Raw genomic sequence first — 41,333 nt, forward strand, 5'->3', positions numbered from 1 at the left:
GTGCCACCTTCGCCGTAAAAGCCTGATGCCGATCCGCTAACTAGAACCTTCGGTGGTTTCTTGGCCGCGTTTATTGCAGCAACCAGGGTCTTGGTCGAGTTGATTCTCGAGTCCACTATTTCCCGCTGGTATCTTCTGGTCCAGGGGATGCGCCCGGTAGTTGCACCAGCTAAATTCACTACAGCGTCAATTGATTCCATAACCTCGGGGTCAAGTTCCAAGTCAGCTGGATTCCAACTGATCTCATCGCTTGCTTTGGCTTTACGGCGCACAAGCTTCAATGGTTCGTGACCAGCTGCTTTTAGTTGGCTGTATAGCTCGGTTCCTACTAAACCGCTTGCTCCCGAGATAAGAACCCTCATAGTTTCCCCAGTTCATGGATTGAAGCCCGACAGTTAAAGACTCTCATAGAAATAGCATGAAGATGCAAGAGCCCCAAGCGGGCCAATATGATGGGGCTTCGAGTCCCTCCAGGTACGCTACAGTCGATGCAAGCACCAAGGATTTTAGGGTTCAATTCGCAGATGTTTGATTTAGCAACTCTTTGGTTAGGGGCAAATGACAGACAAGTCAGCACCTAGAAGTAAAAAAGTCGCGATAGTTCTCATGTGCCTAGCCCCTATTCTTGCATTTGCTCCGATGATAGTTGCAATGATTGAAGTCCGCATAAGTCCCGAATGCAGTGCTATGCCGAACTACTGCGGGGCTATTGCATACTTCATTTTGCTGACCGTGCCGATTGGCTTTGTTATTTTCAGTGTCGGCCTGATCATGTTTCTAGTTGCAAAGCGACCAAAAAAGCCCGCCAGTACGTGACTCCCACGCATGCCAATCAATTAGTAAACCTGTAAATTTCTGGTCAGGAGTCTTTACTCGGAGTCCGAATTTATCTATAGTTCATCAACTTTCTATGGCGTGTCGATTAATCCCGATGATGCTGAAACTTCAGAAAGCGCAGAAGTAGGAAAAAGCAAACAAGAAAACCAAAACCTATTGAGTTTGGTGTTGGAATTAATAATTTCGGTTGAGTAAGTTACTTAGGGAACAAAAGGCCCAAATACTGGATTCCAACTTTGGATAGTTCGAGATCCGATACATCCGGCGATGTCGAAAGGGTCGTTATCTAATAGCCTTGCAAGCTCCTCTGCCGATTCGCTTCTAAAGATAAGAAGCGCCTCAGGTGTATCCAACATTGGTCCAGAGGCTAGAAGAACTTCTTGTTCCAAAAGCTCTGACAGCCAGGCCCTATGAATAGGTCTAATTTCATCAATCTGGTTGGTGGGCGCTGTGTAAAGGTAAGTGACTGCGAAGATGGGCATTTTTCAATCCTACTTTGGCGGTTTTAGATCCAGCTGGGGAGCCACATTCTCAGCTGCCACTGATCATAAGGCACCACCAGGCCGATGTTCACCGGCAAGAAAAAGATCGAAACCAAGGTAGCCAAAACAAAGAATCCAACAACTAGACCCCTGGCCAATTTGGTGTTGCCAATTGCTCGGTAAAGAATCTGCATCACTAGAACCAGCCCGAGAATCATCCACGGCAGAAAGCTAACCGCGTAGAACTGAAAGACAGTTCTTTCGGGAATCAATAACCAAGGTAGATACAAGGCCCCGACGCCAAGCAACACCAGCCCAATTACTCTTTCCCTAGTTCTTAGGTACCGGTAGACAAGGTAAAAAAGTGCCGCAGTTGCAAAAACCCAAATCAGGGGATTACCCAAAGCGGTAATTGCCGAAGAGCAAGAATCACTTTCGCAGCCCATTTGCCCAGCAGAGTATGTCTCATAGAAAAATGCAGTTGGGCGAATACCTAATAGCCAAGTAATCGGGTGAGATTGGTAAGAGTGATCTTCTGACAAGTTGACATGGAAGTTGTAAATCACCTCGTGATAATTCCATAGCGATTGAGCCCAACTAGGCAGGGCTCCAAAAATTCCTGGCAAGGAATTCTCTTCCGCCCAATTCCTTGAGTACCCACCCGCTGAGTTGATCCAACCCAACCAACTTGCAAGGTAGGTAGCCGCTGCAACTGGAACAAGGTTTAGAAAAGAAATTAACCCTTGAGACAAAAGCCCAGTTCGAACCCATGACTTCTCGCCAGAGTCCCTTCGCAGTAACATTTCTGAAAACACCACATACAAACCAATTGCTGCCAACAAATAGAGACCAGACCACTTGATGGCGCTAGCGGCGCCAAGAGCCAATCCAGCTAGCAATAGCCATGGCCTAAACCAAACCAGAGTACTTTTACCTTCTTGAATCGCATAACCAATCCTGAGCCTGGACTGTTTGTTGTCAATCAGGAAAAACAAGAAACCTAGCAACAGGAAAAAAGTCAGGGGAGCATCTAGCAGTGCAGTGCGGGACATGGTGATCGCCATGCCATCTATCGCCAGTAAGAATCCCGCCGCAAGGGCGAGCTTGGTTGAGCGAAAGAGCTTGTATGCAACCAGCATGAGTAGGGCCACGGTTGCTATGCCCAATAGGGCAGTTGAGATTCGCCAGCCAGCTGCGTTATCAGGACCAAATAGCCACATCCCGGAGGCGATCAACCACTTTCCAAAAGGCGGGTGCACCACAAAAGCCGGGTCAGCTAGGTACGAGTAAAGATCTCCAGATTCGAAAACAGCATTGGCACCATCTGGCCAGTTCTTCTCGTGGCCCTCACGTGCAAGCGATAGTGCGTCCTTGACGTAATAGGTTTCATCAAATACCAGCTTTTGCGGGAAAGAGAGGTTCCAGAACCTGGTTAGCGAAGCGATTGCGAGCACGAAAACGAAACCAAGGTATTCCAAGACCTTTTTGTTTCCCCACAACTTCGTCATACGCCCATGCTAATCAAGACCGCGCCCTGGCATCTGACACAATGAAGTGGTGCTTATTCTGGCTGGAACACCCATTGGAAACATAGGCGACGCTTCGGCTAGGCTCGTTCTCACTTTGCAGCAGGCCCAGGTGATTGCCGCCGAAGACACCAGAACCTTACTGAAGCTAGCCAATCACCTTGGGATAAAACTATCCGCAGAGCTCATAAGCCTGAATGAACAAAACGAATTACAAAAACTAGATCGCTTGGTTGAAATAGCGGCAACAGGAAACTTAGTTTTGGTGAGCGATGCGGGAATGCCAACAATCAGCGACCCTGGCTTTGCGCTGGTTCGTGCCTGCAGTGAGCAGGGTGTTGAAATACAAGTTGTGCCAGGGCCATCGTCGGTTATTGCAGCCCTTGCTGTTTCAGGTCTTTCCACCGACCGCTTTAGTTTTGAGGGATTCATTCCAAGAAAATCTGGTGAGAGGAAAAAGTACTTTCAAAAATTAGTTTCAGAGACAAGGACCATGATCTTCTTTGAATCCCCACACCGCATCACCGAATCCCTAGAAGACGCCGAAGCAGTCTTTGGTGGCGACAGAAAAGCTTCACTATCTAGAGAGCTAACAAAGAAGTTCGAGGAAACCCTTAGAGGCACGCTGGCAGAGCTAGTAGATCTTGCCAAAGATCTAAAAGGTGAAATGGTGCTAGTTGTTGCTGGGGCCGAGCAAACCCAGATAGCGCCAGAAGGCTTGGTCGACAAGGTCCTGGAGCTGAGGGCGCAAGGAAGTTCACTAAAGGACGCCGCAAGAGCTGTTGCTAGTGAATACGGAGCTTCGACATCGGAACTTTACGACCTAGCTCTCAAGAGCAAGCCTTCAAGTTAGCCCCGTTAAGCTTGTAGACATGTCCAGTGTGAGCCCAGCAGGTAAAGCGTTTTTCGTCACGACCCCTATCTTCTACGTCAATGACGCTCCTCACATCGGCCATGCCTACACCGAGGTAGCTGCCGACGTCCTGGCTCGCTGGCATCGTCAAAAAGGGAGCAATTCCTTCCTACTAACTGGAACCGACGAACACGGTGAGAAGATTCTTCGGACCGCTACCGCCAATAATCAGACCCCACAGGCTTGGGCAGACAAGCTGGTGCACGATTCCTGGCTGCCAATGCTTGAGACCCTGGATATCGACAATCAGGACTTTATTCGAACCACAGAGCCCAGGCACAAAAAGAACGTCCAGACCTTCTTACAAAACCTCTACGACAAAGGTTTTATCTACCAGGGCTCCTATGAGGGTAACTACTGCGTTGGCTGTGAAGAGTTCAAGACCGATTCAGACCTTGTTGAAGGCACCGGTGAATTTGCCAAGAAGATGGTTTGCGCAATTCATTCCAAGCCGGTTGAAAGGCTTGAAGAAACTAACTACTTTTTCAAGTTGAGTCAGTTCCAACAGCCGCTACTTGATTACTACAAGCAGAACCCAAAGTTCATACAGCCAGAAGCTGCCCGCAACGAAGTCATTTCATTTGTATCCAGAGAGCTCACTGACCTTTCGATTTCCAGATCCAAGGACAAATTCGATTGGGGAATCGATATCCCTTGGGACACAGATCACGTTATCTATGTCTGGTTTGATGCGCTGCTAAATTACATAACTGCTATTGGCTACGGCGAAGACAAAGACAAGTTGAACTCGCTTTGGCCAGCTTCTGTTCAAGTGGTTGGAAAAGATATCCTTAGATTCCACGCTGTCATTTGGCCCGCCATGCTTATGGCCGCGGAACTAAAGCCTGCCGAGAAAGTCTTTGCCCACGGTTGGCTACTAGTTGGTGGTGAAAAGATGTCGAAATCCAAGCTCACCGGTATCGCCCCAACTCAGATAACAGATGTTTTTGGATCTGACGCTTTCCGTTACTACTTCATGAAAGCAATAAGTTTCGGTCAAGACGGATCCTTCTCCTGGGAAGATTTATCTGCGCGCTACCAGGCGGAGCTCGCGAATGGTTTTGGAAATCTCGCTTCAAGAGTTGTTGCAATGGTGCACCGATACTTTGATGGAGTAATCCCGGAAGCCAAATTGATAACCGATGCAGATAGAAAGATTCAAGAAACTGCAGCTAAGAGCATTCGCCAAGCCGATGCCGCTATGGACGATGTTGCTATCCAAGATGCACTGCTTGCCATGTGGGAGCTTGTGGATGGGCTCAATGTCTATCTGACCGAGCAAGAGCCTTGGATTCTTGCCAAGGATGAGGCCAACAGAGCCCGTCTGGGCACGATTTTGTATACCTCTTTAGAGGGCCTTAGGGCTTTGGCTGTTGCGCTTACGCCATTTATTCCAAAGGCAACAGCCAAGCTTTGGGCCTCAATTGGTCACGAACTCGGCGATCTAGAATCCCAACCCTTGCTTGAAGCCGCCAGCTGGAATCAACTGGTAGCTGGCAAGAAGATCAACGAACTAGAGTCGTTGTTTCCTAGGGTTGAGCAAGAAGATCGGGACTAGTTCCTACCGTGAGCGAGCACCTAAGACAGCGTCAGCTGAAAGACGCTGAAGGAACAAGACAAAAGCTAAGCTATCCGGATCTACCGGAACCACTTCTTGTTGGCACCTACGATAACCACACCCACCTCGAGATCGCCGATGGCGATCAGCCGATGAATTACCAAGACCACTTGGCTTTGGCAAACCAGGTTGGAATTCTAGGTGCAGTTCAAGTTGGTGTAACACTGGAAAGCTCCAAATGGAGCGCTGAGGTAGCTGCCACTGATCCTAGGTTGCTTGCTGCTGTAGCTATTCACCCAAACGAAGCAGCCAGGTATGAAACCATGCAGGCTCTTGATTTGGACATCGATGGCATCGCTGCTCTGGCCAGCCAAGAAAGAGTTCGAGCAATTGGTGAAACCGGTTTGGACTTTTTTAGAACTGAGTCAGAACAAGGAAAGTCTTTTCAGCAGCATTCATTTGAAAGACACATTCAAATAGCCAAAGACTTTGATCTTGCACTTCAGATTCACGATCGAGATGCGCACGAGCAAGTGGTGGAGACTCTAAAGAGAGTTGGGGCTCCAGAGAAAGTTGTATTTCACTGCTATTCGGGAGATATCGAACTTGCGAAAATCTGCAAGGACAACGGTTGGTACACATCTTTTGCTGGGAACATAACTATCAAAAGAAATCAACACCTACGAGACTCTTTTAGACACATGCCCAAAGACCTGATTCTTGTGGAGACGGATGCGCCGTTTTTGACGCCTGAGCCACTGCGTGGCAGACCAAACGCTCCGTACCTGGTTCCAATCACCGTGCGATTCATGGCCGCCGAGTTAGGCATGGACGCCAACGAGCTTTCCGGGCAGCTAGCGAAAAACACCGTTGCCGTTTATGGATCCTGGGATAGCTAGTGGTCGAACTATTAGGTGCCGGAGAAATCAGATCGTTAGCTTCTGAATTGGATCTTCGACCAACCAAGAAACTTGGCCAAAACTTCGTCATCGATCCAAACACGATTCGCAAAATAGTGGCCGCCGCACAGCTAGGCCCTTCAGACAAAGTAGTTGAGATCGGACCTGGTCTTGGCTCACTAACCCTTGGCTTGCTTGAGAAAGTGGACCAGTTGATAGCAATCGAGTTCGATCAGAAGCTGGCCAATAGGCTCGATTTGACCCTAAAGCAGAAGGCTCCCGAGAGTAGCTGCCAGATTCTTCACGCTGACGCTATGAATGTCACTCAGCTAGATTTTGAGCCCGATGCACTGGTCGCTAATCTTCCATACAACATCTCAGTTCCGGTAATTCTTCACTTCCTAGAAAGCTTCCCTTCGATTTCGAAAGTCTTAGTTTTGGTGCAGGCAGAAGTGGCAGCACGCCTGGTTGCAGGACCAGGCTCAAAAACCTACGGGTCACCGAGTGCGAAGCTGGCTTGGTACGGAAAGGCCACGGCTGCCGGGGTAGTCTCCCGCAGCATCTTCTGGCCGGTTCCAAACGTGGACTCTTCTTTGGTGTACTTCCAGAAGTCCAGCACACCGCGACCTACAACCCTTAGAGCAGAAGTGTTTAGAGTTATAGACGGAGCTTTTGCCCAGCGCAGGAAAACTCTGCGGCAGGCTCTTTCTAGTTGGGCGGGTTCCCCTGATCAAGCAGAGCAGATTTTAGTGAAGGCTGGAGTTTCTCCTCAGGCCAGGGGAGAGGATCTGAGCATTGATGATTTTATTGAGGTGGCAAAACAGAAGTGATTTTTGAAACTGATCATCGCGCTAGTGAGCCCACACTTGTAGGTGTAGCAATTCTTTCAGGAAATTCAGGGCAAACATTTAACATCTTGAAAGACCCATCTTCGTGGGGCCAGTCAGAGACGCCCAGAGTAGTCAATGCATCGGAGCAGTCCAAAATTGTTTTCTCCTTTGATGGCGAAAAGAAAACAGTAGCAACACTTTCTCCCTGGAACTTAAGCGTTACGGAGCTCGAGCTTGTGATAAGCGGGACAGCGTCTAACCAATTTGGACAAGCCCAAATCAAGTACTGGAATGAAGTTGTTGCCATGCTCCAGAAACGGTTCAACGCACCTTCTACTGTCGTTGCCTCAAGCCCTGGCAAGGTCAACGTCTACTTTGCCGTTGGGGCGTTTTTGAAAGACGGCTTTCATGATGTGGCAAGTTGTTATCAGGCATTAAACCTTCGTGAAAAAGTACTTGTTGAGCTCACTGGTAGCTTCTCAATTGATTTTGCGGGCCCCTTTGAGCGAGAAAGCCAGCTACTTGTTCCAAAAGACACTACAAACCTGGTCTATCGGGCAGGTCAGGAGCTGAAGGAACTTGGCTCAGCCATGGGCTCCGACCAGGTTTCCTTTGTGATTCACAAGAGCGTCCCGATAGCTGGGGGTATGGCTGGTGGATCAGCCGACGCCGCTGCCGCACTGGTTGCTCTAAACAGACTCTTCGGATCAAAACTGGATGAGAAGCTTCCAGAAGCTGCGTCCAAGCTTGGCTCCGATGTTCCTTTCTCTCTTATGGGAGGAACTGCTATTGGTGTTGGCAGAGGCGAAGTGCTTTCCAAGGTGGCCGATGGCCCTGCTCTGCACTGGGTTATGACACCCAACCCAGCAGGGCTTTCAACTCCTCAGGTATATCGTCAGCTGGATATCATGCGCATCAACGAGGGAATAGATGTCTCAGCCCTAGAGGCTCCAGAGGTTCCTGAAGAACTATTGGAGGCAATTGCTTTCGGGGATGTAGAAGCGATAGCGAAGTTGATGCACAACGATCTAGAGATCGCAGCTGTTGCGATGTTGCCAGAGCTTGCTGATACTTTACGGGCGGGTCAAAAGGCAGGCTCGATTCGCTCAATGGTTTCAGGTTCTGGTCCAACAATTGCTCACCTTGCCAAGAGTGCAATTCATGCAGAACAAATCGCCACACGACTAAAAGCAGCTGGTTACCCAAGTCTTGTCACTTACACGTCAAACTCCGGAACCAGGCTGGAGAACTAGTTGGCTCACCTTCTTGGGGCGGAGAAGATCCGCCTTAGCTTTGCAACAACCAGAGTGTTTGAGAACCTGACAATTGGCGTGCAAGACGGTGACCGAATAGGAATTGTTGGACGCAATGGTGACGGCAAATCAACCCTAATAAAACTCTTCGCTCGAATTCAAGAACCGGACTCTGGACAAATCACCAAGCGAGGTGATGTTCGCGTTGGGCTCTTGGATCAGTTCGATCAGTTTGCGCCATCAGAAACCATTTCTCATGTGGTAGTTGGCGACACCCCTGAACACGAGTGGGCCGGAAACTCCAAGATCCGAGATATCTTTCAGGGCCTACTAAAGGACTTTGACTTCAACCAAAAAGTTTCTGAGCTATCTGGTGGTCAGCGAAGAAGAGTGGCCCTGGCTGCCTTGTTAGCCAAGGAGTGGGATATCTTGATGCTGGATGAGCCAACTAACCACTTGGATATCGAGGGAGTGGCCTGGCTTGCTCAGCACCTAAAAACTCGCTGGGGCAAGGCAACCGGCGGCTTATTGGTGGTAACTCACGACCGCTGGTTCTTAGACGAGGTTTGTAATCTCACCTGGGAAGTCCACGATGGCACAGTCGAAATCTATGACGGAGGCTACGCCGCATACATTCTGGAACGAAACGAGCGCGCTAGATCTCAAGCGGCAAGCGAATCTCGAAGACAAAACCTGCTTCGAAAAGAGCTGGCCTGGCTAAGACGCGGAGCACCAGCCAGAACAACCAAGCCAAAGTTTCGAATCGATGCCGCTAATGAATTGATCGCAAATGAGCCACCCCCTAGGGACAGCGTGAGTCTTGCCAAGCTCGCTACCACCAGGCTCGGCAAGGATGTTCTTGATATTGAAAATTTGAGTTACGAGATTGATTCGCAGCAAATTCTAAACAACATAACTTTTAGATTGGGCCCAGGGGATCGAATTGGACTGGTGGGGCCAAACGGCGCAGGTAAGACTACCTTGCTTCGATTGATTCTTGGACAGCTGCTACCTACTTTTGGAAAAGTAAAGCTAGGTAAAACTGTAGTGCCGGCGATTCTAAGCCAAGAGGTTTTGGAGTTAGATGAATTTGGCGACCAGAGAATATTTGAACTTATTGCTCGCGAGAAAAAGACCTTCACGGTGAACAAAAAAGAGGTTGGTATTTCCCAACTAATCGAGCAGCTTGGATTTACTAGCTTGCAACTGCAGACTCCAGTCTCTGATTTATCAGGTGGTCAAAAAAGAAGACTTCAATTGCTTCGTTTGCTCTTTGGTGAGCCAAACCTGTTGATTCTGGATGAGCCAACAAATGATTTGGACACTGACATGCTGGCGCAGGTGGAGGACCTACTTGATTCTTGGCCAGGAACACTTATTGTTGTCAGTCACGATAGGTACCTTCTTGAGCGGGTGACCGACATGCAATACGCACTGCTCGGTGATGGCGCGCTTCGTCATTTGCCGCGGGGCGTGGATCAGTATCTTGAGCTTCGAGGTGCGGCAGGCAAGGCCGAAAGCCAACAGACAGCGCCAAAGGTCTCGGGAGCCGAGCTTAGAGCCAGCCAAAAAGCCATACAGAAACTCGAGCGGGCCATCGAGAAGCTAGACGCTGAAGAAACAGAGCTTGGGCTCAAGCTACAGAGTCATGACCCTCTAGATCACGAAGGATTGGCTGCCATTGCCTTGCGGGCCCAAGAAGTGGCTAAAGACAAGCAATTGCTGGAATCTCAGTGGCTTACTGAAAGCGAGAATCTCGCCTGAGACGACCTTGTTTTCTGGCAGACTTGCTAAGTAATCAGTGCTTCGGGTTACGATCCGCCCTAGTGTAACGGCAGCACGGCGGCCTTTGGAGCCGTTTAGTTCAGGTTCGAATCCTGAGGGCGGAGCACAAGTGAAGCGATCGGGAGATGAAGATGTCTACTAGGCAACTAGCTTGCGTAGTGCTGGCGGCAGGTAATGGAACCAGGATGGTTTCCAATACCCCGAAAGTCATGCACGAACTGGCCGGCAAGCCGCTCTTGGGACATGTTGTTTCCACCGTTTCAGCCTTGGAGTCCGAGGGTGTCTATGTTGTATTGCGTCACAAGAAAGAACTTCTCTCCGAGTATCTGGAAGCTAATTTCCCCAAAGCCATCCTGGTCGAGCAAGATGACATCGCCGGAACCGGTCGTGCAGTCGAAGTGAGCCTCGCAAAAATTCCAAAAGACTTTGATGGTGACGTATTGGTAGTAAGCGGTGACGTTCCGCTTATGGATCTAGATACCCTAAGCGCACTTGTTGATTCGCATCGCTCGAGTAAAGCATCGGCAACTATTTTGACCGCGATTGTCGATGACCCTTCCGGATACGGCAGAATCATCCGTTCTAAAGAAGGCAACGTCGCCAAAATAGTTGAGCAACTCGATGCTTCTGAAGAAGAAGCCGCGATTAAGGAAATCAACGCTGGCGTGTATGTTTTTGACGTTGCTCACCTAAGGCAAGGATTGTCTCATCTGGATTCCCACAACGCACAGGGTGAGAAGTATCTAACGGATGTAGCGGCACTTCTTGTGGAAGACAACCACACCGTGGTCGCCCAGATCGTTGCCGACAACTGGTTAGTTCATGGAATCAATGACCGCAGTCAGCTTTCAGAAGTAGCAAAAGAGCTAAACGCCCGAATTTGTCGCGGTTGGCAGCTTGCTGGAGTCACCATCTTGGATCCAGACACCACTTGGATTGATGTCGAGGTTTCAATTGGCCAGGACGCGGTATTACACCCCGGAACACATCTTCGCGGAGCTACCAAGATTGGGCCGATGGCCGAGATTGGACCCGACGTGGTTATTGAAAGTAGCACTGTCCAGGAAAGCGCCAAAGTAGGTCCGTTTTCCTATCTCCGTAAGGGAACCAACTTAGGTCCCGAGGGCAAGATTGGCTCCTTCGTTGAGACCAAGAACGCCCAGATCGGCCGTGGCTCAAAGGTCCCTCACCTTTCTTATGTCGGGGATGCTGAGATTGGCGAGTACTCCAACATCGGTGCCGGCACCATCTTTGCCAACTTTGACGGTGTAAACAAGAGCACCTCAAGAATTGGATCACACGTTAGATCCGGCTCGCACAACGTTTTTGTAGCGCCCATTACGATTGGAGATGGAGCGTATACCGCTGCCGGAACAGTAGTAAGAAAAGACGTAGCACCTGGAGACCTTGGAATGACTGTTGCACCACAGCGAAACATAGCTGACTGGGTCATTTCGAAAAGGCCGGGTACTAAATCTTCTGAAGCAGCCGCAAAAAGCAACGACAAATAGAAATCGGGAGCCCGCAGTTGACCATTAAGACCACTGGAGAAAAAAGACTGGCTCTGGTTAGCGGTCGAGCTCACCCCGCCCTCGCAGAGGAAGTTGCAAACCTACTGGGAACCACGCTAGTTCCTACCACAGCTTACGATTTTGCAAATGGTGAAACATTTGTTCGTTTCGAAGAAAGCGTTCGAGGCGTAGATGCTTTCGTTATTCAGTCCCACCCTGCTCCGATTAATCACTGGCTCATGGAGCAGCTATTGATGGTTGATGCTCTGAAAAGAGCTAGCGCAAAGAGAATTACAGTCGTGGCACCGTTCTTTCCTTACGCAAGACAAGACAAGAAGCACAAGGGTCGCGAGCCAATCTCTGCAAGATTGGTAACTGATTTGTTCAAGGTTGCTGGTGCCGACCGGGTGATGTCTGTTGATTTACATAGCCCGCAAATCCAAGGATTCTTTGATGGACCAGTAGATCATCTTTGGGGACTTCCAATGCTGGCCGATTACGTAAAAGAAAAGTGGGGCAAGGATCCGCTAACTGTTGTCTCACCTGACTCAGGTCGTGTAAGAGTTGCCGACATCTGGGCAGATCGCCTCGGAGCACCGCTTGCCATTATTCACAAGCGTCGCGATCCAAATGTTCCAAACAAGGTTTCAGTTCATGAGCTAGTTGGAGAAGTAGAGGGCAGAACCTGCGTGCTGGTGGACGACATGGTTGACACCGGAGGCACCATTGTGGCTGCCGCCCAGGCCCTAAAGGCCAACGGGGCCAAGACAGTTATCGTTGCAGCCACCCACGCGGTCTTCTCAGGAACTGCGGTTGAGCGCCTATCGGACGACGCAATTGATCATGTGATTGTGACCAACACCTTGCCAATTCCTCCAGAGAAGGAATTTGCGAAGCTAACGGTATTGTCAATCGCCCCATTGATTTCTAAAGCCATTAGAGCTGTTTTTGGCGAAGACTCGGTTACTTCACTGTTTCCTGGCCAATCCTAGGGTTTGATTCTCGCCCTACGGGCGGCTAAAGTTAGAGATAACAACGGCGAGGGTTTCTTTTAGAAACCGTAATCGACGGGGTTTCTAAGGGCAAGTTCCCAGATCCTCGCGTCAAACGCTTGAGTAGAAAAAGATTCAACAGGTCCTTATTGGACTTGCCTAAACATTAAGGACACCAAACATGGCAGAAAATAAATTAATAGCAGAGCTTCGTACCAACTTTGGTAAAGGTGCTGCTCGCAAGCTTCGCGCCGCCGGAAAAACTCCAGCGGTTATTTACGGACACGGATCCGATCCAAGACACATCACTTTGCCAGCGCATGAGATCGCTTTGGTGCTTCGTCACAAGAACGCTCTTATTGACCTAGACATCGCAGGATCAGCTCAGTTGGTTTTGGTGAAATCTGCAACCAAAGACGTTGTTACTCATGTAATTGAACACATCGACTTGATGGAAATCAAGAAGGGTGAGCGAGTGCACGTTGAGGTGCCAGTTCACATCGTGGGTGAATCACTTTCTGGAACAACTATCGATCTAGAGCACAAAAGCTTAAAGCTTGAGGTTGATGCAACTGCGATTCCTGAGTACGTTGAAGCTGTGTTCAATAAAGAAGGCGCAGGATTCCACCTAATGGCTAAGGACATCAAGATTCCAGCTGGAGCAAAGCTTGACCTAGAACCAGAGGCTCTGATCGCTTCAGTTATCATCACAGCAGCCGGCAAGAATGAAGAGCCAGTGGTAGCAGAAGCTGCTGCACCTGCAGCTGACGCCAAGGCACCGGAAGCCAAAGCTGAATAACACCTTTTTAGTTGTTGGGCTCGGGAACCCCGGGCCCAACTATGCACTTAATCGCCATAACGTTGGCCAGGTCCTATTGGATGTCTTGGCCGCTAGGCACGGAGAGTCCTTTAAGGCACATAAGTCAAACGCCTTGGTGGCTGAGGTCAAAATCATTGGTGGGCCAAAGCTAATCTTGGCAAAGCCGCTTTCTTACATGAACCTATCTGGTGGCCCAACTTCCTCGCTGATGAGTTTTTACAAAATTGAGCCTGAGAACCTAATCGTGGCTCACGATGAGCTAGACATCCCCCCAACAACTTTTCGCCTGAAGCTGGGCGGCGGGCACGGCGGACACAACGGCATCAGAGACATCATTTCGGCTATCGACTCGAAAGATTTTATTCGGGTGAGACTAGGTATTGGTAGACCCCCCGGATCAATGGATGCCGCTGATTACGTGCTGAAGAATTTCTCAGCGAATGACCTCGCTGAATTCAAGACCACGCTAGAAATAGCAGCCGATGCTGTGGCAGAAATTGTGGGCAACGGCCTAGTTTCGGCCCAAGATAAATACCATTCACCAGCTGACTAGTCCGCGCTTACACTAGGACTTGTGCTAAATCACGGCCTAGTCGCGCGCCTGGGCCAGGGCTACCCGGTTGCAAAACTCCAATCAAACCTCAAAAACAAGAGAATCGAAATAGTGGCACCGCAAGCTGCCAACCCTTTTGTTCTTAGTTTGATTACAGAACTGCAGGAAACCACCCCAGCTCTGCAATTGATTATCGTCGCCACCGGTCGCGAGGCCGAAGATCTAGAAAGAGATCTTCGCTTTCTAGAACCAGAAAGTGAAATACTTCTGTTTCCCTCTTGGGAGACACTTCCGCATGAAAGATTGAGCCCGAGCCCTGAAACAGTTGGTCAGCGTCTTCAAGCAATCAACCGGCTTTCTCAAATCAACAAGGAAAAGCCAAAAGATCCCGTTTACCTCATCGTTTCAATTCGAGCAGCTATTCAACCCGTGGTTGCAGGGCTTGATAAATTTCCACCTCTCGAACTGGTAGCTGGCAAAGAATACCTACTACCTGAACTTTCCCTAAAACTGGTGGAGCAGGCCTACCAAAGAGTCGACATGGTCTCCAAGCGCGGAGAGTTTGCCGTGCGAGGTGGAATTCTTGATATCTTTCCAACCACCGCGGAGCACGCAGCGCGCCTGGAGTTTTTCGGTGACGAGCTAGAAGAAATCCGGGAGTTCTCAGTTTCTGATCAGAGATCATCTGCGGTCAAACTTGAATCGGTTACCTTGTTTCCGGCTCGTGAGCTGGTGATCACACCAAACGTGGCTTCCAAGGCTCGAGAGATGATGCACGAGTTTCCAAACCTTTCAGCGATGCTGGAAAAAATCTCGTTGGGTATCCCAGTTGAGGGTATGGAGTCGCTAGCCCCAGCGCTAGCTGATGGTATGGTCTCAATCTTTGACTACCTTCCAAAGAGCTTGTCGGTTGTTGTGTTATCTCCCGAGAAGGCGGCAGCAAGAGCCGCCAGCCTGGTTGAGACCAACGAGGAGTTCTTGCACGCTGCGTGGGACGCAGCGATGGATGGCGCATCTGCACCGATCGATCTTTCCGGCGGCGGTTTCATTGACTTTGTTAGCTTCACTCAAAAGTTTTCCGAGTTTCAGGTAATTACCATCTCTCCGTTCGGGCTTGATTCCGAAGAAGTTGTGAATCTGGGAATTTTAGAAGTTCCAAACTTTAAAGGACTCGACACCTCAGCACTTGAGTGGGTGTTGGATCAACTTGGGCAGAAGCACCTTGTAGTGATCTCGTCCGAAGGCTTGGGCACGAACGAAAGACTCAAAGAAGTTCTTGTTCAAGCAGGAGCAAACGCCGTGCTCACGGACACTATTCCTGGCGAACCAAAACCAAACACCGTTTATTTGATTCAGTCTCAAATGAGAAAGGGTCTAGTTTCAGAAGCTGCAAAGCTCACGGTCCTTACTCAACTGGAGTTTTACTCTAAGAGCTCATACTCCGCTCCGCAGGCTAGAAAACTTGCTGTCAAAAGAGGTCAAGCAGTTGATCCACTAACTCTCAAGTCCGGTGACTACGTGGTTCACGAGATTCACGGCATTGGCAGATTCAAGGAGCTGATCCAAAGAACCAGCGGCATTGGAGCCAGGGTTCATCAAAGGGAATACTTGCTGATCGAATACGCCTCTTCCAAGCGCGGTTATCCAGAGGACACCCTCTTTGTTCCAACCGATCAGCTGGATATGCTCACCCGGTATGTTGGCGCGGAAGCGCCAGTTATTTCAAAGCTCGGAGGTTCCGATTGGGCACGTGCGAAAGGTAATGCCAGAAAGGCAGTTCGAAAGATTGCCATTGATCTTGTGAAGCTTTATTCGGCCAGGATGAACTCTGTCGGACACGCTTTTGCTTCGGATACCCCTTGGCAACATGAGCTCGAAGAGGCTTTTGCTTTCCAGGAGACCCCGGACCAGCTCACCACGATAGAAGAAGTAAAAGCTGACATGGAAAAGCCTATTCCTATGGACCGATTGCTAGCAGGGGATGTGGGATACGGCAAGACAGAAGTTGCCATTAGAGCTGCTTTCAAGGCCATCCAGGATGGCAAGCAAGTTGTCATGCTCGTGCCAACAACCTTGCTCGCCAGGCAGCACACCGACACCGTCATGGACAGGTTCTCTGGATTTCCGGTGAATGTGAAATCGCTATCTCGTTTTCAAACCGGCAAAGAAGTTCGCGAAACCATTGCAGGTTTAGCAACCGGTGAGGTAGACATGGTGATTGGAACCCACAGATTGCTTTCTGACAGCGTCAAGTTCCGTAATCTTGGATTGATTATCATCGACGAAGAACAGCGCTTTGGTGTTGAGCACAAAGAGAAACTAAAAGCCCTAAAGACCAACGTTGACATTCTTGCCATGAGCGCAACTCCTATTCCAAGAACTCTGGAAATGGCAATCACCGGAATCAGAGAAATGTCCACCCTGGCTACCCCTCCAGAAGATCGCCACCCGATCCTTACCTTTATTGGTGGCTACAGCGAGAAGCAAGTAGCGGCAGCGATTAGGCGAGAGTTAATTCGCGAGGGTCAAGTGTTCTTTGTTCACAACAGGGTTGCGACAATCGAGAAAACTGCTAACGATCTTGCCAAGTTGGTTCCAGAAGCAAGAATTGCGGTTGCTCACGGGCAAATGCCCGAGGCGGCACTAGAACAGGTGGTCGTTGATTTCTGGGAGAAGAAGTTTGACATCTTGGTTTCAACCACAATCATCGAAACTGGAATCGACATTCCTAATGCAAACACTTTGATCATTGACCGAGCAGAACACTTTGGGCTTTCTCAGTTGCATCAAATCAGAGGTAGGGTTGGGCGTTCTAGAGAGCGTGCCTACGCATACTTCTTCTATGACCCGAGTAAACCACTTAGTGAAACATCGCATGACCGCCTAGCTACCATTGCTCAAAACAATGAGCTGGGGGCTGGAATCCAGGTGGCGCTGAAAGATCTTGAGATTCGCGGTGCTGGAAACTTACTTGGTGGGGAGCAGTCTGGTCATATCGCCGGAGTCGGCTTTGATTTATATCTTCGAATGATCGGTGAGGCGGTGGCTGACTTCAAGGGAATAAAGATCGATTCCCCGGCGGAGCTAAAGCTTGAAATCCCTATTGATGCGCACATTCCTCACACCTACCTAGACAGTGAACGTCTCAGGCTCGAGGCATATCACAAGCTCTCGGCTGCTTCTGGGGAAACGGGAACTACGGAAACACTTCAGGCGATACTCGCCGAATTAGAAGATCGCTATGGTCCCGCACCTGAACAAGTTAGGAACCTCATTCTTGTGACCGAGCTTCGGCAAATTGCCAATCGCTTAGGCCTCAAAGATGTGAATCTGCTTTCAAACATGATGCGCATCCAGCCTGTTGAGATGACCGAATCTATTCAGGTGAAGCTGTCTCGAAGCTATCAGGGGCTAAAGTATTTGCAATCAGCAAGAATTCTTCAGATTCCAATTCCTGCTGCGATTGACGCCGGCACTTCAACCAGCCAAGCCTTAATTGATTTCACACACAAAGTTTTCCAAGACATAGCCGCAATTCAAAAGGAAGTGGAAGTAAATGACTAACCTCGACGAGCTAATTGCAACAGCGAATAAACTGCGAGCTCCAGGGGGCTGCCCTTGGGATGCCGAGCAAACTCATCAATCACTGACCAAGTACTTGATTGAAGAAAGCTATGAGCTGGTAGAGGCAATTGAGTCAGGAAACCGCGATCAAATTCTGGAAGAACTAGGTGATGTTTTATATCAAGTAATCTTTCATTCCGACCTTGCTCAGTCTGGATCTTTGGGGGAGAGCTTTACCATTCAAGACGTTGCAGCGCTTTCCACAAAGAAAATGAAGGGGCGTCACCCCCACGTATTTGGAACACCCGAAGAACTTGAGCGTTACAAAGCCAACAGCGGCGAAGAAGTAATGCTGAACTGGGAGGCGCACAAACAGCGCGAGAAGCCCGAGCGTGAAAGCGTGTTGGATGGCATTCCCAAAGCCTTGCCTTCTTTGATGCTTGCAGACAAGGTAATTGGCAAAGCCCAATCGCTTGGGGTGCTGGGAACCGAGGAGCCAGGATCGATTGAGATGTCCGATGAAGATCAGCTGGGAGCCTTGCTTCTCGCCCTAGTCTTGGCTGCAAAATCCAAGGGTCTCGATGCAGAGCGAGCACTGCGCGAAAGCGTGAGGGAGTTAGAAGTTGAGATCAGGCAGTTTGAACTAAGCGATGACTTTGACGCTGGGGTAATAGGTAGATAGTCAAAGCACTAGCTTGCTAACGCAAGTTTTTTGCTCTGGTCTGCCAGACTGGAAATATGGCTCAGCAAATCAACCCACCTCGTGGCATGCGTGATTTTCTGCCGGTCGAAAAAGCCACCCGTGATGAGCTACTTGGCAAGATCTTGGCTAGCTATCGCTCGTTTGGTTTTCAGGAAATCGAAACTCCTGCACTTGAAAGCATTGAACGCCTAACAAGTAGCGATGGCGGAGACAACGAAAGCCTGGCATTCCGGGTCCTCAAAAGAGGTGAAGAGCTAGAGCAAGCACTGGGACAAAACACTGACCAGCTTTCTGATCTTGGATTGAGGTATGACCTCACAGTTCCTTTAACCAGGTTCTATGCAACCAACCAGTCAAAGCTTCCTAAGGTTTTGAAGGCAATTCAAACTGGCCCAGTATGGAGAGCCGAGAGACCACAAAAAGGTCGCTACCGCCAGTTTGTTCAGTGCGATATCGACATCATCGGCGACGAGACTTCTTTGGCCGAAGTGGAAATCCTAAATGCGAGTTTGCACGCGCTTGCAGGAATAGGTATCTCAACGGCAACAATTCGAGTGAATCACCGTGAGCTTCTTTCTAGCTCTATTCAGGAACTCGGAGTTGTGGCCAAGGACCACTCCCGAGCGATGATTACTATAGACAAGCTCGACAAGATTGGCATCGATGGCGTCTGCCTTGAGCTAAAGGAAAGATTCAATGAAGAAGTAGCAGCCAAGGCGAAAATTTGGCTTTCCGGGCTAGTTGGTAAGCAAGCTGTGCCGAAGCAGTTGGAAGCGGTTTTTGCAGCTCTTGAACTGGTTCACCCTGGCAAGCTCCGTTTTGACCCAACATTAGTTCGAGGAATGGGTTATTACACGGGAATCATTTTTGAAATTGAGCACCCAGAATCTGGAAGTTCAATCGGTGGCGGAGGTCGCTACGACGGAATGGTTGGCAAGTGGCTAGGCGAAGATGTTGCGGCCGTTGGAATCTCACTCGGCTTTGAAAGAGTTGCCGATTTAGTTGCTGCCGAACTATCAGCAAACAAGAACTTGGTTTTGGTTTTCGAACCATCAGATCTACAGCAAGCCTTAGCTACTCAAGCTCAGGCGATTGAAGCTGGTTACCAGGTGAGGCTAGAGCCAAAACCAAAGAAGTTGAACACCTTGCTAGATAGCTTGAAGCTACAGGGTTTTTCTTCCTTTGCAAGCCTTGATAAGCCCGCTGAAGGCTTCAAGGGCCTAACAATCAAACCCATAGCCTAGGGCCAGTCAAACTAAACTAGTAGTGTGCCAACGGCGGCAACTGATGATCACATTGGAATTTGATTCCGACCAACTAAGGAGAAACCCCTTGTCACTTATCGAAGCCATCGGTGCTCGCGAAATCCTCGACTCGAGAGGTAACCCAACTATTGAAGTTGAGGTTCTCTTAGATGATGACTCCTTTGGTCGTGCGGCTGTTCCATCTGGCGCATCAACCGGAGCTTTCGAAGCACACGAGTCAAGAGATGGCGACAAGTCCAGATTTTTAGGTAAGGGTGTCCAGAAAGCTGTCCTTCGGGTCATCGGCGAAATCGATGAGGCTCTGGTTGATTTTGATGCTACCGATCAGAGATTGGTTGATAACGCCCTGATCGCTCTTGATGGAACCGACACCAAATCAAACTTGGGTGCCAACGCAATTTTGGGTGTTTCTCTAGCGGTTGCTAAAGCTGCTGCTGACAGCAGCGGTTTGCCCCTTTACCGATACCTTGGCGGACCAAATGCTCACACACTTCCTGTTCCACTTATGAACATTTTGAACGGTGGCGCTCACGCGGATAACGGTGTGGATGTTCAGGAGTTCATGATTGTTCCAATTGGAGCTCCAACTTTCTCTGAAGCACTGAGGTGGGGCACCGAGGTTTACCACTCTTTGAAGTCCCTTTTGCAGTCCAAAAACCTTTCAACCGGTTTAGGTGACGAGGGTGGATTCGCTCCAGATCTTCCAACCAACCGCGCGGCCCTAGAGCTAATTTCCGAAGCCATTGAAAAAGCCGGTTACAAGGTTGGGGTCGACATCGCGATGGCGCTTGATGTTGCGGCTACCGAGTTCTACAAAGACGGTAAGTACCACTTCGAGGGCAAAGCTCATTCTGCCGAAGAAATGATCACTTACTACGAACGCCTAGTAGCTGCCTTCCCGCTAGTTTCCATCGAGGACCCACTAGACGAAAACGACTGGGACGGCTGGGCAGAATTGACCAAGCGCCTTGGAGACAAAGTCCAGATAGTTGGAGATGACCTATTTGTTACCAATCCGTCAAGACTCCAAACCGGAATCGATAAAGGAACTGCAAACAGCATTCTGGTAAAGGTGAACCAAATTGGCACCTTGACCGAGACGCTGGATGCGGTAGCCCTTGCTCAGGGCAACGGAATGACCGCAATCATTTCTCACCGTTCCGGTGAAACCGAAGACACTTTTATTGCCGACCTAGCGGTAGCTACTAATGCCGGTCAGATCAAAACTGGTGCTCCTGCTAGAAGCGAGCGAGTGGCCAAGTACAACCAATTACTTCGCATCGAAGAAGAGCTTGCCGATGCCGCTTACTACCCAGGAGCTAAGGCTTTCAAAAACTTTCGCTAGGACACTAAATGAGAATCACAGGTCGGCTAAATAGCTACACGCTAGCGCTGCTGGCGGTAATCCTAATTGGAATGTTTACTCTGGCTCCAAGCATTCAGATTTGGTACGAGCAGCAAAGAGAAATAGCAGACTATCGGGCACTTGTTGTACAGGCTCAAGAGAATTTAGAAGGTATGCAGCAGGAGCGTCTTCGTTGGGACGATGAGGTTTACATCCGGGCACAAGCAAGAGATCGACTCTATTTTGTTATGCCAGGCGAGGTGAGCTTCCTGGTCATGGACGCAGAGGGCATTGACCTCTCCGACACTTCTGGAACAGTTGGTGCGATGCTAGCGGAGCAAAGAAAAAGCAGCGGATTTAGCCTTGAGGTTTTAGCAAGCAAGAAAAACTGGGTGGAAGCACTTTTGGAATCTACTTTGCGCGCGGGCCTGGAAGAACCAAATCAGGAACCAACCAGTGACACTAAGTAGTGCAACAGAACAAGACTTAGAATCAGTCAGCAAGCAACTGGGTAGACCCGTCAGGGACATTGTCGCTATCGCCGCAAGGTGCACCTGCGGCAATCCGATTGTGGTTCAAACCAAACCGAGGCTCGAAGACGGCACACCTTTCCCAACTCTTTACTACCTAACCCTGCCTGCTGCTACCTCAGCGATTTCGACACTCGAAGCCGAGGGGCTAATGACCAAGCTTCAAGATCAACTTGCCCAGGATGAAGATCTTGCTGAGAATTACCAAAGCGCACACCTTAGCTATCTTTCGGACCGAGCCGAGCTTGGTCTAGTCGAAGAAATCGAAGGTGTTTCCGCTGGTGGAATGCCAACTCGCGTTAAGTGCCTACACTCACTTGTCGCACACTCTTTGGCCAAAGGCCCAGGTGTAAACATCATCGGCGACCTAGCGCTAGAGGCGTGCAGTTGGTCACCAAGTAGGTGTGTATGCGAAAACTAGTAGCGCTGGCAGCTTCGGTGCTTTTATCGGTGGGCCCATCGAGTGCGGCAATGGCAGAGTCGGTTCGCGAGCAACAGTACTGGATCGACGACTACGGCTTTACGAGCGCTTGGGAGTCAAGCCAGGGTGAGGATGTCAAGATAGCAATCATCGATACGGGAATTGACTCCACCCACCCAAGCCTGCAGGGCGCGGTAGTTGGCGGAACAGACATGTCAGGGCTTGGATCAAGTGATGGTCTAACACCGGTTGGAAGCAACAGCTATCACGGAACTATGGTGGCATCTATTGCTGCCGGTCGCGGTGATGCTCAAATCATTGGCACCGCACCAAAAGCCGAATTGCTTTCGGTTTCAATAGCGTTTGGCATCGAAGGATTAGATACCGATTCTCAGATTGCGGATGGAATTATCTGGGCAGTAGATAACGGTGCAAAGGTAATCAATCTTTCTCTCACCAGGAATTCTGTAACTTGGCCCGAGAGTTGGGATCGGGCATTTTTGTACGCGTTTGAAAACGACGTCGTGATTGTAGCGGCCGCTGGAAATAGAGCCGATGGAACCGAAGAGGTCTCCGCGCCCGCAACCATACCCGGTGTTATCTCGGTTGCTGGTTTAGGTCGAGACGGTTTGGTTTCACAGAACTTCTCGACTAGTGGATTATCGCTTGGCATATCTGCACCAGCTGAAGATCTAATTGGAGCTTTTCCAGGTGGTGAGTATCGGATGTGGTCTGGCACCAGTGGTGCCACACCTATTGTTTCTGGCATGGTCGCTCTAATTCGCTCAATGTACCCAGACATGGATGCGGCAAATGTTGTCAATCGAGTTATTAGCTCTGCGACCAGAGAAGGTTTCGAGGGTTATTCAACTTTTTATGGTCATGGTGTTATCAATCCAACTCAAGCTCTACTAGCCGAGATTCCTTCAGTGTCCTCAAATCCTTTGGGCTCGTTGAGTCAGTGGATTGATCTTTATCGAGCCAGTGCCGAGGTTGAAGTGGACCCTGGAGAGATTGTGAGTCCAATAAAAGCCCCGACTCCCTTCACGGTTTTCGAAGAACCAGCGCCTTCGTTACCCTGGTACACCGATATCAGCAACTGGCTGCCACTTGCTGGCTATGCTGGTCTAGGGCTTCTTGCAATATTCTTGTATTTTGCCTTTAGGTCACCAGGCCCCAGCCCAATTAGAGAAAAGCGAAAGTAGTAAATTAGTTCAATGCCTAAAATCTTGATCGTTGGTGGCGGCTATGCCGGTTTCTACACCGCAAAGAAGCTTGAAAAGTACCTTGGTAAAAATGAAGCCGAGGTGACCCTTGTTGACCCTCTGCCGTACATGACCTACCAGCCGTTCTTGCCAGAAGTCGCCGCTGGATCCATTGAACCAAGACACGTCTTGGTTTCCTACCGCAGGCACCTAAAGCGCACGCGCATTGTTGGTGGAAAAGTGAATTTCATAAATCACAAGGAAAAGAAGGTAACGGTTTCCAGCCCAAACCTAGAGCCTTACGAGATTGAGTATGACCAAATTGTTGTGACCGCAGGAGCGGTATCCAGAACTTTCCCAATTCCTGGTGTTGCTGATTTGGCAATTGGCATGAAGACCATCGAAGAGGCAATGGAGATCCGCAATCGCTTGCTAACCAACTTTGATCGAGCTGCCAGCTTGCCTGCTGGAGCGGAGCGTCAAAAACTACTCACCTTTATTGTTGTTGGTGGCGGGTTCGCGGGTATTGAGGCCTTTGCCGAGATGATGTCTTTGGCCACCTATCTATTGCGCTACTACAAGAACATTTCATTCGATGAGGTTCAGTTCCATCTTGTCGAGGCTATGAGCCGAGTCATGCCAGAGGTTTCTCTAAAGACCAGCCAATGGGTGGTAAAGAATTTGCAGGATCGAAACGCCAAGGTGCATTTGGACACTCAGTTGCAATCTGCTGAAGGTGGATTGATTGAGCTTTCTGATGGCCTCAAGGTAGAAGCAGACATCATCGTTTGGACCGCTGGAGTTATGGCAAACCCTGCAGTTAAGAACACCGATTTGCCTCTTGATGAAAGAGGAAGAGTAAAAGCCGACACTTCACTACGAATTGTTGATGGTGAGAACATTATCGCTGACGCGTGGACAGCAGGAGACAACTCCGCGGTTCCAGATCTTTCCGGAGATGGAGTCGGAGGCTACTGCGTTCCAAACGCTCAGCACGCCGTTCGTCAAGGAAAGCTACTTGCCAAGAACTTGGTTGCAAACTTGCGTGGCGAGGGAATCAAACCTTACTTCCACAGAAACATGGGTGCGGTTGCCGGTCTTGGAATTGGAGTCGGAGTGTTCCAGTACCGAAATATTGCTCTCACCGGGTTGCCTGCCTGGTTTATGCACCGCGGTTACCACGTGCTGGCGATGCCGATGTGGGAAAGAAAAATACGGGTTCTAGGCGGCTGGATTGCTAATTTCTTGCTCAGACGCGATGTTGTGTCTATTGCAGCTAGCAAGGACCCTCGATTAGCCTTTGAAACCTGGGCCTCTAGACCAAAAATCTAGAAAAACTTGGATTCCAAGGCCCCCGTAGCCCAATGGCAGAGGCAGACGACTTAAAATCGTCACAGTATGGGTTCGAGTCCCATCGGGGGCACACCTTTTAGTTTTCTGTGAGATTGGCGCTAACAGCCAATTTTTGAGCTTTCTGACCTAACATTTTTGTAAGGCACAAACTTCATAACCGATAGGAATCTTCGTGGATATTGCTCTTTTAGTACTGGTGGGTCTAGTTGTCCTTGTTGGAATCTGGCTCTGGTCTACTTACAACGCTTTAGTGGCACTCAATGTTCGCGTTGATGAAGCTTGGTCGGACATCACAGTTCAGCTCAAGCGCCGCGCTGACCTGATTCCTAATCTGATCGAAACCGTAAAGGGTTACGCCGCTTACGAAGGCAAAGTCTTTGAAGACGTAACCAAAGCTCGCGCAGCCACCGTTTCACCCGAAGCGCTGGCTCACCCGGAGCAGGCAGCCGCGGCAGAGAATATGCTGCAGGGTGCACTGAAGTCACTGTTTGCAGTTGCCGAGGCTTACCCTCAGCTACAGGCAAGCCAGAACTTTCTGCAGCTACAAGCAGAGCTAACCGACACCGAAGACAAGATCATGGCTTCCAGACGCTTCTACAACGGTGGCGTAAGAGAACTAAACACCAAGGTGTTGCAGTTCCCACAGAACTTCTTTGCAAAGGGTCTTGGTTTCCCGGCTCGCGAGTTCTTTGAGGTGGCTGATGCTGCAAGCATCGCAGAGCCACCAAAGGCTAGCTTCTAAACTCAAGAGAAAAGCAATATGTATTCAGCGATAGCTGCCAATAAGCGCAACACAATAATCATCATTGTGTTTTTTGTCGCACTCTTGAGTGCGGTGTCAATTTGGTGGGGGACAGCTTCCGGTAACGGATCCTCGGCACTATTTGTTGTTGGCTTTGTTTTGGTTTACACAATTTTCCAGTACTACATGGCTGGCAAGATAGCGATTGGACTTACTGGAGCTGTCGAAATACAGAAGTCTGATAACCCCAGGCTTTGGCGCACAGTTGAGAATCTTTCGATTGCCGAAGGCATTCCGATGCCCAAGGTTTACATCATCAACGATCCTGCTCCAAACGCGTTCGCGGCAGGACGCGATCCTGAGCACGCGATTGTTGCGGCAACCACCGGGCTACTCGTAATCATGGACGATAACGAGCTAGAGGGAGTTATGGCTCACGAGCTAGCTCACATTAGAAATTACGACATTCGAGTGACAACCATCGTCTTTGGTCTAGTTAGCGCGGTTGGAATCTTGGCAGATTTTGCCATCAGAGCAGCGTTCTTCGCGGGAGGCAACAGATCCAGGGACAATGCGGGCGCAATATTTCTTCTGGTGGGCGTTGTAGCAAGCGTTATTGCTTGGTTTATTGGACCGATTGTGACCGCCGCTGTTTCGCGTCAGCGCGAGTTCCTAGCTGATGCCACCGGTGTTGAGATCACCCGTTATCCAGACGGGCTAGCCAGCGCTCTTCAAAAGCTGGGCGAATATGGCCGCCCAATGAAGAAAGTAAGCGCCTCCATGGCTCACATGTTCATGAACGACCCAATTAAGCCTGGGTTTACCGAGAGACTGTTTTCCACCCACCCTCCGATTCCGAAGCGAATTGAACGCATTCAGGCAATGGGCACTAAGTTCTAGCCGCAAATCAAACTAAACTTGGGTCTTAGGTAATTTCCCCCGAAAGGCGCCAATGACTACTCAACCCCCAGTGGTAGTGCCTTCACTCGCTGATTTTGAGACCGCGCTTGCTAATGTCAGGCAAGTCGCAATTGAAACCCCCACTCTCCACTCAAAGTTTCTTTCTGACCTAGTCGGTCAGCAGGTATTTCTAAAGTGTGAAAACCTTCAGCGAACCGGCGCATATAAAGTGCGTGGTGCATTCAACAGGATGAGTCACCTGACCGCAGTCGAAAAGAAAAAAGGAGTTATTGCAGCCTCCGCGGGAAACCACTCGCAGGGAGTTGCTCTGGCTGCAAAAAAACTTGGAATAAAAGCCACCGTTTACATGCCTATTGGGGCATCGCTTCCTAAGGTTGAGGCAACAAGAAACTACGGAGCGCGAGTTGTTCAGCAGGGCGGCACTTTTGCTGAGTGCCTCAAGGCTGCACAAGAGGAAGCTAAAAACACCGGAGCTATCTTCATTCCACCCTTTGATCACATCGACGTTGTTCTGGGGCAGGGAACAGTTGGGTTAGAAATTCTCCAGCAACATCCAGATGTTTCAACAATTGTGGTGGCAATCGGCGGCGGCGGCCTAGCTGCTGGCGTTGCGGTTGCGGCCAAGCTCGCGGCGGCGGCTCAGGGCAGAAAAATCAAAGTTATCGGTGTGCAGTCAGAGCACTCTGCCGCTTACCCAGCATCTCTTCGGGCTGGCAAGGTCACTGAAATTCAAACCACCCCAACCATTGCCGATGGCATTGCCGTTTCCAAGCCAGGGCGGGTTCCTTTTGAACTCATCAAAAAGTACGTGGACAAAGTGGTAACGGTTTCCGAAAACGATATCGCTAAGGCCATTCTGGTTTTGCTTGAAAGAGCCAAGCAGGTTGTAGAGCCAGCCGGAGCCGTTGCTGTAGCTGCTCTAATGAGCGGCAAAGCCAAGGCCAAAGGCAAAACGGTGGCTATTTTGTCAGGTGGAAACATGGATCCACTCTTGCTTCAAAGAGTCATTCGCCACGGCCTATCAACCTCTGATCGTTACACTAACTTCTCCGTGATGCTTCCAGACCGTCCGGGTCAACTTGCTCTAACCGCAGAAGTGATCGCTGGAGCACACGCCAACGTAATTGAGGTTTTGCACACTCGCCACGGAAATGGTCTTCAGATCAGCGAAGTTGAATTGAATCTGTCTGTTGAGACAAGTGGTCATAACCATCGCATGGAAGTTGTAAAGGCTCTGGAAAAAGCAGGGTTGCGGCCAAAGCTTCAGCCATCTCGAGAAGACTAGCTATTAGTTACATCCAGAATCTTGACCTGGATAGTCTTTCCGTTCGGCAAGTGAACATCTAACTGCTCACCAATTTTCTTACCCATGATCGCACTTCCAATAGGAGAATCTGGGCTGTAAACCTCAATATCTTCGTCGCTAATCTCGGCACTTCCTAGAAGGAACTTCTTTTCGGAGCCATTTAGCTCAACGGAGATTACAAGTCCCTGCTGGACGATACCGGCTGCCTTTGGTGCTTCCCCAACCTGAGCGGTTGCGAGTATTTCTTCCAAGCGGTTGATTCGAGATTCAATCTTGCCCTGCTCTTCTTTGGCGGCGTGGTAACCGCCATTTTCTTTCAGGTCACCTTCCTCGCGCGCCTCTTGAATTCTTTTAGCAATGTCGCCGCGAGCGATAGTTAGCAGGTACTCGAGCTCATCGGCAAGGCGATCGTAGGCTTCCTGGGTCAGCCAGCTGGCATCGTTAGTTTCAGACATAATCTCTCTAGCCTAATTCAGCGGCAGCTTTGAACCAAGCCCGAGACGCCCAGTTCTGTGGTGCGAATGGTGCTTGAAATAACGGTTGAACGACTACTCGAAGCCGCCACATCCACGGTCAAGAACCCAACAATTGCAAAGGACTGATTCAAGACCGTCAAATCACAGCTAACTGCCTGGCCGGGATTTCTGGAGACCTCAAAGGTCACATTGGTCGAGTACTCATCAATCACTTCGTAAGCGATATCTCTGTGAGTGACCTGATTGGAATTATCGATGGCTACAAACACTGCCCAGGTAAGAAAAGAAGTGAGCGCAACTACTGCTATTGAGATAGCGAGAATACGATCGCGACTTCGTAACCGATCTCTACCGTAGCGCTGCTGGACAATGTTTTTACTCACTAAGCAAGGTTAACTGAAGTTTGTGGTTCATACTTAAGGGTATGAATCAATTAGTAGTTTGGTTAGCCACCGAGGCCCCCAGTGACGTTGTTATTGATGACACCTGGTACAGCCCAGGGGTAGTGGGGTTTTTAGCCACCTTTGGAGTGGCAGCTGCCGCAATCTTTATCATCTTTGACATGACCCGAAGGGTGCGCAGAGTTCGCTATCGCGCAGAGATTGTTCAGAAGTTAGATCTTGAGGAACAGGGTGTAAACCCGCCAAGCTCAAACTAGTTAGGCGAACGAGCCCGGAACTGGGTTCAGGCAGATAATCAAAACCGCACTCCAGTGACATAAAAATGCCAACACGGTGAAGCTGTGAAAGATCTCATGGAAGCCAAAGTGACCTGGAACTGGGTTGGGTCTTTTTAGAGCGTAGAACACCGCTCCCAGCGTGTACATCAAACCACCGGCAAGAATTAGAACCATCATCGCCAAATTAACGTTTATAAAATCTGGCAGGTAAACAACCGCAGCCCAACCCATAACGATGTAAATGATCACATACAACCACCTCGGAGCTCCGAGCCAGAAAACCCTAAAGCCAATACCCAATAGAGCCGTTACCCAAATAGCGACCATCAACCACAGGCCCTTTTCTTGCGGCAATGCGAGCAGCGTAATGGGAGTGTAGCTTCCTGCGATCAGCAAGAAGATATTTGCGTGATCAAATCTTTTGAGGGCCTTTTTGGCTTTGGGTTTCCAGTTGAAGCGGTGGTAAATAGCACTGGTTCCAAATAAAAGAATTGAGCTAGCAAAGAAAATTGCCGCGCCAATTTTTGCCGTTAGCCCATCTGCCAACACAACAAGCACCACACCACCAGCAACGGCTATCGGCAAAACACCAGTGTGGATCCAGCCACGCCAAGATGGCTTTTGGTCCTCTTCGTTATTGGTTATTTCAGACAGCGGAAGGTGCATGGGTTCTGTTGGGCTTTGCTTTTCGACCATGGTTCAACAATAGATGGGTTTTGAAGCGGTAGCCTTGGAATGTGCGAAATCCCGTTTATAGCATTTATGAAGCTCGCCTCGAGCGCCAGCTTGATAAAGAAAACATTCCTAAACACATCGCGGTCATGCTCGATGGCAACAGACGATGGGCTGATAAGAATAACGGCTCAAAAGCGAAATCGGGACACGTTGCCGGAGCCCAGAAGATTTTTGATTTTCTCTCCTGGTGCGACGAGCTTAATGTTCCGGTCATAACTCTTTACCTTCTTTCTACCGAAAATCTCAAGCAACGAAGCCAGCAGGAGCTGCAGGACCTTTTTGTAATTCTCGAAGATTTAGCCAAGGAAATGGTCAGCAGGGGAAATTGGAAAATCCGGGTCATGGGAGATCGCAATGCACTTTCCAAAGAGTTCCTTGAGTCCCTCGAGAAATCGGAGGCGGAAAGCGCCAACACTGATGGCGCAACCGTGAATCTGGCGATTGGCTATGGAGGCCGTCAGGAGATTACCGACGCCATGAGATCTATAGTTCAATCCTCGATTGCTTCGGGCGATGACTTATCTAAGCTTTCAGACTCTCTAACGCCTGAGTTGATTGCCTCCCACCTCTATACCTCGGATCAACCAGATCCAGACCTAATTATTAGAACTTCGGGGGAGCAGCGCCTAAGTGGTTTCTTGCTATGGCAATCAAGTAATTCCGAGCTGTATTTTGAGGAAGCACTCTGGCCAGACTTTCGAAAAGTTGACTTCCTTAGGGCTATTCGTGCCTTCACCAGAAGGCATCGCCGCTTCGGCGCCTAAGCCGATCAGTTTTGCCTGGGGATAAGTTTTCACCCAAGCCTCGGTTTCAAAATACCCTGCTTTGGTGTTCGAAAATCTTGCCTCGTTATTTTCAGCACTCGGTCTTGGCTACCTGGCTCTAACTGCTTGGCCGCTAGCCAAGACCGATATTTTGGAGCTCCGCCTGCCAAACAAATACGTCTTGCCGGCATTCCCAATCACGTGGCTTGGGCAAATAGCTGCTGGAATTGCAAACGGTATCTGGTGGAACATGCTCTTTGCGAATCTGGCTATGCTCATAACCTTTTTGGTTGCTTTGGGGATCAATCGTTTAGGTTTACTTGGAATGGGGGATGTCAAACTCATGTCCGCTCTGGCATTGGCTCTTGGTTGGTACTCGCCAATACTTCCAGTTCTTGCCCTACTAATTAGCTTCTTTATGGCTGGGATTGTTGCAATTCTGCTTTTTGCACTGGGAAAGATAAAGCTCGGCGGATCTATGCCGCTGGGCCCCTATTTGATCGCTGGTTTTTTTGGAGCGATTACTGTGGGGGCTTGGTCATAGAAAGAACATCCAGTGCTTTGTCTAAATCAGCTTCGCTGATTTCCCCTCGTTCAACAAAACCTAGGTCAATAACAGCCTCGCGAATTGTGATCGACTTTTCTACGGAGTGCTTAGCAATCTTGGCGGCCGCTTCGTAGCCAATGACTTTGTTTAGAGGAGTTACGATTGCCGGGCTTGATTCAGCCAAGGCAAGTGCCCGATCCTTGTTTGCTTCTAGGCCCTCAATTGTTTTGTCAGCGAGCACTCTAGAAGCGTTTGCTAAGAGTCTGATTGATTCAAGCAGGGAGTTTCCCATCACAGGAATTGCCACATTTAGCTCGAAGTTTCCGCTGGCTCCAGCCCAGGCTACGGTCTGATCGTTTCCAATGACCCTGGCACAAACCATCAAAACTGCTTCTGGAATAACGGGGTTAACCTTTCCTGGCATGATCGACGAACCTGGTTGCAGATCGGGGATGGCAAGCTCTCCCAAACCAGCGTTTGGACCAGAACCCATCCAGCGCAAGTCATTGTTAATCTTGGTGAGGCTAATGGCCAAAACTCTAAGAGCACCAGAGGCTTCGACTAGTGCATCTCTAGCCCCCTGAGCTTCAAAGTGATTCCTAGCTTCGGTAATCGGAAGTGAAGTGGCCTTAGCCAAGAGTTTGATTACTTCTTGTGGGAAACCTTTTGGGGTGTTGATTCCAGTTCCAACAGCTGTTCCACCGAGAGGAACCTCAGCAACGCGAGCTATGGTTCCCTGAATTCTTTCGATGCCATATCTAATTTGAGCGGCGTAACCGCCAAACTCTTGACCCAAAGTTACTGGGGTTGCGTCCATGAGGTGTGTGCGACCAGCCTTGACAACCTGAGACCAGCTCTTAGCTTTTGCCTCCAATTTGCCAGCTAGGTAATCAAGCGCCGGCAATAGGTCCGTAACTATTGCGGAGGTAACGGCTAGGTGCACCGAAGTTGGAAAGACGTCGTTAGAAGATTGTGAAGCGTTCACATGATCGTTTGGATGCACTGGCTTACCCAGCTGCTTCGAAGCTAGGGTAGCGAGGACCTCATTCATGTTCATGTTTGAGCTGGTACCGGATCCGGTTTGGTAAATGTCTACTGGAAACTCACCCTCGTGTTTTCCGGCGATAACTTCATCTGCGCTTTTGGCAATGGCATCTGCAATGCTCTGGTCTAAGACACCAAGTTTGGCATTAGCCAAAGCCGCCGCTTTTTTTATTTGCGCAAGAGCTACGATGTGAGCAATTTCTAGAGTCGAGCCCGAGATGGGGAAGTTCTCAACCGCTCGTTGGGTCTGGGCAGAATACAGGGCATCCTTAGGAACTTTAACCTCACCCATGGTGTCGTGTTCAATTCGAAATTCCATTGCCGTCCCGCCTAAAACTGATACTTGATAATCGGTGTGATGTTTACTCAGTAATTTCTTACTGTCACATTCCCTAATTTACTCTCTTTGGGCGATAACTGGGAGCTAGTTCGTTTCAATCAGCAAAGAAAGCTGAGTTGCAAAGTCTTCTAACTGCTGTTTTGGCGCCACGCCGTAAACCAAGACCGCATGGTTTTGGTACTCCAGAAGCATCAGAAAGTCCTTTGACTTGGCCTGAGTGTTGGTCTTGGTGGTTTCATAAATTGTCCATGACTGATCACCAAGAGTAATCTCTCCGGTTGGTTTGTTTGCTTCGAGCTGTATTTGAATCCAAGTTTGATTGACATCAAAGCCTTGGGTCATGGCGATGAATTCACTTTTTGGCCCAACGAATCCTGCATACCAAGTGGCCACGCCATCTTGTGCTACAGACCTGTAGCGTGCGGCATTGGAATACCAGTCGACTGGCAAAGTGGGAACTAACAATGATCCTGGCGCTTCGCTAGCTGCCTGCGATGCGACCTCTTGATAGTCAACCGCCTGCACCCTGTTGGAGTCATCGCGTGGCACAGCAAGAATTAGAACCAGCATCACACCAATGGTTGCCCCAAGAGACAAAAGCAGGTTGATTAGCGTCTGGCGCGCACGACGCTTGGCCGCGGCATCGCTCACTCGGCTCCAGTTTTCTTAGCCTTAGAAACTTTCTCCAACTGGTCTCGTGCTCCAGAGAGCCACTTCTCGCATCGATTGGCAAGGGCTTCACCACGTTCCCAGAGCTGCATGGACTTTTCCAGCGTGACTGAACCGGTTTCCAGTTCAGCAACTACCTTAACCAGTTCGTCACGAGCCTGCTCGTAGCTCATCGCTTCGATGTCTTTATTGGTTTCACTCATTATGTCTCTAGCCTACTTTCAATCTGCCGTGACTCCGAGATCGCCCCCGGCGAGGGTAACCTTCAGCTTTTCACCCTTGGAAACCTTCTTGGGGTCGGTAACCAATCCATCCTTGAGGTTTCGAACAACCGCATAACCTCGGTCAAGGGTTAGTTTGGGGGACAGCGCTCTAACTTGACCGCGGAGCCCTGCAATTTGCAGCTGCTCTTTATCTAGAAAGTTCTTAGTTTGCGACTTCAAAGTTGTTAGCAATTGAGTGATGTTCAATGATCGCTCATCAACAATTGTGAATGGATTGGCAAATACTGGTCTTGTTCTAATCCCTAGGATCAGCTCAAGTTGGTTCTGAACATATCCAACAACTCTTAGCGCAATTCTTTCGAGCGCAATTGAAATCTTCTTACGTTCATCAACAACATCCGGAACAACATTTTTTGCAGCGTCGGTTGGAGTGGAAGCTCGGAAGTCAGCAACTTCATCAGTTAGCGGACGGTCGTTTTCATGTCCGATGGCGCTAACAATAGGTGTCTTACAGTTCGCTACTGCCCTTACAACTTGCTCGTCAGAGAACACCAGTAAATCTTGGAATGACCCTCCACCTCGAGTAAGGATGATTACATCCACTTCACTGTCAGCGTCAAGGGCTTGGATTGCCTTGATAATCTCAGCCGCGGCTTTATCTCCTTGAACAGGAGTGTGTTGAATCTTGAATCTAACTTCTGGCCAGCGAAGCTTGGCGTTTTGCAATACGTCTTTCTCGGCGTCACTGTTAGCTCCCGTGATCAAGCCAATCAAGTTTGGAAGAAAAGGCAGTGGCTGTTTTCTTTCAGCTAGAGTAAGGCCCTCTTTGATTAGCTGTTGACGTAAACGTTCGATTCGCTCAAGTAATTCACCTAGGCCGACTTTTCTAATTGCTAGAACATCCATGCTGGTCTTACCGGAGCGTTCCCAGAAGTCCGGGTGCACCAGGGCAACCACTCGGTCTCCAGCGGCCAGCTCTGAGACTGCGTTCAGAACATCTGGTCTTCGGGAATGAATCGAAAAGCCCTTGTCGGCTACTAAGTCTCGAAGCTCTCCGAAGAAAACGTCTTTTTTGGGGCTAATTTGAGAGATTTGGCCCTCAACCCAGACATTGCCAAGCTTTGTTATCCAGTCCTTTAAAGAGCTGGTGAAATTGGATACGCTCCAGGGGGTTAGTTCGCTGGACACCCTTGATTCAGAGGATTGCTGCTGTTGGTCCTCTGACATGACTGTTCCTTCAAGTGGCTAAGTTATCTCTCGTAAGATTGAGATGTGACCCAAATAAATATTACCCCTTCAAAGCGCGTGCTTTTAGCCGCGCCAAGGGGTTACTGCGCCGGAGTGGACAGAGCCGTTATTGCCGTCGAAAAGGCTTTAGATCACTACGGAGCCCCAGTCTATGTTCGCAAGGAAATCGTGCACAACAAGCACGTGGTTACAGGTCTTGAAAAGCGTGGAGCCATTTTCGTGGACGAGGTTGACGAAGTTCCAGAGGGCTCGACTCTTGTTTTCTCCGCTCATGGAGTTTCACCGGCTGTTGTAAAAGCCTCTGAGGCTCGTGGACTAAACACAATTGACGCAACGTGTCCGCTGGTTACAAAAGTTCACCGCGAGGTTCAAAGATTTGCTGCCGAGGAATACGACATTTTATTGATCGGTCACGAAGGTCACGAAGAAGTAGAGGGCACCGCTGGCGAAGCCCCAGATCACGTCCAGCTCGTCGATGGCAAAGAGGGAATTGAAAACGCCACGGTTAAGGACCCTAAGAAAGTTATATGGCTTTCCCAAACAACTCTGTCAGTAGACGAAACCATGGAAACCGTTTTGAAACTTCGAGAGAAGTTTCCAACACTCCAGAATCCACCAAGTGATGACATCTGCTACGCAACTCAGAACCGCCAAGTTGCGATCAAGAAAGTTGGCTCAGAATCTGATCTTGTCTTGGTTATTGGATCCGCTAACTCATCCAACACAGTTCGCCTGGTAGAAGTTGCCCTCGAGGCCGGCGCCAAGGCTGCTTACCGAATTGATTACGCGAGTGAAATCAAGGAAGAGTGGTTCGAAGGTGTTGAGACCGTAGGAGTATCTTCTGGAGCCTCTGCGCCCGAGGAACTTGTGGATGAAGTGCTTGAGTATCTTGAGAAGCGTCAATTTGGTGCACCAATTGAGATCACAACCGCAGAAGAAGATGTTCAGTTCTCGTTACCAAAGGAACTGCGTAAAGACCTAAAGCAAGCCGGTCAGGACACTAGCAACAAGGCCAAGCGCTCCTAAGAGCCAAATTCGGTTTCTTTGTATGGGTGACCAGTGTGGTCGTAGGTTGTCCAAGTGCCGATTTGCTTTCCAGAGTCGAAGCTTCCAGAACGCATCAGTGTTCCGTCTTTTCTAAAAAACTCCCAGTAGCCGTGCATCTTTGACTCTTTGAACTTCCCCTTATATCTGGGGTTGCCGTTTTCATAGAAAGGTGAAAGCTCCGGCACTATGCAGTCGGTGACTTTCCAGCAGAACCCAACTGGTTAGCGGCTTGAACTACTCTGGCTGCCATTGAAGCCTCTCCTAGCTTCCCCCACGCTCTTGGGTCGTAAGCCTTCTTATTTCCTACTTCGCCGTCCAGCTTTAGAACGCCGTCGTAGTTTGCAAACATGTGCCCAGCAACTGCGCGAGTAAAAGCGTACTGAGTGTCGGTATCGATGTTCATTTTGATAACACCAAAGCTAACCGCGTCTGCGATTTCTTTGTCAGTGGATCCAGAACCGCCGTGGAACACAAGATCAAAAGGCAAATCCTTAGAGTACTTTTTACCAACTGCTTTTTGAATTTCATCTAGCAGCTCTGGCTTGAGCTTTACACTTCCAGGCTTATAGCTACCGTGAACGTTTCCAAAGGTAAGAGCGGTTAGGTATCTTCCGTTTTCTCCAAGACCCAGTGCTTCGACCGTGGCCATACCGTCTTCTACTGTTGTGAAAAGGTCTTTTCCAGATCCGCCTTCGACACCGTCTTCTTCGCCGCCTACAACGCCAACTTCAATTTCTAGAATGGATCCGACCGCAGTGGTCTTTGCCAGTAGCTCTTTGGCGATTTCTAAGTTCTCTTTTAGTGGAACCGCTGAACCATCCCACATATGTGAATTAAATAGTGGATCAAGACCACTTTTTACTCGCTCTGCAGAAACCTCAAGTAGTGGGCGCACAAATCCATCAAGATGTCCCTTGGGGCAGTGATCGGTGTGCAGTGCAACGGTGATTCCGTAACCCTTAGCTGCTTCACGAATAAAGGCGGCCATCGCCTGAGCACCAATTGCCATGGACTTCACGGTCGAACCGGAGAAGTATTCGGCTCCACCTGTGGAGACCTGCAATATTCCATCAGAGCCGCATTCTTGTAGACCTTGCAAAGCAGCAATGGCGGTAGCCGAAGATGAAACGTTGATAGCCGGGTAAGCAAACTTCTGGGACTTAGCCCGATCCAGCATCGCTAGATAGGCATCGGGGGTTGCTACTGGCATGGCTTAGTTCTCCTTGTGAATTGCTGGCTCTTTGAGCGGTGCTGCCAGGTCTACATCCTCAGTCAAGAACACCTCAGGAAGATTGTCAATGTGATCGAGCCCGCTGGTTGGCTGGGAAACCTTTACAGCTCCCCACTGGACCGCAGCCATGGCGCCCACTGGGACGTTGAATTCCACCCCAAAATCCTTCTCGCCCTCGGCGATTGGGTTATTGGTTATTGCTGCCAGGAATCCAGCGAGGGTCGCATCTCCAGCACCGACGGTGTTAATGACTTTTACCGGTGCAGTCCGGGTGGCCCATGCGCGCGATTTGGTAACGGCCAACATGCCATCGGATCCCAAAGATGCCAACACGCACTCAACACCGTGAGAGCAAAGCTCTCTTGCGGCTTCAATTACGTCACCGTTTGTTAGCAGGTCTCTACCAACAGCAGAGGCAAGCTCTTCAGTGTTTGGCTTTAGAATCGCAGCTTCTCCCTGACGAACCCAATATGCCAGCGGCTCACCGCTGGTATCCAAAACAACTCGAACGCCAAGTTTTTCCATTCGTTCAAAAATCGGATGCAGGTCAACAAAAGTTCCAGTTGATTCATCAATCGGCAGAGCTCCAGCGATAACCAGCCACTTAGCTTCGTTTTCAATAACGGTTTTCTCAGTTAGTTCAATGACTTGCTGCCATTCATTTGAGCTCAGCGGCTTTGGCGCCTCATTGATTTTGGTTGTGGTGCCACCGCGCTCGAGAATTGTTGTTGAAACGCGAATGGTGCCATCAATCCACAGCGGCACCAGAAAATTCTTAGATCCGGTTCGCTCCAGAATTCCTTTTTCAGCGTTTCCAATCGGAACAACCGCAGGGGCTGGAATACCGGCTAGGTGAAGAGCTCTTGCAACGTTGATACCTTTACCGGCGAGTTCTTCTCCAACGGAGTCTGCTCGGTTCACCGCACCGCTTACTAGATCAGTAACCGCGTATGTTCTATCCAAAGTTGGCGCGGGTGTCAGCGTGACGATGGGGGACTTTGTTGCCATTCCAGACATGCAGGTTCTCCTTGCGGATTCAATTAGTGGAGCCAGCTAAGAAGCTGTCCAACAGGGATTTTGGAGCTGCAAACGCCTTTGTGAGCTTGATTTCGAGTATAGCCAAAGCAGACAAAGAGGCTCTTAAGTCACAAATCCCCTAGGAAATCAGTCCTTCTGGAGCTCGTTAGCGGTAATTGAAGTGGCCCCAGCCTCGATGGGGGTGGGGGTGGGAATCTCCTCAGTTCCGAGCTGGTTCTCGTCAAGATCGTTGAGTTTTCTAGCGGTCACCAGAACCCTGGTCTCCAGCGAGGATACGAATACGTTGTAGTCCTTGACGGTGTTGGTAATCGAGCGGCCTAGCTTGTCTGCATGCTCGGCAATTTTGCCAACTCGCTCATAGAGCTCTTTTCCAAGTCGAATCATGTTTCTAACCGAACTCTCATCGGCATTTTGCCGCCAGATGTAGTTGATGGTTTTTAGTACCGAGAACAAGCTAACCGGTGAAGCTAGCGCAACATTTTTCTTGAAGGCGTATTCCAACAGCGCTGGATCTGCGTCTAGGGCAGCAGATAGCAAAGACTCGGAGGGAACGAAAGCAATTACGAAATCTGGACTGGCGTTTAGTCCGGTCCAATATTCTTTACTTGATAAATCATCAATGTGAAGCTTCATGGCCTTAACATGAGCGTTGATTAAATCCTGTCGCTTCTTGGCATCTTCGCCCTCAGCGTGCTCTGAAATTGCAGAGGCTTCTTGATAGGAATTAAATGGCACCTTGGAATCAATCGCCAATGACTTGCCGCCTGGAAGATTGATAATCAGGTCGGCTCTTCCTGAACCACTTTGGGTAGAAAAAGTTGCCTGCTCGCTAAAGTCAGCGTGTTTGATAAGCCCTGCCAGCTCAACCAGTTTTCGAAGTTGAGTTTCTCCCCAAACGCCGCGAATCGAATTCGATGACAAAGCTTGTGATAGCGCCATCGTGGTCTTGCGAAGTTGCTCGTCAGAATTAACTGCATTTTTGAGCTGCTCTTGAATTGTTCCAAACTGCTCAGTTCGTTCTTTCTCGAGTGAGGCTACCGATAGCTGCATTTGTTCCAAGCGATCTTTTACTGGAGCCAACTCTTTGATGAGGCGGTTTTCTTCGCGATCTCGCTCATCTCTGGCTACTCGTTCGCGATTGGCGGTTTCCAGCTGGGCTTTGAGGCCCGAAACGGTTGCCTCAGCCGAGGCAAGCTTGATAGCTAGTGATCCATCGCCAGTTGATCCTTTTGATCGAAGCATGGCAATAAGCACGCCAATTACTAGCCCCACGGCCAAACCAATACCCAAATAAATTAGTTCCATGCTTAGAACTATGCCATTAGCTGGGGACAATCCAGCCCACTAGAGAGTTCCTAGCCGAACCTTGGTCACAGCCAGTAGCTCCAGGAGATCCTGCACACCGTGTCTTTGGGTAGCGTGAATGACAATTCGGGCACATGAGTCACTATCGGCTAGCGCGTTATGGTGCTCGAATTCCTCATGACCTATGGCATAGGCAACTGCGTTTAGCCTGTAGCTATCCAGGTTGTAAGTCTTTCGGGCAATCTTTAGCGAGCAGCCATAGCGAAGCTTTGGAAGCTCTTGATTGACAGCTTTGGCACTAGCTGCCAAAACCCCCATGTCAAATGAGGCGTTATGGGCAACCAGAAGATCTTCATCGATGAAATCCAGCATCAGGTTCATCACTTCCGAGTATGTGGGAGCGTCCTGAACCATCGCGGCGGTAATGCCATGGACTCTGATGTTTGCCTCACTAAACCAATCGTGGGGTACAGGAGGTCGAAACAATAGCTCTAGAGTTTCTGCCGGTTTAGAGTCACGAACCCGAACAAGACCAACAGCACATGGACTCGCGGGAGAGCCATTAGCTGTTTCGAAGTCGATTGCTGTGAAATCAAGGGGCATAGAAGTAGTCTGCCAGTTGCGAACCACAGGTAGAGTGGTATCCCGTGGCTCTAACAATTGGAATCGTGGGACTACCCAATGTGGGCAAGTCGACTCTTTTCAACGCACTCACCAAAAACAACGTGCTTGCAGCTAACTACCCATTTGCCACAATTGAGCCAAACGTGGGAGTGGTAAACCTTCCAGACGAGAGACTTACCAAGCTTGCAGAGATTTTTGGTAGCGAAAAGATTCTTTCTGCTCCAGTGTCTTTTGTCGATATCGCAGGAATTGTAAAGGGCGCCTCTGTGGGTGAAGGGCTCGGAAACCAATTTCTTGCCAACATCCGCGAAGCAGATGCCATCGCCCAGGTTGTAAGAGGCTTCTCTGACGCAGATGTAATCCACGTCGACGGCAAGGTGGAGCCTTCAAGTGATATTGAAACCATCAATACCGAATTGATGTTGGCGGACTTGCAGACTCTAGAAAAGGCAAGACCAAGAATTGAAAAGGAAATCAAAGGCAAAAAAGCCGAGCCTGAAGCTTTGGAGGCAATCGATCAGGCGCTCGCGGAATTGAACGCTGGCAACCCGCTTTCCAAGACCAAGGTAGACCTGTCGCCAATCAAGGAACTGGGCCTACTAACCGCCAAGCCAACTATTTACGTATTCAATGTTGATGAGACGGTTCTCACGGATGCCTCCAAGAAGAAGGCAATGGCAGATCTTGTCGCACCGGCAGAGGCTGTGTTTCTAGACGCCAAAGTAGAGTCCGAGCTAATTGATTTGGAGAAATCAGAGGCAGCTGAGCTGCTTGCTTCTTTGGGCCAAGACGAGTCCGGACTTGATCAGCTAGCGCGCATTGGATTTAGAACCCTTGGACTTCAGACCTACCTAACCGCAGGACCAAAAGAAGCCAGGGCCTGGACTATCAAGCAGGGCTGGAGTGCACCGCAGGCAGCAGGCGTAATCCACACTGACTTTCAAAAAGGATTTATCAAGGCAGAAATTGTCTCTTTCGATGACCTGGTCGCTAACGGATCTATGGCAGAAGCCAAAGCCAAAGGCAAGGTCCGCATGGAGGGCAAGGAATACATCATGCAAGACGGTGATGTGGTGGAGTTTAGATTTAACGTCTAATGAAAACTCCACTTTATTTCGTCGAACGTGAATACCCCGTATCGCTAGCAACTCTTTGGCAGGCTTGGGTGCAAGCCGATCAGCTGCAGCAGTGGTACAGCCCACAAGTTCTAGAAATCGTTCCTGACTCCGCAACAAGCGAAGCTGTAGTTGGCGGAACATGGGCTATCGCATTAGATGTATCCGTGAATGGGTTCAACGCTTACTTTTGGGGTAAGTACACAGAAGTGAAATTCCAAGAAAAACTTGTCCACACCATGTTTTATTCGCAAGATGAACTTGAGTTCAATTTACGAGTCGATGACCAACCGCACCACGTCATCGAGATTGATTTTGACGACAGAGGCGATAAGTCTTGGGTTAGGTTTTCTCAATTCGGCCAAATGGACGCTGAACAGGTAGAGGCCTCAAAAGATGGAATGGAAAGTTACTTGGATAATCTCGAGATTCACTTAGCTCGCTAAGCAGAACAAAAAACTACTATATGACGTATTCGTCGGACACCCAGTGTCCCGAGATAGCTTCTTTCTTGCTTAGAACCCTGCCGGTTTCTCCAACCACTGTTGAACCTGCCGGGACATTCTTGGTCACAACCGTATTGGCTCCGATGTAACAGTTGTCACCGATTGTTATGCGGCCAATAACTTTGGCTCCCGCACCGATAACAACGTGCGAGCCAATGATTGGGTGACGATCAACAGCTGAGTTCTCTTTACCGCCTAGGGTAACCCCGTGGTAAATCAGAACATCGTCACCAATAATCGAGGTTTCTCCAATTACGATTCCCATTCCGTGATCAATCACGAATCTACGGCCAATAGTTGCTCCTGGGTGGATCTCAATTCCGGTTAGAAACTTGGCCCAGTTGGAGAACATTCTTGCTGGGATTCGAAGCTTTAGTTTCCAGATCTTGTTTGCCACGCGATGCATCCAAATAGCGTGCAAACCAGG

At 49.5% G+C, this 41,333-nt stretch carries 43 protein-coding genes and 2 tRNA genes; 29 read left to right on the top strand and 16 right to left on the bottom strand.

Annotated elements, in window-relative coordinates:
• The 3 genes from AC9UES_RS02515 to AC9UES_RS02525 all read right to left on the bottom strand — a co-directional run.
• A partial coding sequence (locus tag AC9UES_RS02515; RefSeq protein ID WP_509526495.1) for an NAD-dependent epimerase/dehydratase family protein occupies positions 1-362 on the bottom strand: 362 nt, incomplete at its 3' end.
• A 675-nt stretch (positions 363-1,037) separates the two neighbouring features.
• Positions 1,038-1,319, bottom strand: a complete 282-nt coding sequence (locus AC9UES_RS02520; RefSeq protein ID WP_509526498.1) for a YciI family protein — start codon at positions 1,317-1,319, stop codon at positions 1,038-1,040.
• Positions 1,320-1,342: 23 nt separating this feature from the next.
• Positions 1,343-2,827, bottom strand: a complete 1,485-nt coding sequence (locus tag AC9UES_RS02525; RefSeq protein WP_509526501.1) for a dolichyl-phosphate-mannose--protein mannosyltransferase — start codon at positions 2,825-2,827, stop codon at positions 1,343-1,345.
• 49 nt (positions 2,828-2,876) lie between these two features.
• Between AC9UES_RS02525 and rsmI the strand changes: the two genes are divergently transcribed.
• From rsmI to ilvA, 23 genes are all read left to right on the top strand, one after another.
• The gene (gene rsmI, locus AC9UES_RS02530; protein WP_509526504.1) at positions 2,877-3,698 is read left to right on the top strand and encodes a 16S rRNA (cytidine(1402)-2'-O)-methyltransferase; all 822 of its coding nucleotides are present in this window, start codon (positions 2,877-2,879) and stop codon (positions 3,696-3,698) included.
• Between the two features lie 19 nt (positions 3,699-3,717).
• The gene (gene metG / locus AC9UES_RS02535; protein WP_509526507.1) at positions 3,718-5,316 is read left to right on the top strand and encodes a methionine--tRNA ligase; all 1,599 of its coding nucleotides are present in this window, start codon (positions 3,718-3,720) and stop codon (positions 5,314-5,316) included.
• 8 nt (positions 5,317-5,324) lie between these two features.
• Positions 5,325-6,215, top strand: a complete 891-nt coding sequence (locus AC9UES_RS02540; protein ID WP_509526509.1) for a TatD family hydrolase — start codon at positions 5,325-5,327, stop codon at positions 6,213-6,215.
• A complete protein-coding gene (gene rsmA, locus AC9UES_RS02545) occupies positions 6,215-7,045 on the top strand; it encodes a 16S rRNA (adenine(1518)-N(6)/adenine(1519)-N(6))-dimethyltransferase RsmA (RefSeq protein ID WP_509526512.1) in 831 nt (276 codons plus the stop codon). The genes AC9UES_RS02540 and rsmA overlap by 1 nt, the downstream gene beginning before the upstream one ends.
• On the top strand, positions 7,042-8,298 hold the full coding sequence (locus AC9UES_RS02550; RefSeq protein WP_509526514.1) for a 4-(cytidine 5'-diphospho)-2-C-methyl-D-erythritol kinase: 1,257 nt from the start codon (positions 7,042-7,044) through the stop codon (positions 8,296-8,298). Before rsmA ends, AC9UES_RS02550 begins: the two co-directional genes overlap by 4 nt.
• Complete coding sequence (locus AC9UES_RS02555; RefSeq protein ID WP_509526517.1) at positions 8,299-10,062, top strand: ABC-F family ATP-binding cassette domain-containing protein; 1,764 nt, start codon at positions 8,299-8,301, stop codon at positions 10,060-10,062. It begins immediately after the preceding gene.
• A 53-nt stretch (positions 10,063-10,115) separates the two neighbouring features.
• Positions 10,116-10,187: transfer RNA gene (locus AC9UES_RS02560), tRNA-Gln, on the top strand.
• 27 nt (positions 10,188-10,214) lie between these two features.
• A complete protein-coding gene (gene glmU / locus AC9UES_RS02565; RefSeq protein ID WP_509526520.1) occupies positions 10,215-11,594 on the top strand; it encodes a bifunctional UDP-N-acetylglucosamine diphosphorylase/glucosamine-1-phosphate N-acetyltransferase GlmU in 1,380 nt (459 codons plus the stop codon).
• A 17-nt stretch (positions 11,595-11,611) separates the two neighbouring features.
• Positions 11,612-12,586, top strand: coding sequence for a ribose-phosphate diphosphokinase (locus tag AC9UES_RS02570; protein ID WP_509526523.1), 975 nt, complete (start codon positions 11,612-11,614; stop codon positions 12,584-12,586).
• A gap of 181 nt (positions 12,587-12,767) precedes the next feature.
• Positions 12,768-13,385 (top strand): 50S ribosomal protein L25/general stress protein Ctc, encoded by a 618-nt coding sequence (locus tag AC9UES_RS02575; RefSeq protein WP_509526526.1) that lies wholly within the window; start codon positions 12,768-12,770, stop codon positions 13,383-13,385.
• Positions 13,378-13,959 (top strand): aminoacyl-tRNA hydrolase, encoded by a 582-nt coding sequence (pth, locus tag AC9UES_RS02580; RefSeq protein ID WP_509526598.1) that lies wholly within the window; start codon positions 13,378-13,380, stop codon positions 13,957-13,959. The genes AC9UES_RS02575 and pth overlap by 8 nt, the downstream gene beginning before the upstream one ends.
• Positions 13,960-13,980: 21 nt before the next feature.
• Positions 13,981-17,523, top strand: a complete 3,543-nt coding sequence (gene mfd / locus AC9UES_RS02585) for a transcription-repair coupling factor (RefSeq protein ID WP_509526529.1) — start codon at positions 13,981-13,983, stop codon at positions 17,521-17,523.
• A complete protein-coding gene (locus AC9UES_RS02590; RefSeq protein ID WP_509526531.1) occupies positions 17,516-18,205 on the top strand; it encodes a nucleoside triphosphate pyrophosphohydrolase in 690 nt (229 codons plus the stop codon). The genes mfd and AC9UES_RS02590 overlap by 8 nt, the downstream gene beginning before the upstream one ends.
• 56 nt (positions 18,206-18,261) lie before the next feature.
• The gene (locus AC9UES_RS02595) at positions 18,262-19,470 is read left to right on the top strand and encodes a histidine--tRNA ligase (protein WP_509526534.1); all 1,209 of its coding nucleotides are present in this window, start codon (positions 18,262-18,264) and stop codon (positions 19,468-19,470) included.
• An 88-nt stretch (positions 19,471-19,558) separates the two neighbouring features.
• Positions 19,559-20,836, top strand: a complete 1,278-nt coding sequence (eno, locus tag AC9UES_RS02600) for a phosphopyruvate hydratase (protein ID WP_509526536.1) — start codon at positions 19,559-19,561, stop codon at positions 20,834-20,836.
• Between the two features lie 8 nt (positions 20,837-20,844).
• On the top strand, positions 20,845-21,306 hold the full coding sequence (locus AC9UES_RS02605) for an FtsB family cell division protein (RefSeq protein WP_509526538.1): 462 nt from the start codon (positions 20,845-20,847) through the stop codon (positions 21,304-21,306).
• Complete coding sequence (locus tag AC9UES_RS02610; RefSeq protein WP_509526541.1) at positions 21,293-21,787, top strand: DUF501 domain-containing protein; 495 nt, start codon at positions 21,293-21,295, stop codon at positions 21,785-21,787. Before AC9UES_RS02605 ends, AC9UES_RS02610 begins: the two co-directional genes overlap by 14 nt.
• Complete coding sequence (locus AC9UES_RS02615) at positions 21,775-22,992, top strand: S8 family peptidase (protein WP_509526543.1); 1,218 nt, start codon at positions 21,775-21,777, stop codon at positions 22,990-22,992. Before AC9UES_RS02610 ends, AC9UES_RS02615 begins: the two co-directional genes overlap by 13 nt.
• Before the next feature lie 12 nt (positions 22,993-23,004).
• Positions 23,005-24,324 carry an NAD(P)/FAD-dependent oxidoreductase gene (locus tag AC9UES_RS02620; protein ID WP_509526546.1) on the top strand — a complete coding sequence of 440 codons (1,320 nt, stop codon included), beginning with the start codon at positions 23,005-23,007 and terminating at the stop codon, positions 24,322-24,324.
• An 18-nt stretch (positions 24,325-24,342) separates the two neighbouring features.
• Positions 24,343-24,415: transfer RNA gene (locus tag AC9UES_RS02625), tRNA-Leu, on the top strand.
• Positions 24,416-24,523: 108 nt separating this feature from the next.
• Positions 24,524-25,087, top strand: a complete 564-nt coding sequence (locus AC9UES_RS02630; protein WP_509526600.1) for a LemA family protein — start codon at positions 24,524-24,526, stop codon at positions 25,085-25,087.
• An 18-nt stretch (positions 25,088-25,105) separates the two neighbouring features.
• Positions 25,106-25,987 (top strand): M48 family metallopeptidase, encoded by an 882-nt coding sequence (locus tag AC9UES_RS02635; protein ID WP_509526549.1) that lies wholly within the window; start codon positions 25,106-25,108, stop codon positions 25,985-25,987.
• Positions 25,988-26,039: 52 nt separating this feature from the next.
• Positions 26,040-27,293 (top strand): threonine ammonia-lyase, encoded by a 1,254-nt coding sequence (gene ilvA, locus AC9UES_RS02640; RefSeq protein ID WP_509526552.1) that lies wholly within the window; start codon positions 26,040-26,042, stop codon positions 27,291-27,293.
• Here the strand turns inward: ilvA and greA are convergent.
• Both greA and AC9UES_RS02650 read right to left on the bottom strand, forming a co-directional pair.
• The gene (greA, locus tag AC9UES_RS02645; RefSeq protein WP_509526555.1) at positions 27,290-27,769 is read right to left on the bottom strand and encodes a transcription elongation factor GreA; all 480 of its coding nucleotides are present in this window, start codon (positions 27,767-27,769) and stop codon (positions 27,290-27,292) included. The genes ilvA and greA overlap by 4 nt on opposite strands.
• Before the next feature lie 17 nt (positions 27,770-27,786).
• Positions 27,787-28,173: a DUF4307 domain-containing protein gene (locus tag AC9UES_RS02650; RefSeq protein ID WP_509526558.1), complete on the bottom strand. Its 387-nt coding sequence runs from the start codon at positions 28,171-28,173 to the stop codon at positions 27,787-27,789.
• A 41-nt stretch (positions 28,174-28,214) separates the two neighbouring features.
• On the opposite strand from AC9UES_RS02650, the gene AC9UES_RS02655 reads away from it, so the two are divergent.
• On the top strand, positions 28,215-28,448 hold the full coding sequence (locus AC9UES_RS02655) for a hypothetical protein (RefSeq protein ID WP_509526561.1): 234 nt from the start codon (positions 28,215-28,217) through the stop codon (positions 28,446-28,448).
• Here the strand turns inward: AC9UES_RS02655 and trhA are convergent, their stop codons facing one another.
• Positions 28,449-29,135 (bottom strand): PAQR family membrane homeostasis protein TrhA, encoded by a 687-nt coding sequence (gene trhA / locus AC9UES_RS02660; RefSeq protein WP_509526602.1) that lies wholly within the window; start codon positions 29,133-29,135, stop codon positions 28,449-28,451. It lies immediately after the preceding gene.
• A gap of 71 nt (positions 29,136-29,206) precedes the next feature.
• On the opposite strand from trhA, the gene uppS reads away from it, so the two are divergent.
• Positions 29,207-29,968 (top strand): polyprenyl diphosphate synthase, encoded by a 762-nt coding sequence (uppS, locus tag AC9UES_RS02665; protein ID WP_509526564.1) that lies wholly within the window; start codon positions 29,207-29,209, stop codon positions 29,966-29,968.
• A 64-nt stretch (positions 29,969-30,032) separates the two neighbouring features.
• Entirely contained in the window at positions 30,033-30,512 is a 480-nt protein-coding gene (locus tag AC9UES_RS02670; protein ID WP_509526567.1) for a prepilin peptidase, read from the top strand.
• Here AC9UES_RS02670 and AC9UES_RS02675 read toward each other — a convergent pair.
• The 4 genes from AC9UES_RS02675 to xseA form a co-directional block, all read right to left on the bottom strand.
• Positions 30,490-31,878, bottom strand: a complete 1,389-nt coding sequence (locus AC9UES_RS02675; protein ID WP_509526570.1) for a class II fumarate hydratase — start codon at positions 31,876-31,878, stop codon at positions 30,490-30,492. The two genes, AC9UES_RS02670 and AC9UES_RS02675, sit on opposite strands and share 23 nt — an antisense overlap.
• 105 nt (positions 31,879-31,983) lie before the next feature.
• A complete protein-coding gene (locus tag AC9UES_RS02680; protein ID WP_509526573.1) occupies positions 31,984-32,550 on the bottom strand; it encodes a DUF4245 domain-containing protein in 567 nt (188 codons plus the stop codon).
• Positions 32,547-32,771: an exodeoxyribonuclease VII small subunit gene (locus AC9UES_RS02685; RefSeq protein WP_509524701.1), complete on the bottom strand. Its 225-nt coding sequence runs from the start codon at positions 32,769-32,771 to the stop codon at positions 32,547-32,549. The genes AC9UES_RS02680 and AC9UES_RS02685 overlap by 4 nt, the downstream gene beginning before the upstream one ends.
• A gap of 18 nt (positions 32,772-32,789) precedes the next feature.
• Positions 32,790-34,019 (bottom strand): exodeoxyribonuclease VII large subunit, encoded by a 1,230-nt coding sequence (gene xseA, locus AC9UES_RS02690; protein WP_509526576.1) that lies wholly within the window; start codon positions 34,017-34,019, stop codon positions 32,790-32,792.
• A 45-nt stretch (positions 34,020-34,064) separates the two neighbouring features.
• Between xseA and AC9UES_RS02695 the strand changes: the two genes are divergently transcribed.
• The gene (locus tag AC9UES_RS02695; protein ID WP_509526578.1) at positions 34,065-35,066 is read left to right on the top strand and encodes a 4-hydroxy-3-methylbut-2-enyl diphosphate reductase; all 1,002 of its coding nucleotides are present in this window, start codon (positions 34,065-34,067) and stop codon (positions 35,064-35,066) included.
• On the opposite strand, the gene AC9UES_RS02700 is transcribed toward AC9UES_RS02695, so the two are convergent.
• From AC9UES_RS02700 to AC9UES_RS02720, 5 genes are all read right to left on the bottom strand, one after another.
• A complete protein-coding gene (locus tag AC9UES_RS02700; protein ID WP_509526580.1) occupies positions 35,063-35,272 on the bottom strand; it encodes a toxin-antitoxin system YwqK family antitoxin in 210 nt (69 codons plus the stop codon). The two genes, AC9UES_RS02695 and AC9UES_RS02700, sit on opposite strands and share 4 nt — an antisense overlap.
• On the bottom strand, positions 35,272-36,297 hold the full coding sequence (gene fbaA, locus AC9UES_RS02705; protein ID WP_509526583.1) for a class II fructose-bisphosphate aldolase: 1,026 nt from the start codon (positions 36,295-36,297) through the stop codon (positions 35,272-35,274). The genes AC9UES_RS02700 and fbaA overlap by 1 nt, the downstream gene beginning before the upstream one ends.
• Positions 36,298-36,300: 3 nt before the next feature.
• Positions 36,301-37,335 carry a 1-phosphofructokinase family hexose kinase gene (locus AC9UES_RS02710; protein WP_509526585.1) on the bottom strand — a complete coding sequence of 345 codons (1,035 nt, stop codon included), beginning with the start codon at positions 37,333-37,335 and terminating at the stop codon, positions 36,301-36,303.
• Positions 37,336-37,482: 147 nt separating this feature from the next.
• The gene (locus AC9UES_RS02715) at positions 37,483-38,661 is read right to left on the bottom strand and encodes a DNA recombination protein RmuC (RefSeq protein ID WP_509526588.1); all 1,179 of its coding nucleotides are present in this window, start codon (positions 38,659-38,661) and stop codon (positions 37,483-37,485) included.
• A 39-nt stretch (positions 38,662-38,700) separates the two neighbouring features.
• Entirely contained in the window at positions 38,701-39,264 is a 564-nt protein-coding gene (locus AC9UES_RS02720; protein WP_509526591.1) for a 3'-5' exonuclease, read from the bottom strand.
• A gap of 44 nt (positions 39,265-39,308) precedes the next feature.
• Here AC9UES_RS02720 and ychF point away from each other — a divergent pair, with 44 nt between their 5' ends.
• The gene (gene ychF, locus AC9UES_RS02725; protein WP_509526594.1) at positions 39,309-40,382 is read left to right on the top strand and encodes a redox-regulated ATPase YchF; all 1,074 of its coding nucleotides are present in this window, start codon (positions 39,309-39,311) and stop codon (positions 40,380-40,382) included.
• Complete coding sequence (locus AC9UES_RS02730; RefSeq protein WP_509526596.1) at positions 40,382-40,846, top strand: SRPBCC family protein; 465 nt, start codon at positions 40,382-40,384, stop codon at positions 40,844-40,846. The genes ychF and AC9UES_RS02730 overlap by 1 nt, the downstream gene beginning before the upstream one ends.
• Positions 40,847-40,862: 16 nt before the next feature.
• Here the strand turns inward: AC9UES_RS02730 and epsC are convergent.
• On the bottom strand, positions 40,863-41,333 hold a 471-nt coding region (gene epsC, locus AC9UES_RS02735), incomplete at its 5' end, for a serine O-acetyltransferase EpsC (protein WP_509526597.1).

This window comes from Rhodoluna sp., assembly GCF_044232805.1.
Lineage (GTDB): Bacteria > Actinomycetota > Actinomycetes > Actinomycetales > Microbacteriaceae > Rhodoluna.

Excerpts from the sequence above, each read along its gene's own strand:
- AC9UES_RS02520 (WP_509526498.1), bottom strand. The coding sequence starts at position 1,319 with ATGCCCATCTTCGCAGTCACTTACCTTTACACAGCGCCCACCAACCAG.
- AC9UES_RS02525 (WP_509526501.1), bottom strand. The coding sequence starts at position 2,827 with ATGACGAAGTTGTGGGGAAACAAAAAGGTCTTGGAATACCTTGGTTTC.
- metG (WP_509526507.1), top strand. The coding sequence starts at position 3,718 with ATGTCCAGTGTGAGCCCAGCAGGTAAAGCGTTTTTCGTCACGACCCCT.
- glmU (WP_509526520.1), top strand. The coding sequence starts at position 10,215 with ATGTCTACTAGGCAACTAGCTTGCGTAGTGCTGGCGGCAGGTAATGGA.
- AC9UES_RS02575 (WP_509526526.1), top strand. The coding sequence starts at position 12,768 with ATGGCAGAAAATAAATTAATAGCAGAGCTTCGTACCAACTTTGGTAAA.
- AC9UES_RS02590 (WP_509526531.1), top strand. The coding sequence starts at position 17,516 with ATGACTAACCTCGACGAGCTAATTGCAACAGCGAATAAACTGCGAGCT.
- AC9UES_RS02595 (WP_509526534.1), top strand. The coding sequence starts at position 18,262 with ATGGCTCAGCAAATCAACCCACCTCGTGGCATGCGTGATTTTCTGCCG.
- AC9UES_RS02605 (WP_509526538.1), top strand. The coding sequence starts at position 20,845 with ATGAGAATCACAGGTCGGCTAAATAGCTACACGCTAGCGCTGCTGGCG.
- AC9UES_RS02615 (WP_509526543.1), top strand. The coding sequence starts at position 21,775 with ATGCGAAAACTAGTAGCGCTGGCAGCTTCGGTGCTTTTATCGGTGGGC.
- AC9UES_RS02620 (WP_509526546.1), top strand. The coding sequence starts at position 23,005 with ATGCCTAAAATCTTGATCGTTGGTGGCGGCTATGCCGGTTTCTACACC.
- AC9UES_RS02635 (WP_509526549.1), top strand. The coding sequence starts at position 25,106 with ATGTATTCAGCGATAGCTGCCAATAAGCGCAACACAATAATCATCATT.
- ilvA (WP_509526552.1), top strand. The coding sequence starts at position 26,040 with ATGACTACTCAACCCCCAGTGGTAGTGCCTTCACTCGCTGATTTTGAG.
- greA (WP_509526555.1), bottom strand. The coding sequence starts at position 27,769 with ATGTCTGAAACTAACGATGCCAGCTGGCTGACCCAGGAAGCCTACGAT.
- AC9UES_RS02655 (WP_509526561.1), top strand. The coding sequence starts at position 28,215 with ATGAATCAATTAGTAGTTTGGTTAGCCACCGAGGCCCCCAGTGACGTT.
- trhA (WP_509526602.1), bottom strand. The coding sequence starts at position 29,135 with ATGCACCTTCCGCTGTCTGAAATAACCAATAACGAAGAGGACCAAAAG.
- AC9UES_RS02675 (WP_509526570.1), bottom strand. The coding sequence starts at position 31,878 with ATGGAATTTCGAATTGAACACGACACCATGGGTGAGGTTAAAGTTCCT.
- AC9UES_RS02685 (WP_509524701.1), bottom strand. The coding sequence starts at position 32,771 with ATGAGTGAAACCAATAAAGACATCGAAGCGATGAGCTACGAGCAGGCT.
- xseA (WP_509526576.1), bottom strand. The coding sequence starts at position 34,019 with ATGTCAGAGGACCAACAGCAGCAATCCTCTGAATCAAGGGTGTCCAGC.
- fbaA (WP_509526583.1), bottom strand. The coding sequence starts at position 36,297 with ATGCCAGTAGCAACCCCCGATGCCTATCTAGCGATGCTGGATCGGGCT.
- AC9UES_RS02710 (WP_509526585.1), bottom strand. The coding sequence starts at position 37,335 with ATGTCTGGAATGGCAACAAAGTCCCCCATCGTCACGCTGACACCCGCG.
- AC9UES_RS02715 (WP_509526588.1), bottom strand. The coding sequence starts at position 38,661 with ATGGAACTAATTTATTTGGGTATTGGTTTGGCCGTGGGGCTAGTAATT.
- AC9UES_RS02720 (WP_509526591.1), bottom strand. The coding sequence starts at position 39,264 with ATGCCCCTTGATTTCACAGCAATCGACTTCGAAACAGCTAATGGCTCT.
- AC9UES_RS02730 (WP_509526596.1), top strand. The coding sequence starts at position 40,382 with ATGAAAACTCCACTTTATTTCGTCGAACGTGAATACCCCGTATCGCTA.